Annotated in this window: 54 protein-coding genes (1 of these 54 running past the window's edge); 20 read left to right on the top strand and 34 right to left on the bottom strand. The window is 65.4% G+C overall.

All coding sequences use genetic code 11. From position 1 onward, the window contains the following. From thrS to ACOOHB_RS00245, 6 genes are all read left to right on the top strand, one after another. A protein-coding gene (gene thrS / locus ACOOHB_RS00270; RefSeq protein ID WP_420442828.1) for a threonine--tRNA ligase crosses the window boundary here: on the top strand, window positions 1-267 show its 3' end. It extends 1,791 nt beyond the left edge of the window; 267 of the gene's 2,058 nt are visible here — the last part of the coding sequence; its start codon lies beyond the left edge, outside the window; it ends in the stop codon at window positions 265-267. 15 nt (window positions 268-282) lie between these two features. Then, window positions 283-1,458 carry a zinc-dependent alcohol dehydrogenase gene (locus ACOOHB_RS00265; RefSeq protein ID WP_420442827.1) on the top strand — a complete coding sequence of 392 codons (1,176 nt, stop codon included), beginning with the start codon at window positions 283-285 and terminating at the stop codon, window positions 1,456-1,458. Window positions 1,459-1,514: 56 nt separating this feature from the next. Further along, window positions 1,515-1,820, top strand: a complete 306-nt coding sequence (locus ACOOHB_RS00260) for a hypothetical protein (protein WP_420442826.1) — start codon at window positions 1,515-1,517, stop codon at window positions 1,818-1,820. Further along, window positions 1,817-2,053 carry a CopG family transcriptional regulator gene (locus ACOOHB_RS00255; protein ID WP_420442825.1) on the top strand — a complete coding sequence of 79 codons (237 nt, stop codon included), beginning with the start codon at window positions 1,817-1,819 and terminating at the stop codon, window positions 2,051-2,053. The genes ACOOHB_RS00260 and ACOOHB_RS00255 overlap by 4 nt, the downstream gene beginning before the upstream one ends. 107 nt (window positions 2,054-2,160) lie before the next feature. Beyond that, window positions 2,161-4,143: an AAA family ATPase gene (locus ACOOHB_RS00250; RefSeq protein ID WP_420442824.1), complete on the top strand. Its 1,983-nt coding sequence runs from the start codon at window positions 2,161-2,163 to the stop codon at window positions 4,141-4,143. After that, window positions 4,144-5,469 carry an McrC family protein gene (locus tag ACOOHB_RS00245; protein WP_420442823.1) on the top strand — a complete coding sequence of 442 codons (1,326 nt, stop codon included), beginning with the start codon at window positions 4,144-4,146 and terminating at the stop codon, window positions 5,467-5,469. An 83-nt stretch (window positions 5,470-5,552) separates the two neighbouring features. Here the strand turns inward: ACOOHB_RS00245 and ACOOHB_RS00240 are convergent, their stop codons facing one another. Together ACOOHB_RS00240 and ACOOHB_RS00235 are read right to left on the bottom strand one after the other, a co-directional pair. After that, on the bottom strand, window positions 5,553-5,963 hold the full coding sequence (locus ACOOHB_RS00240; RefSeq protein WP_420442822.1) for a type II toxin-antitoxin system VapC family toxin: 411 nt from the start codon (window positions 5,961-5,963) through the stop codon (window positions 5,553-5,555). Further along, window positions 5,953-6,243, bottom strand: a complete 291-nt coding sequence (locus tag ACOOHB_RS00235; protein WP_420442821.1) for a type II toxin-antitoxin system Phd/YefM family antitoxin — start codon at window positions 6,241-6,243, stop codon at window positions 5,953-5,955. Before ACOOHB_RS00235 ends, ACOOHB_RS00240 begins: the two co-directional genes overlap by 11 nt. Before the next feature lie 291 nt (window positions 6,244-6,534). On the opposite strand from ACOOHB_RS00235, the gene ACOOHB_RS00230 reads away from it, so the two are divergent. Next, complete coding sequence (locus ACOOHB_RS00230) at window positions 6,535-8,706, top strand: peroxidase family protein (protein WP_420442820.1); 2,172 nt, start codon at window positions 6,535-6,537, stop codon at window positions 8,704-8,706. A gap of 75 nt (window positions 8,707-8,781) precedes the next feature. Continuing rightward, entirely contained in the window at window positions 8,782-9,456 is a 675-nt protein-coding gene (locus ACOOHB_RS00225; RefSeq protein ID WP_420442819.1) for an aquaporin, read from the top strand. Window positions 9,457-9,521: 65 nt separating this feature from the next. On the opposite strand, the gene ACOOHB_RS00220 is transcribed toward ACOOHB_RS00225, so the two are convergent. The 4 genes from ACOOHB_RS00220 to ACOOHB_RS00205 all read right to left on the bottom strand — a co-directional run bounded on the left by ACOOHB_RS00220 (window position 9,522) and on the right by ACOOHB_RS00205 (window position 12,594). Continuing rightward, a complete protein-coding gene (locus ACOOHB_RS00220; RefSeq protein WP_420442818.1) occupies window positions 9,522-10,070 on the bottom strand; it encodes a hypothetical protein in 549 nt (182 codons plus the stop codon). Next, a complete protein-coding gene (locus ACOOHB_RS00215; protein ID WP_420442817.1) occupies window positions 10,060-11,190 on the bottom strand; it encodes an AAA family ATPase in 1,131 nt (376 codons plus the stop codon). The genes ACOOHB_RS00220 and ACOOHB_RS00215 overlap by 11 nt, the downstream gene beginning before the upstream one ends. 165 nt (window positions 11,191-11,355) lie before the next feature. Beyond that, window positions 11,356-12,336 (bottom strand): porphobilinogen synthase, encoded by a 981-nt coding sequence (gene hemB / locus ACOOHB_RS00210; RefSeq protein ID WP_420442816.1) that lies wholly within the window; start codon window positions 12,334-12,336, stop codon window positions 11,356-11,358. A gap of 9 nt (window positions 12,337-12,345) precedes the next feature. Further along, entirely contained in the window at window positions 12,346-12,594 is a 249-nt protein-coding gene (locus ACOOHB_RS00205; RefSeq protein ID WP_419921796.1) for a hypothetical protein, read from the bottom strand. Window positions 12,595-12,821: 227 nt separating this feature from the next. Here ACOOHB_RS00205 and ACOOHB_RS00200 point away from each other — a divergent pair, with 227 nt between their 5' ends. The 5 genes from ACOOHB_RS00200 to ACOOHB_RS00180 are packed head-to-tail and all read left to right on the top strand — an operon-like array spanning window position 12,822 to window position 16,645. After that, the gene (locus tag ACOOHB_RS00200) at window positions 12,822-13,325 is read left to right on the top strand and encodes a hypothetical protein (RefSeq protein ID WP_420442815.1); all 504 of its coding nucleotides are present in this window, start codon (window positions 12,822-12,824) and stop codon (window positions 13,323-13,325) included. 6 nt (window positions 13,326-13,331) lie between these two features. Continuing rightward, window positions 13,332-14,303, top strand: a complete 972-nt coding sequence (locus tag ACOOHB_RS00195) for a DNA-formamidopyrimidine glycosylase family protein (RefSeq protein ID WP_420442814.1) — start codon at window positions 13,332-13,334, stop codon at window positions 14,301-14,303. 56 nt (window positions 14,304-14,359) lie between these two features. Beyond that, the gene (locus ACOOHB_RS00190) at window positions 14,360-15,043 is read left to right on the top strand and encodes a nitroreductase family protein (protein ID WP_420442813.1); all 684 of its coding nucleotides are present in this window, start codon (window positions 14,360-14,362) and stop codon (window positions 15,041-15,043) included. 1 nt (window position 15,044) lies between these two features. Further along, entirely contained in the window at window positions 15,045-15,827 is a 783-nt protein-coding gene (locus ACOOHB_RS00185; protein ID WP_420442812.1) for an SDR family NAD(P)-dependent oxidoreductase, read from the top strand. A 29-nt stretch (window positions 15,828-15,856) separates the two neighbouring features. Then, on the top strand, window positions 15,857-16,645 hold the full coding sequence (locus ACOOHB_RS00180) for an SDR family NAD(P)-dependent oxidoreductase (protein ID WP_420442811.1): 789 nt from the start codon (window positions 15,857-15,859) through the stop codon (window positions 16,643-16,645). Window positions 16,646-16,653: 8 nt separating this feature from the next. Here the strand turns inward: ACOOHB_RS00180 and ACOOHB_RS00175 are convergent, their stop codons facing one another. The 3 genes from ACOOHB_RS00175 to ACOOHB_RS00165 form a co-directional block, all read right to left on the bottom strand. Further along, window positions 16,654-19,437: a cell wall-binding repeat-containing protein gene (locus tag ACOOHB_RS00175; RefSeq protein ID WP_420442810.1), complete on the bottom strand. Its 2,784-nt coding sequence runs from the start codon at window positions 19,435-19,437 to the stop codon at window positions 16,654-16,656. Continuing rightward, on the bottom strand, window positions 19,434-21,062 hold the full coding sequence (locus ACOOHB_RS00170) for an RNA polymerase sigma factor (RefSeq protein ID WP_420442809.1): 1,629 nt from the start codon (window positions 21,060-21,062) through the stop codon (window positions 19,434-19,436). Before ACOOHB_RS00170 ends, ACOOHB_RS00175 begins: the two co-directional genes overlap by 4 nt. Window positions 21,063-21,177: 115 nt before the next feature. After that, window positions 21,178-21,774, bottom strand: coding sequence for a hypothetical protein (locus ACOOHB_RS00165; protein WP_420442808.1), 597 nt, complete (start codon window positions 21,772-21,774; stop codon window positions 21,178-21,180). Between the two features lie 138 nt (window positions 21,775-21,912). Between ACOOHB_RS00165 and ACOOHB_RS00160 the strand changes: the two genes are divergently transcribed. Continuing rightward, window positions 21,913-22,110, top strand: a complete 198-nt coding sequence (locus ACOOHB_RS00160) for a hypothetical protein (protein WP_420442807.1) — start codon at window positions 21,913-21,915, stop codon at window positions 22,108-22,110. A gap of 6 nt (window positions 22,111-22,116) precedes the next feature. Here ACOOHB_RS00160 and ACOOHB_RS00155 read toward each other — a convergent pair whose 3' ends face one another. Together ACOOHB_RS00155 and ACOOHB_RS00150 are read right to left on the bottom strand one after the other, a co-directional pair. Continuing rightward, window positions 22,117-24,741: a cell wall-binding repeat-containing protein gene (locus tag ACOOHB_RS00155; protein ID WP_420442806.1), complete on the bottom strand. Its 2,625-nt coding sequence runs from the start codon at window positions 24,739-24,741 to the stop codon at window positions 22,117-22,119. 309 nt (window positions 24,742-25,050) lie between these two features. Next, window positions 25,051-28,269 (bottom strand): cell wall-binding repeat-containing protein, encoded by a 3,219-nt coding sequence (locus ACOOHB_RS00150; protein ID WP_420442805.1) that lies wholly within the window; start codon window positions 28,267-28,269, stop codon window positions 25,051-25,053. Window positions 28,270-28,371: 102 nt separating this feature from the next. On the opposite strand from ACOOHB_RS00150, the gene ACOOHB_RS00145 reads away from it, so the two are divergent. Both ACOOHB_RS00145 and ACOOHB_RS00140 read left to right on the top strand, forming a co-directional pair. Further along, a complete protein-coding gene (locus ACOOHB_RS00145) occupies window positions 28,372-28,593 on the top strand; it encodes an antitoxin (protein ID WP_419921782.1) in 222 nt (73 codons plus the stop codon). Further along, window positions 28,590-28,988, top strand: coding sequence for a TA system VapC family ribonuclease toxin (locus ACOOHB_RS00140; RefSeq protein ID WP_420442804.1), 399 nt, complete (start codon window positions 28,590-28,592; stop codon window positions 28,986-28,988). Before ACOOHB_RS00145 ends, ACOOHB_RS00140 begins: the two co-directional genes overlap by 4 nt. 222 nt (window positions 28,989-29,210) lie before the next feature. Here ACOOHB_RS00140 and ACOOHB_RS00135 read toward each other — a convergent pair whose 3' ends face one another. Then, window positions 29,211-31,442, bottom strand: coding sequence for a cell wall-binding repeat-containing protein (locus tag ACOOHB_RS00135; protein WP_420442803.1), 2,232 nt, complete (start codon window positions 31,440-31,442; stop codon window positions 29,211-29,213). A 164-nt stretch (window positions 31,443-31,606) separates the two neighbouring features. Between ACOOHB_RS00135 and ACOOHB_RS00130 the strand changes: the two genes are divergently transcribed. Both ACOOHB_RS00130 and ACOOHB_RS00125 read left to right on the top strand, forming a co-directional pair. Next, window positions 31,607-32,569 (top strand): hypothetical protein, encoded by a 963-nt coding sequence (locus ACOOHB_RS00130; RefSeq protein WP_420442802.1) that lies wholly within the window; start codon window positions 31,607-31,609, stop codon window positions 32,567-32,569. Continuing rightward, window positions 32,566-33,681, top strand: a complete 1,116-nt coding sequence (locus ACOOHB_RS00125; RefSeq protein ID WP_420442801.1) for a hypothetical protein — start codon at window positions 32,566-32,568, stop codon at window positions 33,679-33,681. The genes ACOOHB_RS00130 and ACOOHB_RS00125 overlap by 4 nt, the downstream gene beginning before the upstream one ends. A gap of 41 nt (window positions 33,682-33,722) precedes the next feature. Here the strand turns inward: ACOOHB_RS00125 and ACOOHB_RS00120 are convergent, their stop codons facing one another. The 3 genes from ACOOHB_RS00120 to ACOOHB_RS00110 all read right to left on the bottom strand — a co-directional run bounded on the left by ACOOHB_RS00120 (window position 33,723) and on the right by ACOOHB_RS00110 (window position 37,737). Further along, window positions 33,723-34,151, bottom strand: a complete 429-nt coding sequence (locus ACOOHB_RS00120; protein WP_420442800.1) for a L,D-transpeptidase — start codon at window positions 34,149-34,151, stop codon at window positions 33,723-33,725. Between the two features lie 336 nt (window positions 34,152-34,487). Then, window positions 34,488-36,569, bottom strand: a complete 2,082-nt coding sequence (locus ACOOHB_RS00115; protein WP_420442799.1) for a DUF222 domain-containing protein — start codon at window positions 36,567-36,569, stop codon at window positions 34,488-34,490. Window positions 36,570-36,990: 421 nt separating this feature from the next. Further along, window positions 36,991-37,737: an indole-3-glycerol phosphate synthase TrpC gene (locus ACOOHB_RS00110; RefSeq protein ID WP_420442798.1), complete on the bottom strand. Its 747-nt coding sequence runs from the start codon at window positions 37,735-37,737 to the stop codon at window positions 36,991-36,993. Between the two features lie 396 nt (window positions 37,738-38,133). Here ACOOHB_RS00110 and ACOOHB_RS00105 point away from each other — a divergent pair, with 396 nt between their 5' ends. Then, on the top strand, window positions 38,134-39,177 hold the full coding sequence (locus ACOOHB_RS00105) for a helix-turn-helix domain-containing protein (RefSeq protein WP_420442797.1): 1,044 nt from the start codon (window positions 38,134-38,136) through the stop codon (window positions 39,175-39,177). A 63-nt stretch (window positions 39,178-39,240) separates the two neighbouring features. Here ACOOHB_RS00105 and ACOOHB_RS00100 read toward each other — a convergent pair whose 3' ends face one another. After that, on the bottom strand, window positions 39,241-39,450 hold the full coding sequence (locus ACOOHB_RS00100) for a hypothetical protein (protein ID WP_420442796.1): 210 nt from the start codon (window positions 39,448-39,450) through the stop codon (window positions 39,241-39,243). A 173-nt stretch (window positions 39,451-39,623) separates the two neighbouring features. Here ACOOHB_RS00100 and ACOOHB_RS00095 point away from each other — a divergent pair, with 173 nt between their 5' ends. Next, on the top strand, window positions 39,624-40,076 hold the full coding sequence (locus tag ACOOHB_RS00095) for a helix-turn-helix domain-containing protein (protein ID WP_420442795.1): 453 nt from the start codon (window positions 39,624-39,626) through the stop codon (window positions 40,074-40,076). A 171-nt stretch (window positions 40,077-40,247) separates the two neighbouring features. Here ACOOHB_RS00095 and ACOOHB_RS00090 read toward each other — a convergent pair whose 3' ends face one another. The 18 genes from ACOOHB_RS00090 to ACOOHB_RS00005 form a co-directional block, all read right to left on the bottom strand. Continuing rightward, window positions 40,248-41,300: a hypothetical protein gene (locus ACOOHB_RS00090; RefSeq protein ID WP_420442794.1), complete on the bottom strand. Its 1,053-nt coding sequence runs from the start codon at window positions 41,298-41,300 to the stop codon at window positions 40,248-40,250. Window positions 41,301-41,356: 56 nt separating this feature from the next. Continuing rightward, on the bottom strand, window positions 41,357-41,710 hold the full coding sequence (locus ACOOHB_RS00085; protein WP_420442833.1) for a Swt1 family HEPN domain-containing protein: 354 nt from the start codon (window positions 41,708-41,710) through the stop codon (window positions 41,357-41,359). Then, on the bottom strand, window positions 41,647-42,315 hold the full coding sequence (locus tag ACOOHB_RS00080) for a hypothetical protein (protein ID WP_420442834.1): 669 nt from the start codon (window positions 42,313-42,315) through the stop codon (window positions 41,647-41,649). The genes ACOOHB_RS00085 and ACOOHB_RS00080 overlap by 64 nt, the downstream gene beginning before the upstream one ends. Before the next feature lie 232 nt (window positions 42,316-42,547). Continuing rightward, window positions 42,548-43,102 (bottom strand): RloB family protein, encoded by a 555-nt coding sequence (locus tag ACOOHB_RS00075; RefSeq protein ID WP_420442793.1) that lies wholly within the window; start codon window positions 43,100-43,102, stop codon window positions 42,548-42,550. 74 nt (window positions 43,103-43,176) lie between these two features. Then, a complete protein-coding gene (locus ACOOHB_RS00070) occupies window positions 43,177-44,517 on the bottom strand; it encodes an AAA family ATPase (RefSeq protein WP_420442792.1) in 1,341 nt (446 codons plus the stop codon). Window positions 44,518-44,758: 241 nt separating this feature from the next. Continuing rightward, window positions 44,759-44,971 carry a hypothetical protein gene (locus tag ACOOHB_RS00065; protein WP_420442791.1) on the bottom strand — a complete coding sequence of 71 codons (213 nt, stop codon included), beginning with the start codon at window positions 44,969-44,971 and terminating at the stop codon, window positions 44,759-44,761. 40 nt (window positions 44,972-45,011) lie between these two features. Then, the gene (locus tag ACOOHB_RS00060; protein ID WP_420442790.1) at window positions 45,012-47,276 is read right to left on the bottom strand and encodes a cell wall-binding repeat-containing protein; all 2,265 of its coding nucleotides are present in this window, start codon (window positions 47,274-47,276) and stop codon (window positions 45,012-45,014) included. A gap of 453 nt (window positions 47,277-47,729) precedes the next feature. Next, entirely contained in the window at window positions 47,730-48,413 is a 684-nt protein-coding gene (locus ACOOHB_RS00055; RefSeq protein WP_420442789.1) for a hypothetical protein, read from the bottom strand. A 10-nt stretch (window positions 48,414-48,423) separates the two neighbouring features. Beyond that, window positions 48,424-49,086, bottom strand: a complete 663-nt coding sequence (locus tag ACOOHB_RS00050) for a hypothetical protein (protein WP_420442788.1) — start codon at window positions 49,084-49,086, stop codon at window positions 48,424-48,426. Continuing rightward, window positions 49,083-49,877: a TIGR04255 family protein gene (locus ACOOHB_RS00045; protein WP_420442787.1), complete on the bottom strand. Its 795-nt coding sequence runs from the start codon at window positions 49,875-49,877 to the stop codon at window positions 49,083-49,085. Before ACOOHB_RS00045 ends, ACOOHB_RS00050 begins: the two co-directional genes overlap by 4 nt. Before the next feature lie 188 nt (window positions 49,878-50,065). Continuing rightward, window positions 50,066-51,829 (bottom strand): cell wall-binding repeat-containing protein, encoded by a 1,764-nt coding sequence (locus tag ACOOHB_RS00040; RefSeq protein ID WP_420442786.1) that lies wholly within the window; start codon window positions 51,827-51,829, stop codon window positions 50,066-50,068. Between the two features lie 274 nt (window positions 51,830-52,103). Continuing rightward, the gene (locus ACOOHB_RS00035) at window positions 52,104-53,783 is read right to left on the bottom strand and encodes a CAP domain-containing protein (RefSeq protein ID WP_420442785.1); all 1,680 of its coding nucleotides are present in this window, start codon (window positions 53,781-53,783) and stop codon (window positions 52,104-52,106) included. Between the two features lie 49 nt (window positions 53,784-53,832). Continuing rightward, window positions 53,833-54,384, bottom strand: coding sequence for a hypothetical protein (locus ACOOHB_RS00030; protein WP_420442784.1), 552 nt, complete (start codon window positions 54,382-54,384; stop codon window positions 53,833-53,835). Further along, the gene (locus tag ACOOHB_RS00025; protein WP_420442783.1) at window positions 54,365-54,715 is read right to left on the bottom strand and encodes a hypothetical protein; all 351 of its coding nucleotides are present in this window, start codon (window positions 54,713-54,715) and stop codon (window positions 54,365-54,367) included. Before ACOOHB_RS00025 ends, ACOOHB_RS00030 begins: the two co-directional genes overlap by 20 nt. Further along, window positions 54,712-56,478: a cell wall-binding repeat-containing protein gene (locus ACOOHB_RS00020; RefSeq protein ID WP_420442782.1), complete on the bottom strand. Its 1,767-nt coding sequence runs from the start codon at window positions 56,476-56,478 to the stop codon at window positions 54,712-54,714. Before ACOOHB_RS00020 ends, ACOOHB_RS00025 begins: the two co-directional genes overlap by 4 nt. Window positions 56,479-56,623: 145 nt before the next feature. Continuing rightward, window positions 56,624-57,133, bottom strand: a complete 510-nt coding sequence (locus tag ACOOHB_RS00015; protein WP_420442781.1) for a hypothetical protein — start codon at window positions 57,131-57,133, stop codon at window positions 56,624-56,626. Next, window positions 57,111-57,527 (bottom strand): hypothetical protein, encoded by a 417-nt coding sequence (locus ACOOHB_RS00010; RefSeq protein WP_420442780.1) that lies wholly within the window; start codon window positions 57,525-57,527, stop codon window positions 57,111-57,113. The genes ACOOHB_RS00015 and ACOOHB_RS00010 overlap by 23 nt, the downstream gene beginning before the upstream one ends. Continuing rightward, a partial coding sequence (locus ACOOHB_RS00005) for a hypothetical protein (protein ID WP_420442779.1) occupies window positions 57,478-57,671 on the bottom strand: 194 nt, incomplete at its 5' end. The genes ACOOHB_RS00005 and ACOOHB_RS00010, both read right to left, overlap by 50 nt.

The following is a 57,671-nucleotide window of genomic DNA, read 5'->3' as shown; positions in this document are numbered from 1 at the left end:
TTCCGGGCCGAGATGGTGCCGGCGGATGACCCCCTGGGGGCGCGGATCCGTCGGGCCAAGCTCGAGAAGGTGCCCTACGTGCTGGTCGTGGGTGACGACGACGTGGCCGCGGGCACGGTGGGTGTGAATCCGCGTGGCCATCCGGTGCGGCGCGACGTTCCGCTGGGCGAGTTCATTGCGCAACTGGCTGACGAGGTGGAGAGCAAAGCCGTCGATGTCGGCGGCACGAGCGGCACCGGCGACGGTGCCGCCGCAGCCACAGGCTGAGGTTCGGTCCCCGACGTGCAGGCGCTGATCTTCGAGCGCAAAGAGCTGAAGTTCGCCGCAGCAATTGCCGCGTCGAAGCTGAAGCCCGGTGCCGGTGCGAGCGTGGGTCCGTTGCGATTGACCGAGATGGACCCGCCGGAGCTGCCAGGGCCGGGTTGGCAGTATGTGCACACGGCGCTGGCGGGCATCTGCGGCTCGGACCTCGCCACGGTCGACGGCAAGGTGTCTCGCTACTTCGAGCAGCTCGTGTCGTTCCCGTTCGTGCCGGGTCATGAGGTGGTCGGGCATCTCGACGACGGCACTCGTGTGGTGCTCGAGCCGGTGCTGGGGCACGAGGCACACGGAGTGGCACCGCCATGGCCCGATGCAGCGCCTGCCGACGGCGATGATTACGGCCACCTGATCGGCGGCCATATCGAAGCCGGTCTGCAGACCGGGTCGTGCGAATCCACCGGCGGCGGCTGGTCGGAGATGTTCGCCGCGCACGAGACGCAGCTGCATTCGCTGGGGGCGCTCGGGCCTGCGGAACTGTCAGACGAGGCGGCGGTGATGATCGAGCCGGCCGCTGCGGGCGTTCATGCAGCGCTGCGATCGGGAGTGACCGAGGGCGGCACAGCTGCGGTGATCGGCGCCGGCACGATGGGATTGGTTGCGGTTGCCGCGCTGCGACGGCTGACGGGTGTCGCGGCAATCGTGGTGGGTGCCCGCTACTCGCACCAACGGCGGCTCGCGATGGAACTGGGCGCTGATCTGGCTGTGTCTCCCGACGAACTCGGACGTGCTGTGCGGCGGGCTGCGGGGACACGAGTGATCGGCACGACGCTGGGCTCGGGAACGCACGTCACCATCGATGCCGTGGCATCGTCAGATTCGTTGACCGACGCCATCGCGATCACGCGGCCGCGGGGACGAGTCGTGGTGCTGGGCATGCCGGCGTCGGTCGAGCTGAACCTGTCGGCACTGTGGCACCGCGAGACCGAAATGGTCGGCGCCTACTGCTACGGCACCGAGCCCTCGCTGGACGGCCGCCACACCTTCGAATCCGCCATCGAGCTGGTCCGCGACTGCGGTCTGGAGCGCTTGGTCTCCGCGCTGTACCCGCTCGAGGATTACCGCAGAGCACTCGAGCACGCCGCGAGCGCTGGGTCCCGCGGCTCGACGAAGATCGCCTTCGACCTGCGCGAGGACTGAAGTCGTTTCGTGCGAGCGGCGCCGGAGTCGTATTCACTTGCAATACAATTACCGCCGTGGAGCGCCCATTCGACGTGGACCTCCTCGACGACCATGATCCGTTCGAAATCACCGATCAGCTGCCGCATTTGTTCAAGCACGGAATGCTCGGCATGTCAGACATCGTTGAGGTCTGGCAGAACAGACCGCTCTTTTACCCGGCGCGACCTCCCGCACACTGGATCATGGTTGCGGAGGTCAACGGTGACGTGCTGGCGGTCCCGCTCGCACCATCAAAGTCCGGTGACTCAACTAGGTGTCGGCCGATTGGCTGCTACGAGGCACCCCGGTACCTGACGGCCCAATACATGGAGGACCGATGAACACTGAGAGCATGTCGCCTGCTGAGGAATACGAGTTCTATAGCCGGCCGGAAAACCTGCGACCCCAGGGGCCACCACGACGTCGCGTGACCACCCTGTCCGACCCGATCGCGGTGCGCTTCTCGCCGCAGGTGCTCGACCAGGTGAAAGCAGCGGCGGCTGCAGATGACCGCTCGGTGTCTTCGTGGGTTCGCCGCGCAGTCGACAACGCCTTGCAAGAATCATCCGCCTAGACGACACGGTCCCCAGCCAACGCTGGCGCCCGCGGCTCAACCAAGATCGCCATCGACCTGCGCGAGAGCTGATCGGTGTGTTGCACCCCCGCAGTAGGTTCGCCGCCATGAACGACGAGCAGTATTGGATGCAGCGACTTGAGGCCTACGTGCGATGGCGGAGTCAAGTGGGCGGGCGGCGCGGAGAAGGCGCTATGAGGGCAACGCAGGAGAATCTGCGTTCGGTCCTGGGTCGTTGGGTTCGTTACGCATGCAACAACGAAATCGATCCGGCCGCCTACGACGTGTTGGCCATTGAGCAGTTCTGCGATGCGCAAGCCGACATACAGGACTCGACTCGTGGCGATTACAGACGGCACATCCGGAGATGGTGCGAGCGGTTGCCTGAGTTCGAGCGCAGTGGGCTTCGGAGCCTGACGAGCCTCGTCGAAGAGTTCCGGCGGGCGACCAATTACCCAACGCCTGACGACGAAGAGAGCGAACGCGCGCGGGAACGGTTCCAACAAGTCCTGGAATCGCTGCCATCGTTAGCGTTCGAAGACCGGGAGCAACTTAAGCAAGTTTGGAGCAGAGGCAAGAACACTTACGGGAGTCCGGGTCAAGTCATTCATCTGAGCTCCTACTTAAGCCGGGCCTCTAGCGCGCAATGGGTCGAACTTCGAGACCTCCTCACTGAGCTGTGTTTTGGAGAAGGTGACCTCGCCTCTCGAATCGACAAGGCCATGAGCCAGAAAGGCATCGGCTCCGCGACTGCGACTCGATTGGCTGCAATCTGCCACCCTGAGCGGTTCATTCCCAACTACGTGCTCGCGAGGAGCAGCAGCGACAACTGGCGCGGCAAGCTGGAGATGATCGAGCTCGTGGACGAGCTTGGACTCCTTGACGTTGCGGGGACACGCGAGGCACAAGAGATCCACCTTCTCCATCGTAAATATGGCGGCTCCGGTGCCGTAGTGATGCGCGCGAACGACCTCCTCCTCGAATCACTCCGTCCTGACTTCACCGACGACGATGTCGTCGACACGTGGGGCATCCGATCATTTCTGTATTGGTTGGAGGAGAACTACGGCGATAGCACCGAGACGGTCGATCAATGGATTGACGGCGCGGAGCTAGCGGAATTGGCTGACGAGCTGCTGTGCGAGGTGGACTTCCTCAAGGACATCGTGGAGCTGCTTGAGGACAAGGGGCAGGTGATCCTGTACGGACCGCCGGGAACGGGCAAGACGTACTTCGCGCAGTCGCTTGCCATCAGGTTGGCGCTGTACGAGGACGAGGGCGACGAGGCGTATTCGTTGGTGCAATTCCATCCGGCGTACTCGTATGAGGACTTCTTCGAAGGCTTCCGCCCTCGGGTCGATGACAACGGGCAGATGACGTACGAGTTGACGCCGGGTCCGCTGATTCGGCTCGCCCAACGCGCAGAGGAGCATCCGGAGGAGTTGCACGTCATGGTCATTGACGAGATCAACCGGGCGAACTTGCCGAGGGTGTTGGGAGAACTGCTCTACCTGCTGGAGTACCGCGACGACGAGATCCAGACGCAATACCGGCCCGACAGCACTTTCTCTCTGCCATCAAACCTTTGGTTCATCGGCACGATGAATACGGCCGACCGTTCCATCGCGCTGATCGACGCTGCGATGCGACGGCGGTTCCACTTTGTGCCGTTCTTCCCGAACCACGGACCGACCGTCGGGCTCCTGCGTAGATGGATGGAGCGCAATTCCCCCGATCAGGTGTGGGTTGCCGGCCTCGTCGACAACGTGAATGCAGACCTGGCCGAGCAGATGGGTGGTGATCACTCGCTGATCGGGCCGAGCCACTTCATGAAGAGCGACCTCGACAAGGACAGCCTGCGGCGGATCTGGGAGTACAACATCGAACCGCTCATCGAGGACCAGCTGTTCGGTCGCCAGGAAGTGATCGACAGCTTCCGGTTCGGCACGGTTTGGCGGCGCTTCGGACCCGGAGCGACTTCGTCCGGTGCGCAACCGGATGAGCCTGATGACCAATCGGCCGACCCTGCCGATGAAGCGGGACGTCTCACGGGTGAGAGCGAAGGCGCTGCCGACAAGGGCGGCGCGTAAGTGGTTCTCGTCGACTCTGCAGCGAGTTCGACGGACATCGACACGGCAGCCGGTGACGGTGAACTACAGCACCTCACCCTCTTCGAATGGGAGACCAAGCACCTTCCGCTCAGCGATGCACTCGCTCGGCGTCTAGGGCAGACCAAGTGGGTGTCGGTCCAGCCGGACGTCGAGCCCGGTTGGTGGAGAGTGTCTGCTCAGCAATGGGTGGGCGCGTTCACTGTCGGCGACCTGCGAGTCATCGTGCGGCCGAAGATCAAACCCGAGAACTTGTTCGTGCTGCTCGAGGTCGGTCTGCCCTACGAGGCGTGGCGCCAGGAGGCGTTCCACTACGCGAGCACCGATGAACTCCTGCCAGCGCTGGTCTCCTTCTTCGCACGGACAGCAGAAACGACGCTCGCCCGTGGGCTCTTCCACCACTACCGACACGAAGAAGACGATCTGCTCGCGTTGCGTGGCCGAATCGACTTCGTGCGGCAATTTCGGCGGGGAGGTGTCCTCGTTCCTATGGCGTGCGCGTGGGACGACTTCACGGCCGACGTGGATGAGAACCGCTGCTTGCAGACCGCAGCGCGGCAGGCGCTACGTGTGCCTGACGTTCCCGATGACGATCGGCGACGGCTTCGCCGACTGTTGGCTTCGTTGGACGGTGTGGCAGAACCAACCGTCCCGGCAGCGCTGGATTGTCTCGACCGTGTCCAATTCACCCGATTGAACGAGCACTACAGGCCGGCACTGAAGCTGGCGCGGCTGATACTCGCCAACTTCACCCTGCAGGACCGCCACGGAGATACCGCCGCGTCCGCATTCATGCTCGACATGAATCAGCTCTTCGAAGACTTCGTCACCGCCCGGCTGCAGCGGGCACTGCGGGGGAAGCTCGAGGTTGCACCACAGCGCCGCTTGTACCTCGATGTCGAAGATCAGGTGCAAATCAGGCCGGATCTCACGTTTCGTCGCGCAGGCGAGACGGTCGGCGTGGCAGACGTCAAATACAAGTTCACCGCCGAGGATTCCCGCTTCGCTTCCGGCGAGACGGCGGGTCGCCACGGCGACTACTACCAACTGCTCGCCTACACCACAGCGCTCGACCTGAGCGAAGGCACGCTCATCTACTGCGCTGACGCCAGCGAAGTCGAATCCACAAGCCAGCAGGCTTCGACCGGCTCGCTGGCCACGTCCACGATCACCGTCAAGAACATCGGTAAGAGACTCCATGCGGCGGCCATCGATTTGTCCGGCAGCCCCGGCGACATCGATGCCCAGATCACTGCCCTTGCCAACCACCTGTCGGCCGCTAACTCATTCGCTGAGACCGAACCGTGAGCTGCAATCGCCATCCTGGAGAGTGCCAAGCAATAGGCGATGCCCGCTCGGGCGTCCACTACCACTCGTGCTCGGATGGGTTGTTAGACGCCGGCGCTCTTGCCTGGTGACACGGTGGAGATGCCAAGAGCATCTGCTGCAGCGACTTGGCGAGGGTCGTAGCTGACGAGTCCGCTGAGATCGTCGCCGATCTGCTGGGCACAGGCGAGGTAGATGGCGTCCAGCGTGCGCAGGTTGCGACCGGGGATCCTGCCGGCCGCATCGAGCATCGCCGAAGTGAGCTCGAGGAGATCAGTGTTTGCGAGTAGACGCTCGCACTGGTGTCGCACCGCGGAGCCTTCGTCTGCGACCGCTCGCCGAGCTTCGGTGCGCAGTAAGGCACTGGACACCAAGTGTCGCTGTGAAGCCCATTGGCGCAGAACATCGGATTCTGCTTCGGTCCTGATCAGCTTCACGAAGGCCGACGCATCGAGGACCCAGATCTCACCGTTCATCTCGCCGCAAGTCTGCGAGTCGGTCGCTCAGCGTCGGCTCGCCCGGCGGCGCTGCTGGCAGCGGCGGAAGTTCCTCGATCGAAGCTGACAATCCTCTAGCCCTCCGGCCAATAAGGCCTCGTGCCGCCAGGCGGCCCATGGGGTCATCACGGTGCGGCAGCGGGCCGAGCAGTGCGACCGGCTCGCCGCGCACTGTGACCTCGTAGGACTCGCCATCAGCAACTCTGCGCAGCCACTCACTGGCGTTCTGGCGGAGTTCCCGAACTCCGATCTGCTTCATGTGCTACACAGTAGCACATTCAGCAAACGGGCCACCCGAAGCTGGTTGATTGCGTGAGCATGTTCAACTTGTAGATGAGGCACTCGCCCTTCGAATCTCTCACGTATCTACGGGAAGCCGCTCAGTTCGAAACCGGCTTGGGGACGCACCTGCAGCACTACCCTGCGCCGCTCAGCCTCTGTTTGCAGCCTGGGGTATTAGCAGCCCCGCACTGCAGCGGAGGTTGATCGCGTCATAACCCCCACCACTAAACGGGGCCTTAGCCCCCACATCTTGAGGAGCGCGCGCCCTGTGCGATTGACAGCCCCCTTCCGTCGTTTTCTGCTGTCGGCGACCGCCTTGGCCGTCCTGCTCACCCTGGCAGCGCCACCTCCGCACAGCCTGGCTCTGAGCACCGACTCACAAGACAGCACCACTCCGCAATGGATGGCTGCCGGGGTCGGCGCGGTATGGGAAGCCGATTTGACGGTAGGAGGCGATGGAGATCCCTTGGGGTACAGCGAGTCTGTGGGTGGCTCCCTCACCGATACCGATTTCTCGTGGATGGAGACGGACTACTCGGTGACGAGCATTCTCCTTACCGAGCCCGACTCGGACTCGAGCACAGCAACGGTAAGCATCCGCATTGAGCCTGCGCTTGCGGACGAATTCAGCTCGTTGCGGCTGCAGGTCGGCGATGTGGGGCTGAACCTCGCGGACGGCAAGATCGGCAGCGGTCATTTCACATGGGTCGGCGTCGATGCCGACTGGACGGCCGGCGAGGTCGTTTCTCTCAGCCTCGAAGAGTTCGCTGACAATCTCGCTCCTCGCGCCCTCGACGGCCGGGGGAACAACCTGGACAATCCCACGTGGGGAATGACGGGCACGGCGCTTTTCAAGAAGGCGCCGAACTCGTACGCCGACGGAGTGTCAGCGCCGACGACCTCGCGACCGAACGCTCGCACCATCAGCAACCTCGTGTTCGCCCAAGACACCTCAGTGCCGAATTCGTCACAGGCCAGCGACATCGTGTGGCAGTGGGGCCAGTTCCTGGACCACGACATCACCCTGAGCCTCGACAACGCAGATGAGCCGCTCCCGATCGCGGTCCCTGCCGACGATCCGGTGTTCGATCCTCTTGGCACCGGTGAGGCCACCATCGGTCTCAGCCGTTCGGTCTCCGATCCCGAGACTGGAACCGACACAGAGAATCCTCGAAGGCAGGTCAACGCGATCACCGCGTTCATTGACGGCTCGCAGGTGTACGGCTCCGACAGAGTTCGAGCTTCCGCTCTGCGCACCAACGACGGCACCGGCAAGCTCAAGACGTCAAGCGACGGCCGATTCTTGCCGTACAACGAGCAGGGCCTCGACAATGAAGGCGGCGCGCATCGCACGACGCTCTTTGTTGCAGGTGATGTGCGAGTCAACGAGCAGATCGGTCTCACGGCGATGCACACGCTGTTCGTCCGCGAGCACAACCGCCTTGCGGGCATCATCGCCACCCAGAATCCTGACTTGAGCGGCGATGAGATCTACGAGCTGGCCCGCAAGATCGTCGGCGCTCATATACAGAACATCACCTTCAGCGAGTTCTTGCCGTTGCTGTTGGGGCCCGACGCCTTCGACGCCTACTCGGGCTACGACTCCGACGTCGATGCGACCATCGCCAGCGAGTTCTCAGCAGCGGCATACCGGGTCGGCCACACCTTGCTGTCGCCCAGCCTCAACCTCCTCGATGCGGACGGGACCTCAGAGAAGATCAGCCTGGCAAGTTCGTTCTTCAGCCCTTCGTTCTACAACGGTCATGGCATCTCCGAAGTTCTACGCGGATTCGCTGCTCAACAGGCCCAAGACGTTGACGCGTTGGTCATCAACGAAGTCCGGAACTTCCTCCAGCGCGAGCCACACGGCATCGCCTTCGACCTGGTAGCGCTGAACCTTCAGCGGGGCCGCGATCACGGCGTCGGCGACTACAACACGGTGCGAAGCGCCTACGGCCTGTCCGAGGTGGAAAGCTTCGCCGACATCTCGTCGGACCCAGATGTCCAGCAGGCGCTCGAGGACGCCTACGGAGACGTCGGCGACTTGGACCTCTGGCCCGCTGCACTGGCAGAAGACCATGTGTCGGAAGCGGCGGTCGGCGAGACGCTGCGTGCCGTCATCTCCGACCAGTTCCGCCGTCTCCGCGACGGCGATCGCTTCTGGTTCGAGAATGACGCCTACTTCGTGGCGAACCCCGATCTCTTGGCGGAGGTTCGCAGCACCACGCTGGCGGACATCATCCGCCAGAACACCCCCATTGGAGACGAGCTCGATGACAACGTCTTTGTCGTTGCGAGCACCAGCGAGGCCGAGCCCGAAGCCGGCACTGCATCCGAAACCAGCACCGAGACCGAAAGCGCCACCGCGCCCGCAAGCGCCACCGCGGCACGGCGGGCCCCTGCGGCCGTCAAGTATGTTCCGCCGCTCTGCTTCTACTAGGAGGCAGCCGACCGAGGCCCCATGAGTTCACCGCTCCGCTGACGCTCGTTCGCTCATAGCTGCGAGGCTGTCCCGATGACGGCGCTACGGCAGACGACGGCCAGTCGGTTGACCTCGGAGTTCGTGGGCACTGGGTTCCTGCTGCTGGGCGTGGTCGGCTCGGGGATCATGGCCGAGCGGCTGAGCCCGAACGATGTCGGACTGCAGCTGCTGGAGAACTCGATCGCCACGGCGGGTGCGTTGGCGTGCTTGATCCTGCTGTTCGGGTCGACGTCGGGGGCGCACTTCAATCCCGCAGTGACGCTGTGGGCGCGGCTTGCAGGCGACCTGGACAACCGGATGGCCGGGTTGTACGTGGTGGTGCAGACCGCAGGCGGGATCCTGGGCGTCATCGCGGCCAACGTGATCTTCGAACTCGATGCCGTGTTCTGGTCGACCAAGGACCGGATCAGCCCCGAGGCGTTCCTGTCGGAGATCATCGCCACGTTCGGGCTGGTGATCGTCATCATCGGCGTGGTGCGCTCAGGCAAAGCCCAGTTCTTGGCCTTCGCCGTGGCGGCCTACATCGGCGGCGCCTACTTCTTCACCTCGTCGACGAGCTTCGCCAACCCGGCCGTGACCGTGGCCCGTATGTTCTCCGACACCTTCGCCGGCATCGCCCCCGCCAGCGCACCGCTGTTCATCGTGGCGCAGTTCATCGGGGCGCTGTGCGCCATCGGCGTGGCGCGGGTGACACACCCGGCGCGCTGAGCCAACACCGCCACCCAGGCAGTCCGCTATTGGCGTCATTCATTGGAAGCGTTCACTCCGAAGCTTCAGACGTCTCCGACGGCCCGTCGATATCCGCTACACGCCTCCTTCAGCGACGGCGGCGCCGGAGGATGGAGCCGACCGGAACCGCACATCGTCGCTAGCGCCTGCGCATGTGGCTCGCACGCTCGCTCGCGTGCTAGGCGCGGATAGGAGGAATTCGTCTGATCCACCTCCGATCCGTCGAGGTATGCGAGCCATGTCTCGATGTTCCAGGTGGGCACACATACCAATACGCGTTCCATCTCGGATGGAGGTTCGATTCCCTGTTCACGGCACGCGTTCTCGAGCTGCGCGCGGCGACCGTCCACGCCTGCGGCATCACCGTCTATCAAAACCACTAGGAAGACCTGTTCGTTGCCCTTCGTACGGAGCGCGGCCAGCTCGACCGGGAACTTCTCACGAACGAACTTCTCAGCGGCGCCTCTGCCAGCCGGGGCCACTATCGGCCGCCAGTACCGCAAGTTCCATCCCAACGCCTTGAAGAACCGATGGGCAAACGCTTGATGCTGCTTGTCTTCGCAGAGCAGCGTCAAGCGGACGCTACGACTCATCAAGCCAGCCGCGGGCTACCTGCTCGGACAGCTTCAGGCTTTGCCCGACGTTGCACTCCGAAATCGGCACCGGAATCGTCGCTGAAGCTGCGACCCGGCGCAGCATGACGCCGTCGGCCGGGCCGAGATAGTCGATCAGTTCAGGATGGTGCGAACACAGGACGGCCTGCGACTGCGTGTCTCCGCAAAGCAGCGACAACTCGTCGAGCCACGGCTGAATCTCGGCGAGCCCTACGTAGTTGTCGGGCTCGTCGAGCAGCAGTACCAACGAATCACCAGCAGATCGGAAGTGCAGCAGTGCGTACAGGATCACAACCGCCTTCTGACCTTCCGACAGCTGGTTGAACCGCAACCAGTACTTGAATCCATCACCGGTGCCGTGACGGACTTCGAACATCAGCGCTCGTGAATCGAGGCCCGACTGCTGCAAGCTCAGGTCTACGAAACCGTCGAGTATCGGTTTCAGGGCTTTCAGATGTTCGCCCGCTGCACTTGGGTTGAACTGAAGCGCTTGGCGGTACCAATTGACGAAGTTGGAGGCGTGCCGATCTAGCACGGAATCTTCTTGATGCGACTCTGCACCTATAAGCGGCGGGCAGACCGAGGTCACGATGACCGACCGCATGTGTGAGACAAACGCCGACAGCCGCTGATTGCTCGAACTCGGCAGGACCCTCGCGAGCGCGGACTCGTTCGAATCGGAGGTATAGAGGGGCCCCTTCGATCCATCATCTCGGTAGAGCTGAACGTTCCCGTCGTCGAACGAGAACAGCGCCGTGTCTCCTGCGCTGAGCCGTTCCAAGCGGATGCGAGCACTTCGCTTGACGAAGCGGTTGTGCTCGATCTCGAGGCGGTAGCGGAAGTTGTCGTCACCTACAACAGCGTCAATCTCGACGACTTGGACTTGATCGTGCTGCCACATCGTCAGTGCGCCCGAGGGGAAGCAGGACGCTTCGGTGACCTTGGCCTCGCCCAGGAGCAGCTGCCGCACGGCGTAGACGACATCGAGTAAGGCGGTCTTGCCAGACCCGTTTGGGCCAAGCAACAGATTGACTTCGCCGAGTCGCAGCTCGAAGTTGACCAAGCACTTGTAGTTGTGCACGTAAACGCGCTTCAGCACGGAATCAGAGTATCGCCCGGTGTCTTGGTGGAGGCTGCTGCGGTGCTGGGTCGTGGTTCTCGCCGTTGGCGCGGCTCGCACCGCACACCCGGCGCGCTGTGCGCCATCGGCGTGGCGCGGGTGACACACCCGGCGCGCTAAGCCTGCGGCGGTTCGGACCGGCCGCTACTGCAGCGTCTCGGCGAACTCGCGTGCGAGGTAGGTGAGGATGATGTCGGCACCCGCTCGCTTGATGGCGGTGAGGTGCTCGACCGCAGTGGCGTCGCCGTCGATCCAGCCGTTGGCCGCTGCGGCCTTGAGCATCGCGTACTCGCCCGAGACGTGGTACGCCGCCAGCGGCAGGTCGAAGCGGGCCCGGGCGGCGGCGATCACATCGAGGTATGCCAGCGCCGGCTTCACCATGATGATGTCGGCGCCCTCGGCAATGTCCAGCTCGATTTCGGCCATGGCCTCGCGGGCGTTGGAGGGGTCCTGCTGGTAGCCCTTGCGGTTCCCGCCGCCCGAGATGGTGACGTCCACCGCTTCGCGGAACGGCCCGTACTCGGCTGAGGCGTACTTGGCCGAATAGGCCATGATCGGCAGGCTCTCGTGACCGTTGCGGTCGAGCACCTGGCGGATCGCCCCCACCTGGCCGTCCATCATCCCCGAGGGTCCCACCATGTCAGCGCCAGCTTCGGCCTGGGCCAGCGCCACCCGCTGGTACAGCTCGAGCGTGGCGTCGTTGTCCACTTCGCCGTCGTCGGTCAGCACGCCGCAATGGCCGTGGTCGGTGTACTCGTCGAGGCAGAGATCGGCGATGATCGCCAGCTCCGAGCCGTGGTCGTCTCGCAGATTGTTGAGCGCAACCTGCACCACGCCATCCGGGTTCCAAGCCTCGGAGCCGACCGAGTCTTTCGAGGCGGGCAGTCCGAACAGGATCACGCCGCTGATGCCCATGGCAGCCAGTTCGCTGACTTCGGTGCGCAGCGACTCCTGAGTGTGCTGCACGACACCTGGCAGCGACACGATGGGCTGCGGCTCGGTGGCGTCCTCACGCACGAACAGCGGAGCGATGAGATCGTCCGGCGTGACGGTGGTCTCACGGACGAGCCGGCGCAGTGCCGGGGTCCGACGCAGACGGCGCAGACGGCGAGCCGGAAAGGTCACCCCGTCATGCTATTGGGGCGCTGGCTGGGGGGTCACCGGCGGTTGGGATGCGGCGATCCCCAGATGCCCCTTGATCTGCGCCACATCCAGCGCCAACTGCGCCATCGTTTGCTCCAGCCGGTCGATCCGCTGATCGAGCCGGTCTTCGAGTCGGTCGACACGTCGCTCAAGGCGGCGGCAGCACATGAGGCTCGCCGTGAGATTGAAACTCATGACGACTGCCACGGCGGCGAGAAGAGTGACTGACGTTGCGTCCATGGGACTTCGGGTCGGAACGGTAACAGGCAGTGCAGTGCCCGGAACCGGCGAAGAGCCAGTGATTCGGTGACGTCCGACACACGAGGCTCGCGAGAAGGAGACCTGGTGCAACGACGTCGGTCGACGACCGTAGCGGCATCGTCGGCAAGGACGCCCCTGATTTCCGCTCCTGCCACCAGAGGTTCGGGGCTGCGCACCGAGCGCGCGCCGGACCGTAACGTCGGGGCGTGGCGACTGCCGACAGGAGTGTGATCGGGTCCGAGGAATGGTGCGCTGCCATGTCCGAGGTGCTCGCGGACGTGGAGCTGCCGGAGGTTCAGGCCACGGTGGAACAGCGGATCGGCGACGGCAATGGCGGGCCGGTCGTTGCGTACCGGCTGGTGATCGACGGCGGGCGGGCGCATCTCGAGCCAGCGCCCGAGGATGTTGGCAGCAGTGATGACGGCGACGTTGTGGTGATGAGCCAGTCACGGACCACCGCTCGGGCCGTGCGGCGAGGCGAACTCGGTGCGCTGGCTGCCCTGCAGGCGGGGCTGATCAAGGTGAGCGGCGACATGCGGGTGCTGGTCGCGGCTGCTGAGGCGTTGGCAGCCGTGGACGCGGCGTTAGGGCAAGCGCTCGCCGACGACGACGGGAATGGCGCTGACGGCCCAACCGGCAGCACCGGCGGCCCGACAGGCGACGCCGGCGCTGACGGCCCAACCCCTGACGCCGGCGTCGACGGGGGCTGAGACGCCGTGCCGGAGATCCCTGAGATCCGGGCGCACGCAGAGCGATTGGAAGCCCTTGCAGCCGGCGAGGTGCTCAAGCGCGTCGAGCCGCTGTCGTTCACCGCGTTCAAGACCGCCAGCCCGCAGCCGAGCGATGCAGTCGGATGGCCGCTGTGCAGCGTCGGCCATCGGGCCAAGTTTCTGCTGCTGCGGTTCGCTCGGCCGACGCAGGATCCGGCCGGTGGGGGCGCCGGCCGTGGCGGGAGCATCGGCGCCGACGGGGGCGACGGCGGGGGCAACCATGCCGACGGGGGCGACCATGCCGACGGCGATAACCGCGGCGACGGCCTGACTTTCGTGGTGCACCTGATGCAGGGCGGGCGGCTGCGAGTGCTCGAAGCGGGTGCGAAGCGGCCGCGCCGGCCGCGCGACGGGCTCGTCCGGTTCGAGTTCGACAGCGGCCTGGGTCTCATGCTCACCGAGCCCGGCACCCAGAAGCGGGCCGGTGTGTGGGTGCTCGACGGGGATGTGGCCGATGCCGAGCCGCTCGTCGGGCTGGGACCCGAGGCCACCGAGTTGGACGCCGACGGCATGGCTGAGTTGATGTCCATGCATTCGGGGCGCTTGCACAACTTCCTGCGGGACCAGCGGGTGATCTCGGGGCTGGGGCGGCGGCTGGCCAACGAGATCTGCCACGGGGCGAAGCTGTCGCCGTTCGCTTCTGTCGGACGGCTTGACGCCGACGCCGTGGGGCGGGTGGTGACCGCCATCGAAGCGGTTGTCGATGAGTCGCTGGCCTTCGAACGGGGTCGACCGGAGATGAGCCGTGCGGCCGAGCGGCCCTCGGCAGTGCACGGCCGCACGGGGGAACCCTGCGTGGCTTGCGATGAGGTGGTCCGGGCCGTCGACTACCGCGATTACTCGGTCAACTACTGCGCCAGCTGCCAGACCGGCGGGCGGGTGCTGGCCGACAACACGACCAGCAAGTTCTTGCGCTAGCGGCCAACCACTCGGCCCCCGGTGCTTGTCACAGGTGCCGGTTACGCTCCTGCGCCATGAGCGAACGTGACAATGCTGCTGGAACTGTGAAGCTGGGCCTGTCGGCCGACGAGGTGCTGCAGAGCACCCGGGCGGTGCGCAAGCGGCTGGACTTCGATCGACCGGTGCCTGAATCGGTCCTGCGGGAATGCATCGAGATCGCCGTGCAGGCGCCGACGGGCTCGAACATGCAGGGCTGGCACTTCGTGTTCGTCACTGAGCGCGACAAGATCGAGGCCATCTCGGCGCTGTACAAGAAGGGCTTCGACTCCTACCGCAACAGCCCCATGTATGCGGGCCGGGTGGCGTCGGGCCTGGGAGCCCAGCGCGATGCGCAGCAGGCTCGGGTGACTTCGTCGGCGGAATACCTGTCGGAGAACATGGGTCGCAGCCCGGTGCTGTTCATCCCGTGCATCGCGGGCCGCACCGACGACCCGCGGATGATGGTCGGGCAGGCCGGCTCGATCATCCCCGCCGCGTGGAGCTTCATGCTCGCCGCACGCGAACGTGGCCTCGGCACCTGCTGGACGACGCTGCATCTCGGCTACGAGGCCGAAGCCGCCGAAATCCTCGGCATCCCCTACGACAAGGTGCGGCAGTACGCGCTGAGCCCGATCGCGTACACCCAGGGCACCGATTTCAAGCTGGCTACCCGGACCGATCTCGATGCGGTGATGAGCTGGAACGCCTGGAGCCGCTGAGATGGCTGCGCAGACGCCGTCAGAGCTGTTCGACCTGTCCGGCCGGGTGGCAGTGGTGACCGGCGGGTCGCGGGGCATGGGCCGAGAGATCGTGCTGGCGTACGCCCGTGCCGGCGCTGATGTGGTCATCGCATCGCGCAAGCTCGAAAACTGCGCCGAAGTTGCCGACGAGGTGCGGTCCACAACGGGCCAGCGAGCCCTCGCGGTGGCATGTCACGTCGGCTACTGGGAACAGTGCGACGAGCTGTGCGATCGCGTCTACGACGAGTTCGGGCATTGCGAGGTGCTGGTGAACAACGCCGGGCTGTCGCCGCTGTACCCGTCGCTGTTCGACGTCAGCGAGGCGCTGTTCGACAAGGTGATCGACGTGAACCTGAAGGGGCCGTTCCGGGCCTCGGCAGTGTTCGGCAAGCGCATGTACGACGCGGGCGGCGGCTCGATCATCAACGTGAGCTCGGTGTCAGCCGTTATGCCGACGCCCAACGAGACGGCGTACGGCGCTGCGAAGGCCGGCGTCCACGCCATCACGGCATCGTTCGCCCGCGAGTACGGCCCCCGAGTGCGGGTGAACTGCATCATGCCGGGGCCGTTCCTGACGGACATCTCCAAGGCATGGGACATGGACGCCTTCAACAAGCGGGCCGCCACCGACATCGCCCTGCGCCGCGGCGGCGAAGCCGACGAGGTGGTGGGCGCTGCGCTGTACTTCGCTTCGGAGGCGTCGAGCTACACGACCGGTTCGGTGCTCAAGATCGACGGCGGCTCGGCATGGGCCACCGGCTGACCTGAATCGCAATCGAGAAGGAGGTTCCAGTGGGAACGACGAGACGACTGTCGACGTTGAGCCGGTCTATTGAGGGGCGGGTGACGCTGGTGACTGGTGCTGGCGCCGGGCAGGGACGAGCGACCGCTCACCTGTTCGCCGACGAAGGCGCGCATGTTGCGGTGACCGACCTGGGTCAGGCCGAGGTGGACGCGGTGGTGGCCGAGATCACCGACGCCGGCGGATCGGCCGCGGGCTGGACGATGGATGTGGCGAATGCCGACCGGGTGCAGCAGGTCACCGACGAGGTGGTGGCACGGTTCGGCGGGCTGGATCATCTCATCAACAACGCTGGCATCTCACGGTTCTCGCCCATCGACTCGGACGATTACGAGGACAACTGGGCCATCTCGGTGGAAGTGCTGCTGACGGCGCACACCCGCACGATCCGTGCCGCGCTGCCGTACCTGCGCCAGTCAGATGCCGCCCGCATTGTGAACATTGCCTCCACAGAAGGCTGGGGCGCCACCAAGTTCGGCTCGCCCTACACGGCCGCCAAGCACGGTGTGATCGGGCTCACCAAGTCGCTGGCGGTGGAGCTGGGCCGCGAAGGCATCACGGTGAACTGCATCTGCCCGGGCCCGATCAACACGGCGATGACCTCCGACATCCCCACCGAGCACAAGACGATCTTCGCCAAGCGCCGCACCGCTGTCGGCCGCTATGCCGAGCCCGAAGAAGTCGTCCACGGCACCCTCAACTTCTGCCTCCCCGCCAGCCAATACATGACCGGCGCCATCCTCCCCGTCGACGGCGGCCTGCTCATCAAGAACGCCTGAGGCGTTAACTAGGGCGCAGTCAGGGTGTTGATGTAGGCCTCGGGGCGCCAGGAAAGGATGTCGTCTGCAGTGCCGGCAGAATTGACGGTGAGCGTGGCGGAGAAGCCGCCCGCTCCGTACGCATCTGACGTGCCGACGCGGAGCGGATCGAACGGCGTGCCGGCGCCGCGGATGGGCGGCGGGCCTTCATCGCTGATCGCCGGTGACGGCGGCCCGTAGACCGCCGAGGCCCAAGTACCCATCGTGAGCACCGCGGCGCCGCGCAAGTGCCACACGCCGGCGCTGAGGAGCGCCTCGCCGTGGGCGGTTCCGATGAGCGTCCCGCGCTCGGTCCGGATGTGCCAGTTGGCGGTGAACGTGTCGGGGACGGCGCTGGGCGAACTGGCCGACGCGACGGCCGTACCGCGATACAGGTGCAGCACGATGCGGGTGTCGACGATGGACTCGGCACGGTTGCCGAGCATCGCCCGATCGGTGACGGCACCTGTCTGGAACAACCAGCGTGTGTGGCCGCCTTCGGGAGGATCAACCTCGCTGGGCGTGCCAATGCTGGAAGGCTCGTTGGCGCTGATCGGTCCGGTGAGCGCGAAATGTCGGCTCGCATCTGCGACAAGCATGAGCGAATCTGACGCCACGCCGCTCGGCCCTACCGAGCGGGCAAGCAACGGCGCCGCGAGCGTCCCTGTCTCCCCGACGTCAACGCATGCTGGAGCGCCCTTGCCCACAGATCGGGCGACGCCGTCGGCATCAGCGAGATACCAGCCCTTCTGGGGAACTTCGACGGCTGCGGCAGTGCCGTTCGTCTCGGCAACAAGCCAGCGAGCATCGGCGAAGGTGCCGCGGGGCATGCACATCTGCACGCCATCGCCGTCGTCGTAGTGGAACACCGGCGCCATCGACAACGACGTCGCAAACGAGCCAACCCCGAACTCGACGCCGGGCGTCGCCTGGACCCCGTAAGGCGAGAACGGATCAGGTGTCTGCGCGCCGATCAGCACCGGCTCGTTCGGTTGCGACGACGTCATGTTGCCGCCGAGCGCAGCGGACAGCTCGCCCAGCAGTCCAGGCGTGATCACCGAGTCGCCGCCGAACGCAACAGCAAAGCCCGGCATCGGGCACACGCCGTTGGCGAGCGCTTTGGCGTAGGCCACCGGATCGGCCTGACTCTCGCACAGCTCGGATGCCGCGAACGCGTCCAGCAGGAATGCAGCGACCGAGTCCGGCAGCCGATCGGCGCCGGCCGGCACCAGCAGTACCGGCACCGCATCGCGGGTAGGACGGTGCCGCACCTGCTCACCGGTCTTGGCCGTACCTGCCCCGTCGGTGCCCGCGGCGGCCAGGCCCGCAGCTGTGACAACAGCAGGCTGCGCGACGTTGACTGGCGGCAGCATCCGCGGCGGCGCGCCGACCGCAGCACCGGTTGCCGCACCGCACCAGGGACCTGCCCCAAGCGCATCGGCCCAGCCCCGGGCGCCCCGGCCGCTGCCCGACGACGCCACCACGCACAGCATCGACGATGCGAAATCGTGACCGGAACCCGTCGGCCACCAGCCGCCGAGTCGTTCGGCCATGGCCACGCTGGTGGCATAGCGGTCGGATCCAGACACTCGGATCGTGTTCGCTCGCGCCAATCGTGCAGCGGCGCGCACCGCTGGCTGGGACAAGCGCTCCAAACCGCCCACCACGATGATGTTGTCCACCTCAAGCAAGCTCAGCGCGGTCGCAGTCTCGGTGGGCAGCTCGTCAGAGCCGTCGTGGAGCAGCACCGGCACCTGCCAGAAGCTGGTCCACCACCCCGCTGCGATGGCATCCACACCGTCGATGCCATCGGTCAGCACCACGGTGCGACCGAGCAGCCGGCACTCTTCGGGGCTTTCTCGCCACTCGACCACGGAGTTGGCCCAGAACCCCATCGTGGCGGTGCCGTCAGCGGCGGAGGGGTCGGCACATCCGCTGGCACCGGAAGGCACGGGTGCGGTGCCCAGCGCCGACGCCACCGCAGCAGCGGTGCCGAAACGAGTCGCACCGCTGACGCGGAACACCTCGGCGTAGCCGATCGACACGAGCTCGGCTTCAACCTGTGGGGCCACCGCAGCGGGACCGCCCACGATGATGGCCTGCCGGGCCGTGTTGCAGCCGCCCGAGCGCAGGTCCTGTGCCGCCAAGCGCACCGGCACCGCCAGCGCACTGGCACCCGAGCGGGCCGACGGAGTCAGCAGGATCGGCGCGGCAAACGTGTCGACGCGGGCGAAGCCACCCGGCGGGTCGAACAGCGGATCTGCCGCCGAGGAGCGACGCAGGTACGGCTCAGTGGAATGACCCGTGGAATCAGAGAGCGCTGCGGCTGCGAGCGCGTCGGCGGGTGAGTCGCCGGCAGTGACGATGATCGCCTTCGGGCACACGCCCAAGCCCCACCAGCCGTTGGCCTGGCTCAGGCTTCGCACACCGCCCGAAGAGGGATCGGATGTCTCAAAGGGGAAGTCGCCCTGGCCCCGCATGACGAGGGCAGACGCGAGCGATGTCTGATAGCGGTCGCCGCCGAAGATGCGCAAGGCGTTCGGCCAACCTTCAATCTGTGGGGCGGCGAGGAACGAACTGGGCCACTGCGTCGGCGCGACGGGACCTGCAGCCACTGACCTGGGCTCGGCAGCGCTGACCGAAGCGACTGCCAGTACGCCGGCGAACAGCAGGAATGCCGCGACAGCCCGACGAAACGAGCCGCGCCTGTGGCGCGCTTCTAGGTCGGCGCTGCGTCTCCGCTGCGCCGAGAGGGCCCAACGCCCGGGGTTCACGGACCGAGTGTCAGTGTGAGCGACTGCGGTGTGCCGTCGCCAGAGAGCACCATCGTGCCCGACAGCGAACCGCGCTCAGTTAGGGGCAACGTCTCACTGGGCGTCGCCGTGAACACTCCCTCAAGCGGCAGCGAGCCATCGACCGCGGAGCCACGCGCCGCCAGACGCATCTCAACGTTGTCTCCGTCGCTCGGTGCCAGCACCAGCAGTGCGCTGAAGCGCTGCTGAGCTTCAGGATCGGACGGATCGGCCGCCGACAGCGAGGCGTTGCTGGGTGCAACGACGTTGATCGACTCGGTCGATGTGGTCACCGTCTCGGTTATCTCGTTGCCATCCGTCGTGGTTGTGGTGGTTGTCAGCGTCAGGGTCAGCGCGCCGCTGACATCGAAACGATCGGCGCCTGCGGAGACGAAGGTGAGTGCAACGTCGTCGGCGGACGCCATCGTGACCGTCGACACGGTCGGTTCGGTGCCTGCCTGCGATGCGGTCGCCGCCGAGGAATCTTCTGTCGTCTCGGCGTCGCTGAGGGCTGCGGCGTCGCTGGCAGGCGACGCGGCAGCACCAGACGCGGAGGCGCTCGCCGAGTCATCAGGTGTCTCGCTCGCCGCTGAGTTCTCGGTTGAGCCCGAATCGACGATCTCGACGATCGCCGGAGCCCCAGCCGCAGCCGCAGCCGCAGCCGACGACGTTTCGGCATCGGTGACGGCGGCAGCAGCGGGCACGACGACGGGGGCATCGGGCGCGGGCACCTCGACAGCGAAAGGCGTCAAGACGTCCATGACCGAGTCGGGAAGCACCCGCTCGGCAGCCCGATGCACCGGCGAGTCGACGGTGGGCGCGATAACTGCGGTGGCCAGGCCGAGCCCCATCGCCGCCTTCGCAACGATCGGCACGCCGGTTGTTGCAGCGTTCGCCGTCGCCGCAGCCGCTCGGGAGGCCATCGGAGCGGTCTCGGACAGCAGCGGCATCGCCGAGTGCAGTGCAGAGCGACCTGAGCCTGGCGAACTCGCCGACAACGCGGAAGCTGCCCGCTCGCCTCGCCGCAGAAGCCCGATCAGCGCCACGGGAGCCACAGCAGCCAGGCGCAATGCCGCCCGAACGGCGTTGCGCGCTCGTGAGACGCGAGCCCGGGCGTTGTCCTCGGACACTCCGGCAGCCTCGGCCACCTCTTCGTACGAAAGCTCGTCGACGAAGCGCAGCATCAGCGCTTCGCGGTACTGCTCGGACAAGCCGTCGATGGCGTCGAGCAGTTCAGAATCGTCGATGTCGAGACCCAGCTCGGACTCGGTATTGGGCGCCTGCGTCAGCGCCTTGTCGTTCGACCCGAAGCGCTGGACCTTCTCGCCCTCGCGGCGCTGGCGATTGCCCTCGTCGCTGCAGACGTTCGACAGGATCCGGTGCAGCCATGGCCCCACCCGGTAGTTGCCGTTGAAGCGTGGCATCGCCCGCAGCGCACGTACCAACGCCTCTTGCACAGCGTCTTCCGCCATCTCGGGACAACCCAAACTGCGGCGCGCGTGACCCAGCAATTGCGGCCGGTACTCACGAACCAGCTCGGCGAACGCTTCGTCGTCGCCGGCCTGGTACGCAATGACCAGATCTCGATCTTCAAGTCGTAGAGCCATGGCAAAAGGGGAAGGCGCAGGGGCCTCCGATACGAATGATGCTACAGCACCCCTGTCAGACCCTTGCTGTCACATTTGGGTTCCATCAGAGGTTGGGCGGCGCCCGGCAGCGCGATCAGCCGAAGCCGCTGTCTCCGATGGCAAATCCCTCGACTCGGTGGGACAGCGATGGGTTGCCCACCAGGTCGCGTGCGGCGCCGGCCCGCACGACGACTGCGGAGCCGCTGTGTGGCAGCGCAGCCGGTGCTGAAGCGGACAGGCGGGCGACGAGGGTGCCGTCGGCGAGGGTCCAGCTGTGGTCGCACGCCGCCGTGCGCTCGACGGCCCATTCGTTGCCGTCCGGAGCCGCCACGGTATGAGTCACCGCGGCATTTTGGTTGCCCGCGCGGTCCGTCAATTTCTTGGTGGCGATGGAGATCTTGTCGCCGGGATGCAGCGCCGGAGGCTCGGTGAAGGGAAGATCTTTCGCCACGTAGCTGCCGTGGTCCGGGAAGGCGAACGTCACCACGAACTCGGTGTCACCGCGCGAAACGTCGGCGTCAACAGTGAGCCGGCTGCGGCCCCGAGTCAACGTGACCTTCACGCTCGCGGCTTGCAAAGGCTCACTGGAGCGCACCCAGACAGTGTCACCACCGGCGGGTGCGAACACCGACAACGCCGGCTTCTTCGTGTCCGCCCGCACGAGGAATCCGATGCCAGCGACGGGAAGCATCGGGCATTCGTCACAGGCGCCGGCGACGAGCCAGTTCGCCGGGCAGCGGATTGCCGGCCCGAGAGAAAGCAGGGATTCTCAATTGGATTCCCGCGGAGCAGGGAACACCTGCCGACGACCGGCACACTCCGCATCGGCGTGCTGATCTACACCGTCGACGCTTGGATCAGCGAGGGCGGCTTGCCGATCAAGGTCGCCGGTGACACCGGCAACGGTCAAGTCGCCGACTTCGCGGTGTTGGCCGTTGGCGAGTCGATCACTGTGCAGGGTTACGAGATCACCGTTACCGCGGATGACGGCGACACGCACACGGTGCAGATCACCAAGCTGAATTGACGCGGCTCAGGGGCGCTTGAGCACCACTTCGGACTGGCGGGTGTTGACGTTGCCAGCGAGGTCGGTGGCTGCGCCGGAGCGGATGTTGGCTTCCGAGCGGGTGCTGGGCAGCTCGTCGATGTCGGACGACTGAACCCGGGCGACGAGGGTGCCCGAGCGGGCCCCCGGCGTCGTCGTGTCGCAGCTTGCTTCGCCAGCAATGATCGAGGTTGGCTGCCGGTCGCCCGCGATGAACTCAATGTCGCTGTTGCCGAACGCATAACCGTCCAGCGCGAAGTCGTCTGAGCCGTCGGCGTCGACGTCAATCTCGATGAGACGGGGCGCCACCGGATCCGCGGCCGCGTTGCAGCCCTGGACCGGCTCGGTCCACAGCACTGTCAGGTCGACCGTGCTCTTGCCGCCTTCGAGGAACACGCGGCCGCTCGTTTCGACTGGGTCGCTGCCGCCGTAGTTGCCGAGCGTCGCGGCGGTGAACAGGCTCCGGAAGGTCGTGTTGCGGTTCAGGCCATCGACGAGGTCGTCGATGCGGGCCTCGTCCAGCATGGTCACCACGATCCGCTCGTTCACGCTCGATATCTGTACCGACATCACCTGCGACGACGTCCAGCTGCTGGGCCGGCCACTGCGCTCGATCAGCTCAAAGGTCCATTCGTTGCCGGCGGCACCGTCGGCCGCCGAGCCGACGTTCGCCGTGATCGACATCGACGGCTGGCTGACGCCATGGTCGTCGGGTGCCCTCAGTGTCACGGACGTGCGCTCACGCGGTGTCGCCTGGGTCACGGTGATTCGGCTCACCCTTGGCGCGGTGTTGTCACGCACCACTGTGCGGCTGAGCGATCGATTGCCGTTGCCGGCGAGGTCTTCCACCTCGTCGCTGCCGATCGAAACCCGGTCCCGAGCCGTCAGCTCGCTGCCGAGTTCGACGGGCACGTCAATGATGAACATCGTGGCGCCGGCAGTGACCGAGACTTCCACGGACACATCGGGATCGCGGCTGCGTTCGAACACCACCTCAATGTCGGCCGCTTGCAGCGGCTCGTTGGACTCGACCCACACCATGTCGCTTCCCTCGGGAGCGATCATGGTCAGCTGCGGGCGGTCACGGTCTGCATCCACGAAGAACTCGACACGTGACACGGTGCGGCGATCTGATGCTGCTTCGATCTCGCCGCCCACGACACCGACCCGATCGCGGGATCGCAACGGCGTGTTGCAGCCCGTCGGCACGCTGGTGCCTGAGGCGCTGGTGGCGCCCACGAACGTCACCACGGCTTCGGTCGTGGTCCGACCGCTGCCGGCGTCCACCGTCGCATCCTGGGCATCCAGCGGCGTGTTGCCCTCAAGGTAGTTAGTGATGTCGCCGGCGTCGTCGGTCAGCACCGGCTCGTTGAACGTGACGGTGAAGTAGCAGCCGCCCTCGGTCGCGAAGATGCGTGCGTTGAGATTGGTGAGCTGCGCTGCGTCCTCGGCATCGGCGACCGCCCGCTCGCCGACCGCAGCGCGCCCGCCGAACACGGTGAACCGCAGTTCGCCGTCGACGTCGCCGGTCACGAAGTCATCGGACTCCAAGAAACGCTCGACCACTGTTGGCAGCGAATCGAGCTCGGTCAGCAGCAGCGGAGCGCATATCTCGCCCAGCAGCGGGCCGCTCACGATCGCATCGGGAGAAAGCCAGCCGTAGGCCAGGCCGATCTCCGAGCCGTCGAAGCACTCTTGGGGCGTGTCGATGTTCAGCAGTGCCTCGGCGATCTCGACCGCTGTGGCGAACCGGTCAGATCCGGACCAGCGAGTCACTTCGATGCCGAGATCGGTGATATCGCGCGCAACGCCGGTGCTCACCGCAGCGGTGCCGCCCAGGATCACCACATGTTCGGTGTTGCTGGAATTCAGGAACGACTCGACCGAGTTCGGCAGGACGGAGCTGCGCGTCAGCAGGATCGGATGTTCACCGCGGTAGGCCAGCGGCCCGACAGCCAGCGCATCGGCGAACTCCTCGCCGGTGGCCAGCAATGCCGTGCGGCCTTCGCCGGGGAACTCGCCGGGCGTGCCGGGCGAGGACCCCACGCGTTCTGCAACTTCGACCGCCGTGGCGTATTCGTCATCGCCGTCGATGCGGGTGACCTCAACGCCGCTGATGGCGTCGATGTCGCGCTCCACGGCACTCGACACGACACTTGTGCCGCCCAGAATGAACACCGTCGCAACGTCGTAGCGGGTCAGGAACGTGGTGACCGCAGTGGGCAGATCGTCGGGCTCGGTCAGCAGCAGCGGCGCGTCATACCGACGGCTCAGTGCCGGCGCCGGCAGCGCGTACGCGAAGTGCTCGTTGGCGCCCGAGGTGAGGATGACGGTGTCGATCGTGAACCGGCTGGAATCGCCCTCCACCTGGTCGACGAAGGTCTCGGCAATCTCCACAGCGGTCTCGTAGCGAGTGCTGCCCTCGAGCCGCCGCACGTCGACTTCTGCGGCGGCACCCTGCGCCGGGCTCGGTGCCACGGCGAGCACGCTCGCAGCGACAGCAAGCGCGATCAGCACCCGACCCACGCGCGAACGGCTTCGAGATCGCGCTCGCTTGCCGGCACGGTCTGCGGGGTCGCTATGGACAGCGGAAGGCAGCGGTCGCTCGTTCATCTGGGGCTCCTACGAACTTGTGGGTGGGCACGGCGGACTTTAGCCATGCGCTGCGCGCGTCTTTCGGTCATTTTCCTGGTACGTCATTGACGGGCAAGTTGGGGGGTCAGCGGTGCCTTGCTGCGGGCAGCTCGCGTCGCAGCCAGTGCCCGAAGAGGCCACGAGGCCCGAGGGTCAAGGTACCGTGCCTCGCCTCGCAGACAGTGGCACCCATCGGCCGGAATCCCCCCAAGTTTCGGCGGTATTCGCGGCTGCATCGTGTTCGTTGCCGCCCGTTGCGGCGAACGGCTCGGCGGGCCGGGCGGCGGCTCAGTCGTTGCGGGTGATGGACACCGTGTGGGTGTCGCCGTCGTCGGCCGTGACCGTGATGGTGTACCCACGCACTGTGATCGACTCTCCGACTGCGAGAATCGGGTCGCTGTCGAGCAACTGGGTGCCTTCGGGGTCGACGGCGAACCTGACCGGAAGCCTGTTCAAACTGGGATGGGCGCTGACGGTGTACACGAGCACGCCCTCTTCGATGAGTCTCGGCTCCGTGCTCGGCCAGCCATGGGGATGCGGGACCTGCCGATCGGCGTCGTATCCCTGCTCCCGGCGGCTTTCCAGCACGAGGACCTCGTTCTGATGCAGGCGGATCGCAGCCATCGCTGTTCCCGAGCCAGGATCGGCGATCGGCGACAAGTAGGTCGTCACACTGTCTTGGGTCACGCAGTCGACCTGCGATTCGTCGAGCCAACCCAGGAGCCAACGATGCCACGCGAACATCTCGCGCGGCCCCAGCCAGGGGTATGGCCAGGTCGTCGGGCTTGCGCCGGGTTGTTGCTCGGTGGCCTCGATGCCGGGATGATCCTCGTCGGCCAGGTAGTGCACGTTCATCAGCATCAGCCCCCATTCGTCCGACACCCAGGTCTTTCCTTCGGGCGGCTCGGGCAGGGCAGTGTCACCGTAGAAGTACAGGTCGAGGAGTCCGAGATTGTGTGCCAGCTCGTGGGCCGCCACCCCTCCCCAGAGCCGCCGCTCGATCGGATCCGGCCGTGGGAACGTGTTGACCCAGGCGACCGGGACGTTCGCACTCTCGATCTCGACAGGATCGACCGTGTTGCCGCCTTCGAAATGGGTGCTGGGGAACACCAGCAGAACATCGTCGATCGTCGAGAAATCGATGCTGTCGGCGGCCAGCTCGACGGCATGCGACGTCACCTCGCCGTCTGCTTCGAAGAGGTGATCCCCGTGACTCTGCGGGTTCTCCTCGACGGTGTGAGGGGCTCGCAGCCATTGGTGCAGCACGACGAACTCGACATCCAGCGCGCCGTAGCTCATCGCCTCGAGATAGGTCTCGGCGTACTCCAGGCTGCTGCTGGCTTCTTCTTGAGTTGTGTGAGTCGCTTGCGCGTCGTCGAAGTCGACAAAGAACACTGCGATACGCAGCGTTCCCGTCGAAGCAGCGAGCACATCCCAAGACCCGAAGCCCGGAATGCCGTGCGCGAAGTGCTCGGGCGCGCACCCAGCTGTCTGGACGGATTCTCCACGCGCGCCAGCGACATAGACGAGGTGACTGCTGTCGCCGCCGATGGTGTGGAAGGCCAGCAACTGCCCGTCGGGTGACCAGCGGGGTGCCCGCAAGTGACCTTGGTAAACGAAGACGATCTCTTCGTTGAGACCGCTGGCGTCGGCGATGAAGATCTGCTCTTCCAGGCTGGCGGCACGCGCGAAGGCGAGCCGCTTGCCATCGGGCGACCACGACAGCCCGCCGTAGGCGGACACGTCAAAGATGACTGGCTCCGGATCGCTCCCGTCCGCTTTCGCTATGACGATGGTCCCGCCGGAGTTGTACGCCAGCCGTGTTCCGTCGGGCGACCACGCGGGCGTGTAGTCCCACGAACCGCCCGGTGTCAGGGCCTTTTCCTTCTTGCCGGCACGATTCATCCGGGCGATGTAGCGGTCACCGTCTGCATGGCGGCTGAAGACGATGGTCTCACTGTCGGGTGACCATCTCGGTGCCTCGTCCCGGACGTCGTTGTGGGTCAGTTTCTCCTTGCCCGAGCCATCGGCATTGACCTTCCAGATGTGGCCGATCCAACCGTCTTCGACTCCGAAGCCGCGGACAAACACGATCTCGGTGCCGTCGGGAGACCACTCCGGAGAGTTCACGTAGCCCCCGTCGTAGGGAACGATCCGGTGCCGGTTGGTGCCGTCGTTGTCCATGAGCCACAGCTCGCGGCTCTGCACGTAGACGAGTTGGCTGCAGTCAGGGGACCATGAGGGGTCCTGGGCGTTCCTCGAGGGCACAAGCTGGCAGGGCTCGTCGTCAATGGAGCCGCCGCAGGTGCCCGCAGGCAGGACGCTTGACGCGGGTTCGTGCTCGGCTGAGTCTTCGGCGGGTTCGTCCTCCGCGGATTCGTCTCCCGCGGGTTCTTCGCCGCTGATGTAGGCGTCGATGGCGGCTTGGGAGACGGCTGCGTCACCGCCGAAGATGCGCAGGTCCACCATTGGGTTCGCTTCCCGGGCGGCATCGAGATAGGCAGCGGTGTCAGCGGGAATCTGCGCCGGATCGGCCAGCACCAGCGGAGCGCACAGGCGGCTCAGCAGCGGCGCCGCACTGAACGAGTCGAACGGCACCCGGGCACGCGCCACACCAATAGTGCTCGTGGCGAAACACGTTCGGCCGGCCGCAGCGCTGTACCGGTCGGCCACCAGCTCGGCGGCCTTGACCGCGGTGTCGTAACGCGTCGCACCGGCGAGACGTCTCACGCCCGCACCCAGATCGGTAATCGACGACTCGACCGCTTCGGACAACGCCGCAGTGCCGCCCATCAGCACCACATGCTCAATGCTGTTCGCCGTCAGATAGCCCGCCACATCGGCATGCAGCTCCCCCGGCGGCGTCAACAGCACCGGATGACCAAAACGCGCAGCGAACGGCCCGGCCACCAACGCATCAGCGAACACCTCACCGCTCGCCACAATCACAGTGCGACCCAACCCGGGCATCACACCAGGCGTCACCCGTCCGGCAGCGGCGACCCCGGTGCTGTAGCGGTCATCGCCGGCGACGCGCCCCGCCGACACACCAGCATCCTCGAGCGCTTCGAGCACGGCCGGTGCGACACCGCGGCCCGGACCGTGAGCACCACCGCTCGCATCCGGGCCGACCACCAGCGCGTTCGACACCCCGGTGCGCTGCAAGAACTCGGCCGCATCAGGCCGCAGCTCGCCCGGCGGGGACATCAGCACCGGCGCACCCAGCGTCCCCGCCACCGGGGCTGCGACCACCGCATCGGTCCAGCGCTCCCCCGACACCAGCACCACCCACTCCAGCGAGCCGCCGGCCTCAGCGGCAACTGCCTCAGCGATCAGCAGCGACGTGGCATAACGGTCGGCCCCGCCATAGCGGGTGATCAACACATCCGAGCCGTCGGTCTCGGGCGTGTCGCCGGTCTGAGCCGCGCCAGCCGGATTGGCCGGAATGACCAGCACGCTGGCGAATCCCACAGCCACCGACACCACGAGGGAAGTCAGGCGCCGCACCCTCGGCAAACTACAGCCGCGGTCCGGCCACCTACCCAGGCCACCTACAGCCGCGGTCCGGCCACCTACTGCATGATTGCATCATGATGTTATGATGCAGCCATGCGGACGACGATCGATCTCCCGGCTGATCTCCACGCCGTCGCTCGCGAGATGGCACATCAGCAGCACAAGTCGCTGGGCCAAGTCGTCGCTGAACTGGTCCGGCTCGGACTGAGTCCTGCCGGGATGGAGACCGCTGACGTGCCGGCGTCGGGGCTACCCACCATCCGTGTCGGACGGCCGATCACGGCCGAGGACGTTCGATCACTGGAGGACGAGTGACGGCAGCGCTCGCCGACAGCAACGTGCTGATCGCACTAACAGTCGAAGATCACGTCCACCACCGTCAAGTCCGGGAGTGGTTCGAGGGTCACGCCGATGAGTTGGCCACGTGCCCGATCACTCAAGGAGCGTTGCTGCGATTCCTCGTTAGGGAGGGTCTCGGTGCGCGCGATGCATTGGCCGCATTGCGGCAACTCCAATCGCTGCCTCAGCACGTCTTCTGGCCGGACGCGATTGGCTTCGATGATTCCGTGCTTGCCGGGGTGATCGGGCACCGCCAGGTGACCGTCGCATACCTGGCCGCACTCGCTCAGCATTTCGGCGGGTGTCTGGCGACGCTCGACCGCGGGCTCGCGGCGCTGCACCCACAGTCGACCGAACTGGTCCCGGCCTGACAGCGAGACGACCCGTTGGCGAGGCTGCCTGACAGCGAGACGACCCGTTGGCGAGGCTGCCTGACAGCGAGACGACCCGTTGGCGAGGCTGCCTGACAGCGAGTGAGATGGCGGTCTTGACCGTATCGACTCGCCGCTCAGGGGCGTGACGGGCGTCAGACGGCGGCCGCGACAAGAGCAGCCTCAATGGCGACGTCCCAATGACCGGTGCCGGCCCGGCGGTTAGGAGCCCGAGAAGGTACGGCACCTGTCTTGCAGGTTGTCGTAGGCAGTGGCGAAGCCGCCGACGTCCGGGAATTCCATCGTGTACGACGCCGCGTCGTGGCTCGTAAAGCTGAAGCTCAGCTCACCCGAACCGGCCCGCAGATCACGGACGAATTGCGAGCCCTCGTCGCCGGCCACGATCTCCCGATTCGTCGACGTGGGCCACCACAGCGATCTCGTGAACGATGCGCCCTCGCCGCCGATCCGGTACACCACCGGCACCCGGCCGATTCGCTCCGCGTCGGCTGACGCTGGCTGGCCCGCAATGAACGGCCCGCCGAACCGGCGAGTTATCGGATCCCAGAAGTCGATCTGCACGTCGTCATTGCAGAACACGGCAACCACCGGCTCGACGTGATCGTGCGGTGACGGGATGGAATGTCGTTGGGGACTGGTGCGCAGCAGGGCGTACGGCTCTTTGGTATTGGCGGCGTTGCCCTGTTCCCAGCTCCCCTCGTCGGGGGCAGCGGTGCCGACCTGTTCGCCGAGCCGTCCTGCAAGCAAGTCCACCACATCCGACGCCGGCACCAGCAAGCCCAGCGTGCCGATGATGCCGAGGCCGCGACGTACAGACACGCTCAATTGGGTCGGCACGCCCACCAGTTCCCGGTCGTCGTTGAACGCCGGACCCCCGCTGTTGCCGGGCGCGATCGACGTGTCGGTCTTGATCCAGCTCTGCCCGCCCCGCTCGACGGTGCCCGAGTGGCGCCCAGTCGTCAGCGTCAGGGTCGCGCCGCCCACACCGGGATACCCCAGCACGGTGATGGTCTCGCCTGCCTTCGACGGCTCGGTGGCGATGGTCACCGCCGGAAGCGCTCCGGCCGAGGGGCTCAAGGCGAGCAGTGCAAGGTCACGTTCGCTTGCCGAGCGCACGATCGTCGCCGTATAGCGGCGCTGGGGCGCCTCGTTGAAGGTGCCGCCCACCCACACCCTGGTGAGCTTGCACGGGCCGCCGCCGCGGTAGGCAATGTGGTAGTTGGTCACGATCTGCCGTCCGTTCCCGACGGCGAATCCGGACCCTGACTGGACGACGCGGCCGTTCTCGTTGACGCACTGGACTTCTACGACCGATGGGGCAACTCGCTCCCACGCCTGAGCTCCGCCCTCTGCTTCGGTCGCACCCGAACCCACCACGGCGCCGCTGGCCACGGTTGCCAGCGAGTCATAGCTGACATCGGACGACGGGCCGATGCCGGTCACCGATGCCTGGGTTGAGCTGCCGATGGCGAGCAGCCAGTCCTGTCCGAATGCGGCGAGTGCTTCGGGCACGGCGCTGGTCGGCGGAGGTGCGAGCAGGAGCGGCTGGCATGGGCCGCGCACTGCGCCGGCCACGAGCCCGCCGTAGGGCACCGTGCCGCTGGCCACAGCGATGTCGGCTACCGGGTAGCAGCCCGGCGTGCTGAACGACTGCCGGGCGATCGTCGCCGCTGTCTCGTACCGATCTGCGCCGGCGAAACGCCGGGTCTCGATGCCGAGATCCTTTATCTCCGCTTCGACGTCGTCTGAGATGGCGGCGCGGCCGCCCAGGATGGTCACCGAGCCGATGTCATGGTCGGTGAGGAATCGGCGCGCCTCGGCATGGAGTTCGGTGGGTGTGCTCAGGATGAGCGGGGTGTCGCTGGTCACGCTTGGGGCGACGGCGACAGCGTCGGCGAAGTTGACCCCGGAGGCGAGATAGACCGTGCTGAGCTCATCGGGGGCGAAGGTTCTTGCAGCCCGCCGGGCGGTCTCGTAGCGGTCGGCGCCTGAGATCCGGTCCACCCGGAAGCCCATGGCGCGCAGCGCTTCGGCCACGTTTTCTGACACCGCGGCGGTGCCGCCCAAGATGATGACCTTGGCGCTGGGATGCTCGGCGCACGGTTCGAGGTATGCGCGGGTCACCGCAGGCAGGAACGCTTGCTTGGTGAGCAGCAGGGGTCGGTCCAGCGCTGTGCCGGCGAGGGCGTCGGGCCAGTTCTCTCCCGAGGTCAGGGCCACGCTGTGCGAGCCGATCTTCGAATCGCAGCTGCCGCCGGCGACGTTGGCGGCAAGCTCGTAGACGCTGGACCCGCTGACCCGGTTGATGGCGATGTTTGCGCTCTGTGCCGCTGCTGGTGCGGGGGTGAGCAGCACTGAAGCTGCCAGTGCTGCGCAGAGCGCCCCGAGCGCCGTTCGGCGCCAGCTGTGCTGCGTCCCCAGCTGTTCTCCCATGCCGATGTTGCTCTCCGGATGTGTCCCAAGACGCCTCCGATGCCACCAACCGGCACTGGATCGCCGTGTCGGGCCGAGGCTAGAGGTGCGATGAGGCCACACCTGCGGTCATGGCCTCGCCCTGCGTACGGTTGGTTCATGAGCCGGGCAGCGGGGGAGGTGCAATGAAACCACTCCTGACTGGTGCGTTGCTGCTGCTGCTCGCGGTCGGGTGTTCGCCGGGAGAGCGCCTCGGGTCGACGGGCGCGGGCGGCCTCGACGAGATGAGCTACATCGTGGTCCCGCACCCCGACGACGAGATGCAGGCGTGGTCGCTGATCGAGGACTCGCCCGATGCGTACAAGGTCTTCATCATGCTGACCATCGGTGAGCAGACCGCCTATTGCGCCTCGCCGGGATATGACGAGGGGACTGGGGAGGCATCGCCCTCTCCTTGGCCTGCTGGCAAGTGGACATCGTCGTGCGAGTCAGCCCGCCAGAACTCGTTCTTCGACTTCATCGCCGCAATGGCGGACAGCGACGACGGTCTGCCGTCTTCGTTCACATTCGAAGGTGTCAAGGGCCCGTTTGATTCGCTCGGATACACGATTTGTCGGCACGACGCCGAGGGCTGTGTCTCGGACCGCACTGCCAAGGTGTGGATCTCGGAGGTTGCCGCCGTGGTGTGGTTCAACCTCGGCGACGGCGACTTGACTGACGAGGAAGTCGAGTGGGCCGTCAAGACGGTTCGAGACAACCGATCGACCCTTGGAATCAACAAATCCTTGCCGAACGGAAGCCTGATCGGAGCGAGCTACTGGAACAGCTCGTACTCCGGCTGCTTCGTGTATACCCACGACGACCATCTCGCGGTGTATGAAGCGCTGTGGGACACAGACTTCGACATTGGCTATCAAGCTGCCGCAAGTTGCGACTCTGACCCCGGCGTCGCTCGAGTTGCCCAGGTGTCATATGCGCACTTCGACGATGCATTCGAGACATCTGGGTCGTCGCGTCTTGGTGCGCATGTCGTCAACTATGGGTGGTTGTGGGGCGAAGGTCCTGGCTATTGGCCTGGGGATTACTCCGGGCAGGGCGAGCTCTTTCACCGTGATCAGGCGTTCCGAGTGCGGTTCAGCTCGTCATGAGCGCTGAGATTGCACCGAAGCGTGGACGGTTCGCATCTGTCGACACGTTTCGGGGTGCCGTGCTGGGCCTCATGCTGTTCACGCCGGCCACGGGTCTGGCTGGTTTTCCCTGGCTTCGCCATGCCGAATGGGATGGGCTGACGGCGTCTGATTGGCTCTTCCCTACTTTTCTCGTGACGAGCGGGCTGAGCCTGTCGTTCCTGCTGCGGGATGCGCCGACGCGGGCGATGTATTGGCGCCTGGTCCGCCGGCTGGTGCTGCTGGTCGCGGTGGGGCTCGTGTACAACGCATACGGCGCTTCGTGGCTGGACCTGTCCACGCTGCGCTTCACCGGCGTCTTGCAGATGATCGGCGTCGCCGGGGCTGGCGCGGCTGTGGTGGTGCTTGCGAGCAGAGCCGTTCTTGGCGAGGAGAAGATCTGGTGGCTCTTGGTGGCCGCGAGCGGGATCATTGGGCTGTACGGCCTGGGTCTCGACATGTCATGTACGCCAGGCCGCTGCAGTCCGTACCTCGACGTGGACACAGGCATCCTCGGTGCCAGCCACGTGTATCGAGCTGGGCAGGCCGGGTGGGACCCTGAGGGCATCGTGGCGTCGCTCGCGGCTTCGTCGCTGGTTCTGTACGGCTATGCGGCCGGTGTGCTGCTGCGGCGGTACGGCCGGTCGAGCCGGCTGCAGACGTTGGCCCGGATCGGCGTGCTGGCCGGGCTGTGCTTCGTGGGCGGATTGGCAGCATCGTTGTGGATCCCGTCCAACAAGCGCCTGCTGACACCGGCGTTCGTGCTGCTCGCAGCGGGGACTGCGCTTGCTGTGTTCTGTGTGATCTATCTGTTTGTCGACACTGGCAAGCGGGGTCCCGGCGAGCGGCGCGACTGGAACTGGCCATTCATTGCGCTTGGGCGCAATGCCCTGATGGTCTTTGTGCTCGAACGTTTCCTGCTGCAGTCCGCCAGCCATGTGCACATCGGCGATCGATCCATCGAGGCACGGCTGCTGGGGGCCTTGCCGTTCGGCGAGCCCGGCGTGCATCTGGCGTACACGGCTGTGCTCCTGCTCGTCGTGGTCGCTGTGGTGGGCCTGATGCACCGCCGCCGGCTGTACCTGGCGCTTTGACGGTTCGGTTCGCGTACCGATCAGAGCGGCGAGCCGGGCGGTCAGGCAACCACAACCACGGGCGTCCCGATCGGCGCCCAGCCGAAGAGCTGCTGCGCTTTGGTGTCGTCTTGGCGGACGCAGCCCGCTGAGCGTGGCTGGCCGAGCTGGGCGACGGTCTGGATCGGGAGGCCGGCGTAGGTGCGGGGAATGGAATGGAACCCGATGGCCAGCCCGGTGGTGGCCTTCACGAAACGCACCATGTGGCGCATGGTGACGGGGGCCTTCGGCGACGACGAGTACTGCGACTTCGAGAAAACGCTGTAGGAATCTGGGGCGGGACTGGTGGCTCGGCCGCTTACCGGGTAGGTGTCAAAGAGCGTCCCGTCCGCTTCGATCAGCCACATGCGCTGGGCGCTGCGGTTGTACACGACGTGTTTGGTCCCGGCGAGACCCACGTCAGGCGTCGAGGTCCCCGCAGTCCACAGCACATGGCCGTCGGAGTAGCCGATGGTGACCGCTAGGAGACTGCTGATTTATTCGGAATCTGCCACTACCGCAAGCCTCTGACCAGTGATTTTGCAATTGCGAAAGCGGCCATTCGGGCATTGCTCAGCACACTCCTAATGCTGTGACCGCAAACGTTCGCGCTGTCGCCGGGTGTGGCGTTAGCGGGTGTGCCGCCGTGTGGCTGGCGTCGGTGGCGTTGGCGGGTACGCCGACGGCCGCGAGGGGTGGGATCACGGTCACGGCGGCGCTGTGGCCCTGTCGGTGTTGTGTCGTAAATCTGGCCCGGCGGGACACACGCCCGGAGACCGCAGGTGAGATCACGGCGGCCCCGTCGCTGTTGTGTCTTTGGTTTGGCCGGTGGTGTTCGTTCGGGGTGTGGTGGTCCATCGACGCGGGGCGGTGCGCCGCTCGAGGCGTTCGTTGTTGTTGTGGAGCTTGGCGTGGCAGTCGTTGCACAGGGCTGCCAGATTCGGGATGTCGGTGGTGCCGTTGTCGGCAGCCCATTCGTTGATGTGGTGGTCATCGCAGCGGTGCATGGGTGCGCGGCACAGCACGCAGCCGCGGTCGCGTATCGCGACGGCGAGGTGTTGGGCGGCGCTGGCGTGTCGGCGGCTGCGTCCGAGCCACAGGATTTCTCCGTTGGTGTCGAACAGTGCGCCGCGGATGCGGGTGTCGGGTGAGAGGTTGTCGAGGATTGCGGGCGGGACGGGTCCGGCGCCGAGGAGTTCGCAGAGCCCGTCGGGTTTGGTGCCGTCGATGACGCCGGTCTCGGCGATGATGATGAGCTGGTTGGGTGCTTGGGCGGGCCGCCACCGGTCGATCGAGCGGCCCGCTGGGCCGTGGGAGGCGCCATCGCCGCCCGAGCCGAGCCTCGCATCGCCGGCACCGCCGTCGCGAGGGCGTTCGGTGCGGTCGTGGGCATGTGCGTTGCGGCCGTGGCCGTGATCGCTTCGTCCGTCGTGCTCGGCATCGCAGTGTCCGTCATGGCCGGCATCGCAGTGCCCATCATGGCCGGCATCGCAGTGCCCATCGTGGCCGGTATCGCTGCCGCGGCCTTGGTCGGCGTCGCTTCGTCCGCCGTGCCCGTCATCGCAGTGTCCGTCGTGGCCGGTATCGCGGTGTCCGTCGTGGCCGGTATCCCTGTCGCGGCCTTGGTCGGCGTCGCTTCGTCCGTCGTGGCCGGCATCGCGGTGTCCGTCGTGGCCGGCGTCGCGGTGTCCGTCGTGGCCGGTATCGCTGTCGCGGCCTTGGTCGGCGTCGCTGCGTCCGCCGTGGCCGTCATCGGTTCGTGGGCGGCGGTCGGCGTTGGGGTCGTGTGCGGCGGGGTGGTCGATGGCGGCTAGGGCGTTGCGGTCGGTGACCATCTCGAACAGGCTGTCGGCGAGACGTTGGCGGTTGTCGCGGATCTGGCCCGGTGTGCCGTCGCGTCCGCCGTCGAGACGCCACAGGGCGTCGTTGTAGTTCTCGAGTGCTTGGCGCACGAACGTGAAGCTGACCGGGTCGAACTCGGCGTGCAGCACACCCATCCCAGTCGACTCGTCGACAAACAACGACGCGCACCGTGCGCGGCGCTGACGGCCCAGCTCGGTCTGCGCAGCGTCGGGGTCGTGACGGGCCGCGAACCTGCGGGCTTGGTCGCGCAGCGTCTCAGGCGACACCTGCGCGGCGGCTTCGAGCAGCTCGGCTGCGGAATCGACCGCGTCGGCGCTGGTGCGCCGCGCAGCGTCGGCAAGTACCTGGGCGTGCTCGACGTTCAGCTCGCCCGCCGCGAGGCCGCGTGCCACGTTCGGCATCTGGGCGACCTGCTCGCTGGACTCGACGGTGCGCTTGGCGTTGCGCTTGCTCAGCCGCGCCCGGCCCACCAGCGCAGTACGGCCCGACCCCGCACGGGCGGCCTCGAGCGCAGCAGTCGCTGAGAGCACCACCGCGTCGGTGGCTGATCGCAGCCGAGACGCCACGTCGATGACATCGGCGAGCGTGTCGCAGCCGGCATCGCCCAACGGCACCCGCGACGCCCGCGCGACGACGTCACGCGCCCCGCACAGCACCGACAACACACCCTCAACCAGCAACACCGGCCCGACCGGCGGCACCGCGATCGACACCGCCTCGGCCGGCTCAACCCGAAGCGACACCGCCTCGACCGGCTCAACCCGAAGCGACACCGGCCCAGCCGGCTCAACCCGAAGCGATGCCGCCTCGGCCGACTCGACCCGAAGCGACACCGGCCCAACCGGCTCAACCCGAAGCGATGCCGCCTCGGCCGACTCGACCCGAAGCGACACCGGCCCAGCCGGCGACGACAGCGCGGGTGGAGCGGCCACGGCCGCGTCGCTCGCCGACATCGAGCCAGTCGGCATTCCCGCCGCCGAATCGGTGCGAACGTCTGAGCGCTTCATGACAATGACTGTAAATGTGGGGTGTCATACGAAAGCCCCGAACGACATCACCACACCCCAACCGACGACAGCGCAACCCCCACGCACCGCAACACAGCGCACCCGTCACGGGCGCGTGCCCCTGCCCGATCACCGTCGCCGGATCAGCAGGTCGCATCGCGCCACCGATCATGCTGCGCGGGTGCAAACACCTCCGGGCCCAGCTGACACGGCTTGCGACAACTGCGGAACGCCAGCACCCGACGCGCCGACGACAGCGCAAACGTTTGCGGTCACAGCACTGGGAGACTGCTGATTTATTCGGAATCTGCCACTACCGCAAGCCTCTGACCAGTGGTTTTGCAATTGCGAAGGCGGCCATTCGGGCATTGCTCAACACACTCCTAGGCGCGTAGGGACGCGAGAAGCCCCGCTTCCTGGGTCAACTACGCAGGAGGTTCCGTATTGCCCCGGCCGAGTCGGAAGCTGTGACCAACGCTTCCCCGACCAATGCTGCGTCGTAGCCCGCCGCTGCTATGTCGGCAAGCGGGGTGCCGTCGGGAACACCGATGCCGGATGCGGCGACCTTGATGATTCCAGGTGGGAGCTGATCGAACATGCCCGCTATGCGCAAAGCCTTGTTGTAGTCGACGGTCGGGTGGGAATTCTTCGGGTCGTCGCGTTGGTTGACCGCGATCATGTAGGCGCCTTGCTCGACCGCGAGATCCAGCTCGGCTTCGGTGCGTACCTCGGTCAGCACATCAATGCCAACCGTGAGCGCTAGCTCTTGCAGCGACCGGAGCTTCGTTGGCTCCATGTCTTCCACGATGACCAGCATCGCGTCGGCACCCATCTGATGCGTCTCGTGCACGTGCTCGTGGGTGGTCAGGAAGTCCTTGCGCAGCACCGGGAGGTCGGACGCGTCGCATGCGTCGCGCAGGTCTTGGGATGACCCACCGAACAGTTGCGAGTCCGTGAGCACCGACAGGCAGGATGCACCGCCTCTCTGGTACTCAACCGCCAGCGCTCGAGCGTCGGCATCCTCGCGCAGCGCTCCACGCGAAGGTGACCGTCGCTTGATCTCAGCGATGAGCGACAGCCCCTCTGAGGACAAAGCGTGCCGAAAGCGGCACTCGACGCCTGCAGGGTTGTGGACCCGCGCCTCGCGGGTCAGCGTTCGGGCGCTCACGCGGATGGGTGGGAAGACAAGTAGAGGCAGGCGTCCGCGAAGATCGAGGCTGCCATGGCGTGTCCTCCCGGATGCTGTGTGTTATTGCATAGTCGGGATCTCGGGGCAGTCTCACGCTGTCGCATCGTGGCTCCCAAAAGTTGATGGCGGGGCACCAAGAGAACCGCCGCTCCGAATAGCAGCACACACGATGCCCGGCAGTGAAACGAAATACGGGGAGCGGCAACTGCCGCCGCCAGCGGAGCCGCTATGGGTGGCGGAAACCGCTGAGTTGCTGATTCGGGACTGGGTTGCCTCGCAGGTCGTCGGCGGCTCCGGCGACGATGCGGGCCCGCGGGCGCAGCGACGGCGGCTCCGGTGGCATTTCTCTAATTTACACTTGATAGCTTATTCACGATGGTTGTGAATAATGCTGTTGATGTGAAGATAGGTCACCAATTTGAGGCTGAAGCTCTTCGCATCTTGCGCGCTATCCCCGAGCTCACCGTCACTGTGGAACAAGGGCGCGACCTCGCCGCCGACGCTGTCGTCCAGCACGCCGGAACGGCAACATCGGCGGCGATCGAATTCAAGACTCGCGTCAATGGCGCTTCGGCTCAACAGCTGGCCCGGCGAGCGCAGCAGCTTGCGATGCCGATGGTCGTCATCGGACGTGAGATGACCCGCGCAGCGCGAGCGATCTTGGCTGAGGCTGGTGTCGGGTCGGTCGACGGACTCGGAAATGTTCACTTGACGCTGCCCGGACTCATCATGAGGACCACCGGTGAGCCGCGTGCCCGGCCTGCTCAGCCCCGCAGCCGCCTGTCCGGAAAGTCCAGTCTGGTGGCGCAAGCGATGCTCCTCGACACCGACCGGCATTGGCACGTAGCGGAATTGGCGACGCGAGCCGGCGTAGCGGCCGCGCTAGCGCACCGCGTGCTGAGCCGACTCGAGAACGAAGGGGTCGTGACGCCCCACGGCGCGGGGCCGGCCAAGACCCGACAACTCACCGATCCCGCCGCACTGCTGGACTTGTGGGCTGAGGAGCACCAGGACCGCCCGTTCCGGCGACCTGCGTTCCTGCTGTCGACGAGCAACGACCGGCTGGTCGACGAGATCTGCGACGGCCTCGAACGGACTGGCACCGAGTACGCGCTCACCGGCACCGCAGCAGTTGCACGCATAGCGCCGCTGCTCACAAACGTTCCTGTCGTCGAAGTCTGGCTAAATGCAACCGCAGACCCCGACGCCGTATGTGAGTCGCTCCAAGCGCAGCCAGTCGAGTCAGGACCGAACTTGGTGATCCTCCAGGAACGAAACGATGCGCCCTTGGCGTTTCGGACCCGTCAGCGAGACAAGTGGATCGCCAACGTGTTCCGGCTCTACGTCGATGTGCGGCGAGACCCCCAACGCGGACGCGAGCAAGCTGATCACCTTCGCCGTGAGGTGATCGGTTTCTGACGGCGCCTGCGCAACGAAGCTGTCGCAGTGGTGCAGCAGTTCATCAAGGCCATCCGAAGCTGATCAGCCGGATCGGCCGCTGGTGACACGTCGTGCCGCCGCCAGCGTGCCCGAGCCAACGCCAGACGACAGATCGCACGCAGCCGAGCCAGCCACGATGTACTCGTTGCCATCAGGCGCTGCCACGAACTGCACACCGCTCGACGACGAACCGAACCCGTCCATAGCGAAATCGGCCACGCCGTTGCCGTCGGTGTCGATCTCAATGCGCATAGCGCCGCTCGCGGGAACTACAGGCTCGTACGTATACGGACTTGATTCTTCTACAGCCTCTACAGCGCATAACATACTTATTACATATATTTCGACTACTGGCTATAGTTCATCTGTCGCAGAGGGCGACGTGTTATCAAGTGGCCCAGGCCAACCTGACGAGGAGGGGTGAGATGTCGAGCGCAACGATCGTGCGCGAGTACGAGATCCCGAGCCCGGACGTAGCGGTCGGAGCCGAGACCGCGCTCGCAGAACTTGTCGGGCTGCGGTCGTCGTTCGACACGTCGGCACCGGGTGAGCTCGTTGCACTCCATCTCGAATTGCCGACGTTCGCGGCCCGGCTGCTAGTTGACGCACTGACGGCCCTGGCCGAAGGACACGCGGTCACCGTGGTCCCCGTGCCGGCCGAGCTCACCACTCAAGGCGCAGCGGACATCTTGAACGTGTCGCGGCCATACCTGATCAAACTGCTCGACGAGCGGAAGCTGCCGTATCGGCGCGTCGGCAACAGGCGCAAAGTGCTCCTCGAACACTTACTGCGCTACAAGCAACGTGACGACGAGTTCCGCCAAGGAATACTCGACGATCTCTCCCGAGAGGCTCAGGCAATCGGCCTCGAGTACTAGCTGGACAGACTCGAACGGAACGGGCTCACCCGAACTGTGGCGGAGCTTCGTCGCTACCTGCAGCCATAGCCGTGATGACGGCCTCAGAACAAGTGAGACCGCCAGCGTGATCGAGCGGCGTTGATGTCGCGGTGCGACTCGTAAGTCCGACCGCCGCCGACGTCACCAGCGCTAGGGAGTGGGGTCGTTGAACCACTTGAGGCTGTCGTCGAGGCGCAGCGCTCGCAGGATGGTCAACTCGCTGTCGCCGTCGTCGTGGCCGTTCGTCGCCACGCCGGCCGGTACGACGCGGGTCTCGCGGAGCTGTGGCAGGTTCGACAGCGACGACGACTGGTAGGTGAAGTACACGACCCGGTCCGTCACGAACGCTCCCGCGTTGAACCGCCACACCTCATACAGATCGTTCTCGCCCGCGACCGGGTTCGCGGCCTCACGACCAGCGAGGGCTCCAGCAAGCTGGATTGCCCCGTCGCCAGAGGCCGCATCAGGCACTGTCAGCGCGACATCGTTGAAGTCCGCCCTCACCACCACAACGCTTGTGCCGCCGCTGAATTGAATGCCCGCAGCGTCGGTCGGACCCAGCGGATCGCTCTTGTCCTGCGCAGCGCGACTTATGAAGTTCACGAAGAAGCTGGCGTCGAAGGTGTCGTTGGAGGCCAGCGCTGACGCAAGGTCAAACAAGGTCGGCGCGCCCTTGGTGACCGTGTACGAGATGACCCCATGAACGGTGTCGACCGCCACCTCGATCGCAGCAGGCTTCGAGAGATCGCGGCTCGGAACCTCGTAGCTGTAGATGACCCAGTGGTTGCCGGCCGTGCCGCTCGCCACGCCTGACAAATTGGCCGTGATCTCCATTTGCCCCGCGGCCTGGTCGCCGGCGCTCACGATGACCGCTCTCGGCAAACCGCGAACGAAGACTTCACCGATCGACACTTTGGCGATCTCGAGCTTCTTCGCGGGTCGCACGCTGTGCCTGGTCAACCGGTTACCACGGTTCTGCGTATCCCAAAAGGTGTTGCGGGCTACCTCAATGACATCACCGTCGGCGAGGCCAGCACCGTCGGGCACCGTGTAGCGATAGCGCTCGGTTATGTCGGGCCGGCCATTCTCGGGCTGGTCGGGCGCCAGTGCCGCGGCCTCGCCGTTCACGGTGACACCTTCCTCAGCCATCAAAATGTGGGTGACGCCGCTGCGCCTCAGGGGCTTCTCTTCGGTCAAAGGCACGTCGAAGGTCGTAGCGGGCGTGCCACCGGGCCCTGTCAAAGACGCCAAGATTTCGATCAGCGGTGCAGCGCGGTCCGCTTCGAGCTCCGCTTCGGTCGGGGTCGGCGGGTCGACGTTGAACGGGCCTGCAATTCCAGAGTGCGCTGAATGGTGCCCATCCGTTGAGCCTCTTCCGTGGCGCCGATATCGGTCAGCACCAGCCGCATGACTTGAATGTCTTGACGGGCTTGGTTGACGTCGATGCGGTCAAAGTGAGCCCAACGGTTGCGGGCATCTCGTAGGTGCTCGAGCGTCGGCTGCGCCGTCACCGTGAAGACCTCGTCGAAGATCTCTGACTCGTCCGGCTTCAGGAGCACCTGGAGGTACACGTAGGGGTCGTGCAGCGGAACGCGTTCCTCGGACCTGAAGATCCCGTGCTCCTGGCGCAGCTCGTAGTGCCAGTCGTCGCCATAGCGCAGCTCGAAGACCCCCCCCCCCCCATGCGAGGCAGCATCCCGTGGCCGAGCAGTTCCAGCGCCTTGCCGACGAGGACACGGGCACTGTCGATCGGCGATGTCGGCCAAAAGGCGACGATCGTGTCCCGCATCGAGGCAGGAACCCGCCTGCCGTTCTGGCCGATCCAAGCCTCCTCGACGTACTTCGGCACGCTTGCCGCTCGTGACGCCTTCCCCATACGCGGAGAGAAGCACCAGCGCACGTCGTCCCGGCCCCGCCAGCGATCGTCCTCGTAGGGGTAGCCGCCCTCGTCCGCCTCGAAGGTGTTGTGGTCGCTGCCTGGTGCGTCCTGCCACTTCCAGCTGTCGATCTCGGCGACGGCCCGTGTCTCGCCACGGTGAATTGCGACGGCGTACTTGATGTTGAGGCTCTTGACCTCGTCGGGGTCGAGCTCCCACCAGCCGCGCATCGAGGCGACGATGCGGTCCCTGTCATCTCCCGGTCGGTACCCGCTTCGGTTGTCCTCGTCCGCTCGATAGCTGAGACGGAACAGAATCGCCGGCGGCGCATCATCGGGCACATCAGGCGTCCGTCGGTCTCGGTCATCGCAGCCCCTGACTCGGAAACTCAGAGCCGCTGAGAGTAGCCAGCGGCACGGGCGCGTTGTGGGCGCAGACGCGAAGAGCCCCGGGGGTGGGCACCCCGGGACTCTTCTCAGTCTTGCTGTACTGATCGGGCGGGCGAGCCACCAGAAGGGTTTGGTCGATGGTTCGCCCGAATCGGTGCAGGGCGATCATCGCCGGACAGCACTGTCAACCCTCGATTGCCTCCAGTAGGACATACATGTCAGAAGACGGATTATCCATGGGAAATACGTGCCTGGCTCTCTTGTGCCAACGCTTCACGTAGCCCGCCTGCCGCACCGCCTTCGCTCGCCGGTGCATGTAAATCGTTCCGTCGACTTCTTTTCCCTTGCTCTGATCGAGTTGCTGGCGCACGTTTTCGGCATCTTTGGATGTCAGCCAATCCAAGGGTTGCTTGAAGTGCAGTATCAACCAGTACTCAAAGCACGGGTTTGAGACAGCTGTCCGGATTCCGTGCGAGTGTGCCAATTGGAGTGACGCGTTGAGCTTGGGGTGGTTCTTGGGCCATTCGACGTCGAAGACGCACCAGACCTCGTCAATTTCATCATCCTCATCTTCGACACCGGGGCCGTTGACAGCAGCCTTGACGAGTGTCATCGGCACCGACCCTGCCGTCCCGTAGTCAATGCGGATTTCTACCGAGGCACCATCCAGAATCTCTGGCACCTCCTGAAGTGCCTCCAGATAGTCGACTTCGGTTTGTAACCCTTCGCAATAGATCAAGAACGTGCGCTTCTCGGTTCGAGTACCTCTCCGGCGCTGATGTTTCCGGCGAGCTGCCGACGATCGCCCCGACATCAAACCTGCTCGAAGGAGCGCTCTCGGTTCACGCCAAGCGCACGGTAGATCTTGCGTTGGTCAACATTCGGAACGGCACCGAATCTGCCTTGCAAGTAAGCCCTTTCGAGATTTCGCGACTTTCGGACCCGATCGCCTCCGAATTCGGCGAGAGCGAAAAGCTCAGTACTTCCGTCACGTCTCTTGTCGACGAGCCAAACCTCGTCGCGGTTCAAGCTGTTGAGGAGTGAGACGTCGTGTGTCGTGAATATCAGCTGTGCTCCGTGAGGGTTGGTTCGAGGGTCCTGGAACATTCTGACGAGTTGCGCCGACAGCCGTGGATGCAAGCTCGCGTCGATCTCGTCGTAGAGCACTACGCGGCCCTCGTTCAGCGCAGCCAATACGGGACCGATCAGACGAAACCATGTTTGGGTACCTGCGGACTCTTGCTCGAACTCAAGCGTCGCTTGGTCGTGGCCGGAGACTTGCTTTCCAGTCGGCCCCGACTCTGGGTCGGACACAGCGGGGCTCGTTTCCGCCCGGTGCACAAAGCGGATGCGAGACTTAGTCCTCCGAGATTCCTCATCATCATCACCGCGATCGAACTCGACCGAATCAATTCCGGGGTCTGCGATCCGAAGCATCTCCATCGGTCGAGGCCGGTCGCCTTCCCAGGCAAGCCCGGGCAGCCGCGGATACTCGTACTCATCCTGGAAGAGACGCAAAGACGACTCTGTGAACGGGTAGTGCCACGGCACTGGAGCGCGACGGCGCACGCTGGGGTGCGCCCCGAGCAGTCGTATCGATCCGATGGAACGGCCTACGGCGTACGCGTCGGCAGAGCCCAGCCGCGTTGCTGCCGACAGCGCGAGCGTGGTCGGAGTGAGAAGATCCTGAATGCCACCGGTGCCCTCGAATCCGCGCCGGAAACGAATGTCGTCTCCTTCACGCTCGAAGAGTTTTCGCCGTTGGCGCAGCGGAAAGCTGTGAAGGCTCTCATAGACCACGCGCTGGTCGTCCACTTCGAGCCGGAATTCGTAGCGGACTTCATGGGCCATAAGGCTCAGTTCGAACGTGGTCGGCCGTTCTGGTCCGAATCCGAAACAGTGTGGGTCACGAGGAATCCCGTCGTCCCACGCCCTCAAGGATGTGCGAACAGCACTCGAGAGCCAAGCGATGGCCTCGAGCACATTCGACTTACCAGACGCGTTCGGACCGTAGATGCCAGCAACCGCGAGCACTTGCTTGGAAAACCGCTCGAACTGACGCGCTGCGGAACGGTTCTCGTCGATCGCGATCATCGAGAATTCGACAGGTTCGAAGATGGACCGATGGTTGGACACTTCGAGTTCTAGAAGCACAACACACCTTTTGGCTAGATTCTCGCAAAATTGAGGCCAACTACGTACTATACGGCCGAATTGGGCATTAATTGTGCACCGTAGGAACTCAATTTGAGCGTTCTCCACTACCTGGGGTGCTCTTGGCCGAACGGGCCGGGGCATGGCCGAAACTGCGCGGCCAAGTCTGTCCGGTCAACCGGGCCTCAACGGCTCGCGATGTCAGCGCTATCTAGTTGCAGGCGTGACAAACAGCATCGACTCAACTACGCCCCTCGGAGCGGACCATCAGGTCGAGGGTGCGCTGGATCTGAGCCATGCGCCGCGCCTCTTCGGTGGCGCCGAGATCGGCCAGCAGCATCTGCATCTCGCGCACGTCCTGGCTGGCTTGCATGGCGTCGATCGTGTCCCGCATCGAGGCAGGAACCCGCCTGCCGTTCTGGCCGATCCAAGCCTCCTCGACGTACTTCGGCACGCTTGCCGCCCGCGACGACTGGGGCCGACCTGGGGTCCGTTCAGCCGGTGCGGGTGATGGTGACGGTGTGGGTGTCGTCGTTGTCTGCGGTGACGGTGACGGTGTAGCCGCGCACGGTGACTGACTCGTTGGGGGTGAGGACGGGGAAACCGTCGGTTCGGCTGTCGCCGGCGGACCCCGCGACCGTGACCGGAAGCTGACCGTTGTCGATTCGGGAATCCACGGTGTACACCAGGACACCCTCTTCGAGCAGGCCGTGGCGGGGCATCGCGCCGCTCTGGTGGGTGTCAGGCGCGGCGGTGTCGTAGCCGAGCCGCCGGCGACTCTCGACCACGATCATCTCGTGCTCGTTCAACGGCACGATGACCGCGGCGATCCCGGTGCCGGGCTCGGCAACTGGCCCCAGAGCCACCGATGCGCCCAAGCGGACCCCGCATGCGACCTGTGCCGGGTCAAGCCAACCGAGCTGCCAACGCGTCCATGCCAGCATCTCCACGGGCGCAACGAACCAGAGCGAGTGGTCAGCGTCGGAATAGCGGGCCTTGAGACCCATCAGGCCGAACTCCAGGTACACCCAGGCGGTGCCCTCGGGCGGCTCCCCGGCGGCGTGCACGCTCGGGTCGTATGGGTACAGGTCGACGAGCCCGAAGTTGTGGGCAAGTTCGTGCGCGGCGGTCAGGCCCCAGTTCCACGGCACTCCGTCGCTGGTGCCGGGGTGTGTATTGATCCTGAAGCCCGACAGGGCGGTTCCGTCGGCGAATGCCGAACCGAGGGCCAAGCCGCGCCCGAAATGGTCGCTGGGGAACACCGTCAGCACGACGTCAGTGTCGGAGAAGTCGTACTCGTTGTCGGCCAGCCGTACCGACTCTTCTCCCGCCGACGGCCACAGACCCGTAGCGCCGGCAGCGTCATCATCGAGGTAGTTGCTGGACGGGTGTGGGGCGCGCCACCACCGGTGCACGACATCGACGTCTAGGTCAAGCTTTCCGTAGCTCTGAGCCTCCAGGTATTCCTCCATGACCGGCAGGCCTATCTCGATCTCGGCGTGTGTCGTGTGTCCGGCTTGCGCATCGGGAAAGTCCATGAACAGCACGGTGATCTTCACCTCGCCCGACGACGGGTCAACGGTGTCTGGCAGCGGGAAGCCCACTGTTGTCGCAACATTGCTGAGGCTTGGCGGGCGGCAGTCGTCGTGGTCGGCGACCGAGATCCCCGCAGCCAAGTACGCGTCGAGCGCTGACTGGGACACGGCGGCGTCGCCGCCGAAGATCCGCAGACCCACACCGTCGTTCGATTCGCGTGCGGTATCGAGAAAGGCCTCGGTATCGGCAGGGACCTCTGCGGGGTCGACAAGCACCAGCGGCGCGCAAAGCCTTGCGAGCAGCGGTGCGGCGCTGAACGAGTCGAACGGCACCCGCGCACGAGCCACCCCGATCGTGCCGGTGCCAAAACAGGTCTCACCGGCATCAGCGCTGTATCGGTCGTTCACGAGTTCGGCGGCTTTGACCGCGGTGTCATAGCGGGTCGCCCCAGCCAGGCGTGTCACCGACACCCCGAGGTCTGTGATCGCTGACGCCACGGCTGCGCTCAGCGCCGCTGTGCCGCCCATGACCACGACATGCTCGACGCCCGCGGCGCTCAGGTAATCGGCCACATCAGGGTGCAGTTCGTCGGGCGAGGACAGCAGCACCGGATGGGTGCCGCGGGAAGCGAACGGACCTGCCACCAGCGCATCAGCGAACACTTCGCCGCTGGCGACGATCGCTGTGCGGCCAAGACCGGGCATCACACCAGGCGTGACCTCGTTGGCCGCGGCGACGCTCGTGCTGTAGCGATCCGATCCGGCGATCCGCTCAGCGCCAATGCCCGCATCAGCCAGCGCGTCGATCACTGCGGCGCTCACCCCGCGCCCGGGCCCATGGGCACCGCCGCTGGCGTCAGGACCGATCACCACCGCATCGCTCACCCCGACACGCCGCATGAACGCCAAGGCGTCCGCGCGCAGACCGCCCGGCGGGGTCATCAGCACCGGAGCGCCCAATGCACCTGCCACCGGCGCAGCCACGACCGCGTCCGTCCATCGCTCGCCCGACACGAGCACCACCGACGACAGCGAACCGCCAGCCTCGACCGCAACTGCCTCGGCGATCAGCAACGACGTCGCGTAGCGGTCCGCTCCGCCATAACGGGCGACCGTCACATCCGACGGGTCGCCCTCAGCCGCATCCGCTGCGGTGGCAGGCAGCATGACCACACCGCCCAGCGCGACCAGCACAGCCAGCACGACAATCCCCGGCCGCCTCACTCGTGGCACGCTAGCGACGCTCAGTGAAACGGTCTGGCTCGCTCCCCCAAGCCAGGTGCGAGGCAGCGCGAGGCCGGCTCTGAAAGCACTGCGATTGCCGCTGAGGTCGTGTGTGGCTCCGGCCCGTGCCAAGGCTGTCGAGCGGGTCATTGGCAGCCCGTCGATACCAGAGGACTGCAGGTGGGCCACCAGCGTGCCTGGGCGGAGTGCTGTCCTGCACCACCGCCTTAGCGGTTCGTTGGTTGCCGTTGCCGGCTAGGTCCTCCACGTCGCCGGTGCCGACAATCACCTGGTCACGCGCCGACAGCCCAGTGGTGTTGGCCGTGTCGAATTCAGCGGGCACAGACACCAACGTCAACATCGGGTCAATACTGTCCTCAACCTCGTTCCATTCGGCGACAGCACCAACCACACCGGCCAGCAGTCCGCGGTCTTGCAGCAGCCGGTGACAGATCACCCACCGTCGCGAGCCGTGGCGTCCTCACCCGCGAGACGTTCACGCCGAGGAGCACGACGACGCCGCTTGATCTCCTGGCGAACCACGGACTGGGCGTTGAACCGGGTCTGAGGCTCCAACATCAACTTCCTCAGCCGACGGTCGTCCGCATCAAGGAAGGCATGAAAGTCTGGCTCGCTGTCCTCGCCCAAGGCTTCGACCCATTCCTCGTGCAGATTCACTTCCATCAGAACGGGTGCTGAATGTTCCGCGAGGGTCGTCAGTTCGATCGACACCCGCGTCAGGTGGTGTGCCATTCTCTGCTGCAGCAGCTGTATTCCGACCTCGGACATCGACGCCACACGGCGACCCGTCTCCAGGTCAGCGGTAGCCACACTGCTCAGCTCTCGAAGACTCGCCGCGACGGCGCGAACTTCGGCCATCGCCAACTCCGGCAGCGGCATCCAGTCGTAGTCGCCACGCCAGAGTGTGTTGGTACGTTCAAGTACGGGCGCAACGATTTGAGTTGGATGCAGCCCTACTCCTCGTCGCATCGAACATGCGTGAGACACCACGCACACTGGGCCCGAGTCGAGCACGACGACGTCGCCCTGCATGAGCATCCGGTATGCCGGCACCTCATCGGGAGGGCAGGCATACCAGATGTCAGACGGATCCTCGGGCTCGTCGAGTTCGCTCAACGGGTCTCCGTCAGCTTCGTCGGGCGATCACTCGCTCGCCATCTGGACGATCAACGACCATCCAATCCGAGCGTGTCTCGGTTCGCCAGCTGGAATTCCAGCGGTCCAGAAGCGCTTCGACACTCAGAGGGTCCTGCGCGTGCTCGAGGATGTCTTCGTCAAGTCCCTCGCGATAGAGGTCCGCGGCGGTGACCGTGTGTTGTTCGACGAGAGGCATCATCAGCCAGCCGACGGGATCGCCGACGGGTCCGACTTCGGAAAGAAGCTCGAGAAAAGCGGCGAGCTTGCTCAAGGACCTCAGGCGTTCAGGTGCAAGCGCACCGCCAGATCGCCACTTGCGAACCGCAGAGATCGAAACTCCGCACAGCCGGGCAATGTCCGTCCAGCCGAGGCCACGATCGACCGCCAACTCTTCAAGAAGAGCCTCGCTCCCTTGTTGGGCCTTCTTGTTCGTTAGGCGGCCCAAAGTGGACAACTGTGGCGTGTGCCGCACGGGCGTCTCACGAAAGCTGTAGGGCCGATGTGATGCCACAAGCGCCCAGCCCGTACATGCCGTGTAGGACTCATTTAGATCGGCGATCGCCGCCGATGTCGACGCCGTGCCGAACTCAGGCATGAAGCCTGCGCCGAGCTGTCGAGACTTCGCTGAGGTCTGATCGGTGATGAGCGTCATGGCTCCTCCCTAAACAATTCCCGCGCATGATCAGTGATCGAGCGCTGAAACAGTTTCCCTATCGGCTCGTGCAGCTCGTCGAGCACCGTAGCGACAGGTTCGGTGTCGAAGTCGATCATTTCGGAGCCGCTGGTGTCGCGATACGAGTCGACGTCAATAACGAAGAACGGTCCCTCGGACGGCTGCGTTCGCCGGCGCAGCGGCTTGTCCGCAACGACTCCCGAACCGACCATCGCCGCATACCGAACCAGCATGTGGTGGTTGCCATTGTGGAGTACGGCCGCGGTAGTGAAACTCGCTGGTGACATGTCAGGCACCATCTTCAAATGGCTGAGGATGTCGGCTGCAATCCAGTCGCTCCACTCGGCCGCATCGGTGATGGGCTCAGGGACGCGGATCTCATCGATGTAGCGGAGGCCGACGCGTTCGACACCTGCCACTCGCACAATGCTGGCAACCACGCCGATTGCCTGCATGATCAAGGACCGAAACTCTGGCCACTCGCTGTACGAGGTGGTCTCGATGGACAGAGACGTCCGGGTGAGCACGACCGAGGAGGTGCGTTCGCGGTTCGAGAATCGCAACAAGCGCTGGGTCTCGTCGCCATCGTCGGTGTCGTCGTCTGCCCACTCCATCGTGGCCGTGGCGGGAATGGGCAATGAATCCGAGAACTGCTCGACCAAGCGGTTCAACGTGTCGTCGTCCGTCAGACGCGGCACCAACGGGAACCGGATCTCACAGGTAACGAACACCAGCGGCGCGTTCGTGTACACCTCGCGCGTGTAACCCATCTGCCGGACACTATAAACCCATACCCAAACTCGCACCAGAACACGTACCCAGGCACGTACCAGCGGTCTGCGGTCGCGTGCAGTGGTGGTCGATGGCCCCAGGGGTGGTAGCCGAGGCTCTCGCGGCGGTCGCCGCGAGGCGTAGGTCACGCGGAATCGCAAGCGCTCCGAGTAGCCACCGAGCTGTCCTACGCCACCGCCTTGACGGTTCGCTGGTTGCCGTTGCCGGCTAGGTCCTCCACGTCGCCGGTGCCAACAATCACCTGATCACGTGCCAACAGCCCAGACGTGTCAGCCGTGTCGAACTCCGCGGGCACCGGCACCACAATGCGCGTCCCGCCAGGCGTCACATCAGCCACCACCACGACGGGCGCGATCCCGCTGCGGCGGAACTCCACCTCCATCGTCGCAGCGTCCCCAGCGCCGGTCACCGGCTCGCTGGCTCGGATCTCGACAGTGCTCGCGCCTCGCCTTGCGGTGATCGTCAGCCTGGGCCGAATGCGGTCAGCACGTACCCGGAACTCCACCCGCTCCACCGTGCGGCGATCAGTCGCCGAACGGATCCTCTGGGCCGCAACCCCAACCGTGTCCCCCACACGCAACGGCGCTGCGCACCCCGTGGGCACCGCTGCGCCGGACGCGGTCGAAGCGTCATCGAACGTCACCGTCACCCCGGAGGTCCACTCGCCGAAACCGTTCGTGTCCACGTCGGCACTGACAAGATCCGGCAACTCACCGTCGATCACGTAAAACCGAGGATTCTCGGCATCGACCGTCAGCACCGGCCCGTCGAACGTCACCGTGAAATGGCACCCGCCCTCAACCGCCGACACACGGGCCGACAGCGACGCAAGCTCAGCAGCGTTAGCCGCAGCCCGCAGCACACTCCCCGAGATGGCCGCAGTCCCGCCGAACGCCGTAATGCGCAGCTCACCAAGGGAGTCGCCGACGAACAAGCCATCAGCGCTCAACACATCCTCGACCGCTTCGGGCAACACATTGCGACCCACCAGCAACAGCGGGGCACACAACTCGCCCAAGTACGGACCGCTCACGATCGCATCCGGCGACCTCCACGCATACGCCAAACCCACCTCAGCGCCGACGAAGCAATCCTGGGGCCAATTGCTCGCCAGCAACGCCTTGGCAATCTCGATCGCCGTCTCAAAACGGGTCACACCCCGCCAACGCGTCACCGCAATATCCAGATCCTCGATCTCAAGCTGCACGTCAAGGCTCACCGCAGCAAGACCACCGAGAATCACGACGTGTTCGGTGTTGCCGTCCTCAAGGAAATCCACCACCTCCTGAGACATCGCCGAACCGCGCGTCAACAGCACCGGGTGCGGGCCCACGTACGCCAACGGCCCCGCAGCGAGCGCATCGGCAAACGTCTCACCCGTAGCCAGCAGCACAGTGCGACTGAACCTGCCCGGGTAACGGATCGACGGGCCGACCGTCTTGGCTACCTCCACCGCGGTGGCGTACACATCTCTGCCAGCGATCCGCTCGACACTGACCCCGGCCAGGTCATCAACCTCGCGCTCGACACCGGCAGACACCACGTCGCCGCCGCCCAGGATGATGACCTCGGCTATGCCGTGGCTCTCGACGAACTTCCGCACAGCGCCCGGCAGCTCTTCGGGCTCGGTCAACAACACCGGAGCCTGGCGTCGGCGTGAAAGCGCCGGCGCGGGCAGCACGTAGCCGAAGTGCTCGTCGGCACCCGAGGTGAGAATGACCGTGTCAACCTCGCCACTGAACGAGCCGTCCTCGATCTCATCCACGAACGCCTCGGCGATCGCCACCGCAGTCTCATACCGGGTGGCACCCCGAAGGCGGTCCGTCTGAACATCAGCAGCCACGGCCTGCGCTGGTCCGCTGCCAATCGACAGCGCCCCCGCGCCAACAGCAAGTGCGACAACAGCTATCGCCAAGCGTCGGCAGCTCATCGGCCCTCCCAGTTCACAGCCGCGCCACCAATGTGCCCGAGGCCACACCTCGGGAGGGGTCGCACGCGGCCGTGCCAGCAACGATAAGTGCCGTGATACGCATGCTCGGCTCACCCGCGAACCCCGCCAGTCCGAGTGCGTACGCCGACGAGTCGACGGCAATCGCGTCGGCCCAACCGGCCGAGCTGTCGTTCACCAAAATGGCTGCTCGCTGCGTAGATCCGCACCAGCTTGGATGCGCGAGATGCCGGTCGAAAGGATCGAACCGCCGGAATCAGGACGGGTAGTTCGCGAAGTTCTGAGTTACCCAGAATCCCCGGCCCTTGACGGCGACGCCGACGCCGATCTGGTTGAAGCTGGCGCTGATCATGTTGGCGTAGTGGCCCGGACTGTCCACGAGGCTGTTGAACGCTGCATGGACATAGTCGAGCAGCGAGCCACCGGATTGCCGCCATGCGATGTTCTCGCCGGCCGCGCGCCAACCGGCCGGGTATAGGTCGCTGTAGCTCGGGTTGTGGAAGAAGATGTCGTCATCGCGCATGGTTTCGGACCAGCTGCGCGCCACTTCGGCGACGTCGTCGTTGTAGGTCAGCGGGTCTAGCCCGAGGCCTCGTCGCAGCTCGTTCACCAAGTCGGCCATCACCTGCTCGGCAATGCGGAGCTCGGCCAGATTGGGTCCAGCGTTGGCACCTGGGTAGTGGGCGAAGTTCTGAGTTACCCACACGGTTCGACCCTCGACCGCAATCCCGACACCCACCTCGTTGAAGTCGGTGCTGGTCATGTTCGCGAGTTGCTTCGGGTTCGCGATCAGGTCGAAGTACACAAGTTGGACTGTGCCGAGCAGCTGGGCGTTGGAACTGCGCATCGCGACGCTCTCGGCTGCTGACTGCCATCCGGCCGGGTACCGCTCGCTGTACGTCGGGTCGACGGTGAAGATGTCGTCGTCGCGCATGGTTTCGGACCACGTGCGAGCGACTTCGGCAAGATCGTCGTTGTAGGTCAGCGGGTCTAGCCCGAGGCCTCGTCGCAGCTCGTTCACCAAGTCGGCCGTCACCTGCTCGGCCTCGACGATCTCCGACGGGTCGGGCTCGGAGCCAGGCTCGGCATCCGAGTCGGAATCCGGCTCAACGTCTTCGTCGGACGTAACGGCGAGTCGGCGGGCCTCGTCGCCGACCAGACGGGCGGTGTGCCAGCGGTCGATCCCGGCGAGACGGGTCATATCCCGCCCAGCCAGCTTCGCGTCGGGTACCGCACCGAAGCCGCCCACCACAAACCCACCGGCAGCCGCCGCGCGAAGCCGTACGCGCTGGGTCGCCGTCATCCGCCCACCACGCGCGCCCGCCAGCACGATGCAATCGGTACCGATCACACCTGCCAACGTCACCGAGCTGTAAATGTCCGACTGAGCCGCAGCATCCGAGGCAACCACGATCGGCACATCACCGGTGCAGTCCGTGTCGGGGTCTTCCGCACCAACCGACGCAGTCACATCGCCGCCAGCACCGCCGGCCAGCACAAGCGCTTCAGCGCCCACCAATCGGGCGGTGTGCCAGCGGTCGATCCCGGCGAGACGGGTCATGTCCCGCCCAGCCAGCTTTGCATCGGGCACCGCACCGAAGCCGCCCACCACAAACCCACCGGCAGCCGCCGCGCGAAGCCGTTCGCGCTGAACAGAAGACATCGGCTCATCACGCGCCCCCGCGAGCACGATGCAATCGGAGCCGATCACACCTGCCAACGTCACTGCGCTGTAGATGTCCGACTGCGCCGCAGCATCCGACGCAACCACGATCGGCACATCCCGAGCACAGTCCGCGCGGGCCTCAGGGGGCAGCACCACCTCGGCATCTGCCGCGCCAACAGGCGCCGCAGGAACCAATAAACCCGCGCCAGCAGTCGCCGCGACCACCACCGTGACCAGCCAACGGCGTACGACGTGCGCAGCGCCTGCCACGGCCAGCTACCGAACGTTCGCTAGCAGTTGCGGAGCGCCGGTGCCGAGATCAAGCCGAGCGGAGGACTATGGCTGGTTGGAGTCGGTTGGTGTTGCCGCTGAAGTCATGAGCAGCGCCGGGGCGTATGTAGGCGTTGGAGCGGGTGCTGGGCAGGTCGTCGATGTCGTTCGACTTCAATCGAGCCACCAACGTGCCAGAGCGAGCACCACGAGTGATGGTGTCGCATGTCGCTGATCCAGCCACGATCGAAGTCTGCTGCGAGTTGTCGCCCACGAACGTGATGTCACGCGTGCGGTCGAAGATGTAACCGTCGAGCGCAAACTCGGTGTTGCCGTCACGATCCACGTCGATCTCTACACCTTGCGGATCTACTGCATCAATCCCCGAGCCGCAGTCCTTGACGGGCTCGCTCCAGTACACCGTGACGTCCACCGTGCTAGATCCCCCGCCGAAGCGCAGCGGGCCACCGCTTCCCAGCGGTGCCAAGTTCACTCGGCCAGCAATGACCTCAGCTTCGAAGAGCGCCGAGAACGCTGAATCATCGTTCAGGTCATCCTCGACGTCAGCAAGGGTGGCTTCCTCAAACGTCGTGATGGACATGGACTGGCGAGCTTGCGACATTTCCACGATCCGCGTACTGTGAAGTACGCCAGGTGGTCGGTCGTCGTCGGAGCACCTCAACCTCGACCGCCCATTCGTTGCCAGCTGCGCCGTCCGCGACGGTTCCATCCTTGGCGGTGATCCGCAACGCTCCAGGCTGCCGGTCGCGGTTGCTGTCCTCACCGTCGAGACTCACATATGCATTCTCGACTGGCACCGGGTTGGTGACCGTGACTCGGCTGGCTCGAGGACCGGTGTTGTCCAATACCACCGACCGGGAAGTCCGGAGGTTCTCGTTGCCAGCCAAGTCCTCCAATTCGCCTGCATTCACGACAACTTGATCTCGTGCCAGCAAGCCCGTTGTCGGGGAGTCTCCGTCAGTATCGAACTCTCGCCGGGTACCTCCACTTCGAAGCGTGTTGCACCAGGCGGCACGTCGGCGGCGATGGAGATCGGCTCCTCCCCGCTGCGACGGAACTCCACCGCAATCGTTGATGCGCCAGCCGCGCCCACTACCGGTTCGTCAGCCTCGATCTGAACGGTGACCGCACCCTGAGGCGCAACGATTGTCAGCCGCGGACGGGAATTGTCCGTACGCACCTGTGTCTCGACTCGCCGCACGGTGCGCCGATCGGCGGCTGAGGTGATCCGGTTGGGCGCAACACCCACGGTGTCCCGGGCACCCAGCGGAAGTCGGCAGCCTGTCGCTACTGCTGCACCCGACTCGACTCTCCCGCCATCCAGCACGACTGTCGCCTGCGTTGTGGTCCGACCGGCGCCGACCTGAACATCGCCCTCACCGATATCGAACAGGTCGCCGTCGATGAGGTAATTCCGTACATCCAATGCGTCTTCGGTAAGCACGGGCTCGCTGAAGGTCACGGTGAAGTGGCAGGCGCCTTCGGTGGCTGTCACGCGTGCGTTCAGGGACGCGAGCTCAGCCGCATTGGCCGCTGCCCGCAAGACCGTCTCAGAGACAGCCGCTGTGCCGCCGAAGGCCGTAATGCGCAGCCTGCCGCGGAAGTCGCCGCTGAAGTAATCGTCCGACCCCAGCATGTCGCTCACTTCGTCGGGCAGTACACGCAGCTCGGTCAGCAGCAGCGGCGCGCACAGCTCGCCCAAGTAGGGACCGCTGACGATGGCGTCGGGATGGCGCCAGGCGTACGCGAGGCCCGCTTCGGCCCCGTCGAAGCACGACTGTGGCGAGTTGTCACCCAGCAAGGCCTCAGCGATTTCAATGGCGGTCTCGATACGGGTGGGGCCGCGCCAGCGGATGACCCCGACGCCGAGGTCTTCGACGTCAAGCTCCACATCGATCCCTACCGCTGCCGTGCCACCCAGGATGATCACTTGGTCGGTGCCGCTGTCCTCGATGTAGTCAAGCGCGTCGTCGGAAATCGAGTCCCGCTGAGTCAGCAGAATCGGATGCCCGCCTCGATACGCCAATGGCCCCGCAGCGAGCGCATCGGCAAAGATCTCACCGGTGGCCAACAGCACGGTGCGGCCCGAACGGCCGAACTCCCCGGGTGTGCCGATCTCGTCAGCAACTTCCACCGACGTGTCGTACTCGTCATCGCCGGCAATGCGATCCACATCGACGCCTGCCAGTCCGTCAACTTCACGTTCGACTTCTTCAGAGACAACATCACTGTTGCCAATGATGATGACGTCGCGGATGTCGGAGTTCTCGATGAAGCGACGAACAGCGTTGGGCAGATCATCGGATTCGGTCAACAGCACGGGCGATGTGTGCTGTCGCGCTAGCCCTGAGGCCAGAAGTACATAGGCGAAGTGGTCGTCTTCGCCCGACGTCAGGATGGCTGTGTCAACCTCGTCGTCGAAGGTGTTTTCCTCGATCAGGTCGACGTATGCCTCGGCAATTGCCACCGCAGTCTCATAGCGGGTGGCGCCCCTGAGCCGGTCAGTCTCAACGTCGGCAGCGGCGGCTTGCACAGGACTGGAACCGAGCGACAGGACGCCCGCGGCTAGGGCCACCGCCAAGAGACCGGTCCAAATCCGGCGGCGGAATGCAGCAGCGCGGGCAGGCGCGCGGGCCGTAGTCGTCGCGGAGTCAGAGGCAGAAGAGACGCTCATGTGAATTCTCCGTCGTCGCTCGGGCATCGCCCAGCGAACTCAACGCCGACAGTAGCAACGTGCCCTCTTCGTTCTGTGTCATGCCAGCGAACGCGAAGAGCCCCGGGGCAGATGCCCCGGGGCTCTTCTTTGGACTTACCGGCCGTCAGGCCGGTGAGGCCGTATGCCGAATGACGTTCCCTAGCCGTCGCTCGGAGTCGGCGAACGGCTTCAGCTTGCTGTCTGGCCGCAGGCTCCGCAAGATGATCGGCTCGCTCATCGAGTCTGCAGCAGCATCGCCATTGTCGGCGTCACCATCGTCGTAGACGTTGGTGGCCACACCAGCGGCGACGGTACGAGTGCCGCCACGCTGAGGCAGGTTGAGCAGCGAGCAGCTGGCTGCGGTGCACGTCGTGTAGGTGAAGTTCGCCTCGTCATCGGGTGCTGCGAACAGCTCGACGACGGTGTAGGAGCCGTCGACAGCCGCACCGCCGGCGATTGACTCTGACAACGAGACCTCGGTTGCATCTTCAGCGCTAGGCACTGTCGCAGCGACGTCGTTGAACTGAACCCGCACAGCGACACGGCTTTGACCGCCGATAAGCACCAAGCCGCCGGCGTCGATCACGCCGACCGCATCGGACTTGTCCTGGTCAGCCGGGTCGATGAACGACACGGTGAAGTTCGCAGCGAACTGATCGTTGCTGACCAGGGCCCGTGCAAGCTCGAACAGCGTCGGCGAGTTCGGCGCCCTGTCCGATCTTGTTGACCGTGTACGCAATGATGCGGTGCCTCATGTCGACTTCAACGGAGATGTTGGCGCTGGCCGGCAGCGGAGCTGTCGAAGCGTCTGGATCTGCGTATCCGTAGATCTTCCAGCCGTTGCCAGAAGCGCCCTTCGCCGCGCCGGTCTGCTTCGCAGTGACACTCATGCGAGCATCATCTTCGCCATCGACGATGTTGACTGTCGCCGCGGTGCCGGGCACCGGTGAAGGCGTCCCGATCGAGACGCTGTCGATCTCAAGCTTCTCCGCGTCGCCGATCGTGAGCCTCGTCAGCCTGTTGCCCACGATTGCCGGTGTCCAGGAACGTGTTCCGGGCCACCTCGATCACATCGCCCTTTGCAAGGTCAGCGACCGTCACGTTGTAGCGGTACAGGCTCGTGGCGGGCGCGTTGGGATCGGGCCGACCGGTGACTTCCTCTGGGTCACCGA

This window comes from Candidatus Poriferisodalis sp., from assembly GCF_965215815.1.
Classification (GTDB): Bacteria; Actinomycetota; Acidimicrobiia; order Acidimicrobiales; family Poriferisodalaceae; genus Poriferisodalis.
This window is presented reverse-complemented; position numbering and strand designations above follow the sequence as displayed.

Bases quoted from the DNA above. Each gene is read 5' to 3' on its own strand.
- ACOOHB_RS00255 (WP_420442825.1), top strand. From the start codon at position 1,817: ATGAACACTGAGAGCATGTCGCCTGCTGAGGAATACGAGTTCTATAGC.
- ACOOHB_RS00250 (WP_420442824.1), top strand. From the start codon at position 2,161: ATGAACGACGAGCAGTATTGGATGCAGCGACTTGAGGCCTACGTGCGA.
- ACOOHB_RS00240 (WP_420442822.1), bottom strand. From the start codon at position 5,963: ATGAACGGTGAGATCTGGGTCCTCGATGCGTCGGCCTTCGTGAAGCTG.
- ACOOHB_RS00235 (WP_420442821.1), bottom strand. From the start codon at position 6,243: ATGAAGCAGATCGGAGTTCGGGAACTCCGCCAGAACGCCAGTGAGTGG.
- ACOOHB_RS00225 (WP_420442819.1), top strand. From the start codon at position 8,782: ATGACGGCGCTACGGCAGACGACGGCCAGTCGGTTGACCTCGGAGTTC.
- ACOOHB_RS00220 (WP_420442818.1), bottom strand. From the start codon at position 10,070: ATGAGTCGTAGCGTCCGCTTGACGCTGCTCTGCGAAGACAAGCAGCAT.
- ACOOHB_RS00205 (WP_419921796.1), bottom strand. From the start codon at position 12,594: ATGGACGCAACGTCAGTCACTCTTCTCGCCGCCGTGGCAGTCGTCATG.
- ACOOHB_RS00190 (WP_420442813.1), top strand. From the start codon at position 14,360: ATGAGCGAACGTGACAATGCTGCTGGAACTGTGAAGCTGGGCCTGTCG.
- ACOOHB_RS00185 (WP_420442812.1), top strand. From the start codon at position 15,045: ATGGCTGCGCAGACGCCGTCAGAGCTGTTCGACCTGTCCGGCCGGGTG.
- ACOOHB_RS00170 (WP_420442809.1), bottom strand. From the start codon at position 21,062: ATGGCTCTACGACTTGAAGATCGAGATCTGGTCATTGCGTACCAGGCC.
- ACOOHB_RS00165 (WP_420442808.1), bottom strand. From the start codon at position 21,774: ATGCTTCCCGTCGCTGGCATCGGATTCCTCGTGCGGGCGGACACGAAG.
- ACOOHB_RS00155 (WP_420442806.1), bottom strand. From the start codon at position 24,741: ATGAACGAGCGACCGCTGCCTTCCGCTGTCCATAGCGACCCCGCAGAC.
- ACOOHB_RS00145 (WP_419921782.1), top strand. From the start codon at position 28,372: ATGCGGACGACGATCGATCTCCCGGCTGATCTCCACGCCGTCGCTCGC.
- ACOOHB_RS00135 (WP_420442803.1), bottom strand. From the start codon at position 31,442: ATGGGAGAACAGCTGGGGACGCAGCACAGCTGGCGCCGAACGGCGCTC.
- ACOOHB_RS00130 (WP_420442802.1), top strand. From the start codon at position 31,607: ATGAAACCACTCCTGACTGGTGCGTTGCTGCTGCTGCTCGCGGTCGGG.
- ACOOHB_RS00125 (WP_420442801.1), top strand. From the start codon at position 32,566: ATGAGCGCTGAGATTGCACCGAAGCGTGGACGGTTCGCATCTGTCGAC.
- ACOOHB_RS00115 (WP_420442799.1), bottom strand. From the start codon at position 36,569: ATGAAGCGCTCAGACGTTCGCACCGATTCGGCGGCGGGAATGCCGACT.
- ACOOHB_RS00105 (WP_420442797.1), top strand. From the start codon at position 38,134: ATGGTTGTGAATAATGCTGTTGATGTGAAGATAGGTCACCAATTTGAG.
- ACOOHB_RS00100 (WP_420442796.1), bottom strand. From the start codon at position 39,450: ATGCGCATTGAGATCGACACCGACGGCAACGGCGTGGCCGATTTCGCT.
- ACOOHB_RS00095 (WP_420442795.1), top strand. From the start codon at position 39,624: ATGTCGAGCGCAACGATCGTGCGCGAGTACGAGATCCCGAGCCCGGAC.
- ACOOHB_RS00050 (WP_420442788.1), bottom strand. From the start codon at position 49,086: ATGACGCTCATCACCGATCAGACCTCAGCGAAGTCTCGACAGCTCGGC.
- ACOOHB_RS00045 (WP_420442787.1), bottom strand. From the start codon at position 49,877: ATGGGTTACACGCGCGAGGTGTACACGAACGCGCCGCTGGTGTTCGTT.
- ACOOHB_RS00040 (WP_420442786.1), bottom strand. From the start codon at position 51,829: ATGAGCTGCCGACGCTTGGCGATAGCTGTTGTCGCACTTGCTGTTGGC.
- ACOOHB_RS00030 (WP_420442784.1), bottom strand. From the start codon at position 54,384: ATGTCCATCACGACGTTTGAGGAAGCCACCCTTGCTGACGTCGAGGAT.
- ACOOHB_RS00020 (WP_420442782.1), bottom strand. From the start codon at position 56,478: ATGAGCGTCTCTTCTGCCTCTGACTCCGCGACGACTACGGCCCGCGCG.